Origin of the sequence: Glaciecola sp. MF2-115, from assembly GCF_047250385.1 — a bacterium.
Classification (GTDB): domain Bacteria; phylum Pseudomonadota; class Gammaproteobacteria; order Enterobacterales; family Alteromonadaceae; genus Glaciecola.
The window spans coordinates 1-57,671 of the sequence record NZ_JBLBVM010000037.1; the positions used below are offsets into that span (position 1 = coordinate 1).

The window sequence follows — 57,671 nt, forward strand, 5'->3', positions numbered from 1 at the left end:
TGCTAGCACATTTGTCAGATAGAGTAGCGTTGAAAGAATCTCATCCAACTTTCGTTGAACTTAATTCATCAATTACTCTTTCGTTAAATATTGATTACTAATTATCAGCTTTCCAAATTGTTAAAGAACGAAGTGTTGCGCCTAAGCGCGTCACTTTTAAGGTTTAAAAAACCTTAATGAATAAACACGTTTGAATGCATAGTCATTAAGGATTTCGTTACTAGGTAACGGAACCTTTCTTTATATAAATAACAAGAAAATCTGTGTGAACACTACATTAAGAACGCGCAACTAATAGTAAGGAGGTGATCCAACCCCAGGTTCCCCTAGGGTTACCTTGTTACGACTTCACCCCAGTCATGAAACACAAAGTGGTAATCGTCCTCCCGAAGGTTAGACTAACTACTTCTTTTGCATCCCACTCCCATGGTGTGACGGGCGGTGTGTACAAGGCCCGGGAACGTATTCACCGCAGTATGCTGACCTGCGATTACTAGCGATTCCGACTTCATGGAGTCGAGTTGCAGACTCCAATCCGGACTACGACGAGCTTTAAGGGGTCCGCTTACCTTCGCAGGTTTGCATCCCTCTGTACTCGCCATTGTAGCACGTGTGTAGCCCTACTCGTAAGGGCCATGATGACTTGACGTCGTCCCCACCTTCCTCCGGTTTGTCACCGGCAGTCTCCTTAGAGTACCCAACTGAATGCTGGCAAATAAGGACAAGGGTTGCGCTCGTTGCGGGACTTAACCCAACATCTCACGACACGAGCTGACGACAGCCATGCAGCACCTGTATCTTGGTTCCCGAAGGCACTAATTCATCTCTGAAAAATTCCAAGTATGTCAAGAGTAGGTAAGGTTCTTCGCGTTGCATCGAATTAAACCACATGCTCCACCGCTTGTGCGGGCCCCCGTCAATTCATTTGAGTTTTAACCTTGCGGCCGTACTCCCCAGGCGGTCTACTTATCGCGTTAGCTTCACTACTCACGGATTAAATCCACAAACAGTTAGTAGACAGCGTTTACGGTGTGGACTACCAGGGTATCTAATCCTGTTCGCTACCCACACTTTCGCACATGAGCGTCAGTTATTGACCAGGGAGTCGCCTTCGCCACTGATGTTCCTCCAGATATCTACGCATTTCACCGCTACACCTGGAATTCCACTCCCCTCTCCAAAACTCTAGTCTGCCAGTTCTAAATGACCATCCCACGTTGAGCGCGGGGCTTTCACATCTAGCTTAACAGACCGCCTGCGTGCGCTTTACGCCCAGTAATTCCGATTAACGCTTGCACCCTCCGTATTACCGCGGCTGCTGGCACGGAGTTAGCCGGTGCTTCTTCTGTTGTTAACGTCACAGTTAGCAGGTATTAACTACTAACCTTTCCTCACAACTGAAAGTGCTTTACAACCCGAAGGCCTTCTTCACACACGCGGCATGGCTGCATCAGGGTTTCCCCCATTGTGCAATATTCCCCACTGCTGCCTCCCGTAGGAGTCTGGACCGTGTCTCAGTTCCAGTGTGGCTGATCTTCCTCTCAGAACAGCTAGAGATCGTCGCCTTGGTGAGCCTTTACCTCACCAACTAGCTAATCTCACCTGGGCTTCTCTTTGCGCGGGAGGAACAAGTCCCCCCTTTGGACCGTAGTCGTTATGCGGTATTAGCCATCGTTTCCAATGGTTATCCCCCACACAAAGGCAAATTCCCAGGCATTACTCACCCGTCCGCCACTCGACATCATCTAGCAAGCTAGACATGTTTCCGTTCGACTTGCATGTGTTAGGCCTGCCGCCAGCGTTCAATCTGAGCCATGATCAAACTCTTCAATTAAATTTTTTGTAAATCGTTTTTTGTTGTCGACACTCTTAATGAGTGCCCACACAGATTGTCTTGTTATAAATTGTTAAAGAACATGCCAGCTTCTTTCTATTTCACTGGCGGCTTGAAGAGGACTTAAAGTACCGTCTCAAGCGGGATGCGTATACTACCTGCATCAAATTTTCTGTCAAGCTTTTTTACATTTTTATTTGAATTTATTTCTTAGCGTTGAGGCTAGATGAAAGCAATTCAAATTGTAATAAAGCGAGCTATTGTTGAAAGCCAGTTAACTATTGTTTGGCTGCCTCCCTTGAACAGAGCGCGCATTTTACAGAAACGAAAAAAGGGATCAAGTGTTTTTTTATAAATTTGAATACGTTTTATTACTTTAATTATTATTAATTATGTTTAAGTAGGAGAAGCAATCAATAAAAACAGGGGTTTACAGGTAGTTAGCAGTTTAAGTTTAATTGCTATAAGTAAGGCGAAATTAAAAATTAAACGTAAGAAGTAATGGGAAATCAGATATAAACGATAATATGTGACATATATCAGCTGAAAGTGTCTAATTTCCCCAGAGCGGTTAGTTCTTCGTTACTTTATCCTGCTCTTCATCTTCTTCACTTGGTTCTGTGGACTTCGCAGTTTCAGCAGTTTGAACTTCCTGATCAAAGTCAGCGTCTTCTTCTGTTTCTCCGATCACATCCTCCAGCGTAACTTTGTCAACGGTTCGGAAGGTATTAACTGGCCCAGCTGCTGCGTAAAGGAGGAAAACAATAAATAGTACTAATGAAGGCGCAGTTGCCACAACTATAAATATAAGCATTACTATTAACAGCGCAACAAATGGAACCTTGCCATGCCAACCAAGCTCTTTAAAACTATTATACTTAAAGTTACTTACCATAAGTAAACCTGAAAAGCCGGTGACGATAGCAACAATAAGACCATAATCATTACCATTTATATCATAATCAACGCCAACCCAAACCATACCAGCAACCAAAGCGGCAGCCGCGGGGCTAGCCAAGCCCTGAAAGAATCGTTTATCTGCTACGCCTATTTGCGTATTAAAACGAGCTAATCTTAATGCGGCTCCTGCCACATAAACAAAGGCAGCTAACCAGCCAATTTTTCCTAACTCCGCAAGACCAAAATTATAAGCCACTAATGCTGGAGCAACTCCAAATGAGACCATATCAGCCATTGAGTCGTATTCAGCACCAAAATCGCTTTGCGTATTGGTAATTCGTGCAACCCGACCGTCAAGTCCATCAAATATCATCGCGACAAAGATCGCTATAGCAGCGGCTTCGAAGTGATTGTTCATTGACATTACAACAGCATAGAAGCCTGAAAATAGACCTGCTGTTGTTAGAAGGTTTGGTAGTAAATAAATACCTTTTCTTTTATTTGCTGGCATATGGATAAATTACTCAAAATTAAAATTGAACGGTATATAAAGTCTTATACTATAATTATTGGAAAAAACTGCAAGAATACAAAGTAGTCTTGAATCAATGGGCTAATTGTATACACAAACGATAAGGCTGTATATGTTAGCTGTTATCGTGATAAATTGCATACACAGTTGGTTTCAAGTGTCAGCTTTTTATACAGCTCGGAGTTCGTTTTCAGAATCGATTTCGTAACAAGCTGAAAAACAAGAGAAATAAATTTAGGCATTAAAATTGCTTGAGATAATTTAGAATCTTCAAAGATGTAGGAAATTTATGAAAAAGTTTTGTTTAGTAGCCATCGCATTATTGGCATCCGGAAGTTCTTTAGCGGGAACGCAAACATGGAACTTCACTAATGGGGGCTCACTGACTTCTGGCTTTGGAAACACCCTATCATTGACCTCTGGTACTGGAGGTGATCAAATCACTCTTGATGTAAGTGCTTGGGCTTCAACTGATGAATCGTGTAACGACAACGGTAATTATGATAACAGCCTCCCAGATCCGGATCCTTGCATTAAGAATGCAGAATTAAAAAGATGGAGCTCAGGACTAGGTATTGTAAATAGAGACGAATTCTATAATAAGAAGACAGGTGCTCCTCAACACGCGATAGACAATATCAAGAATGGCGGCGGTGCTAATGATTTCGATTATGAAATGGTGCTTCTAACGTTTTCAGAAGAAGTTAACCTAACTGGTTTCAATATTGGCTGGTCACTTTGCGGTAGTTCAAGTTCAAATTGTAACATTCTGCAGTATAGTGACAATGTTAACGCTAAAGATGCCGATGTGTCAGTCCTTGGTCACAATGGTTCAAAACAAGACTTCTTCAATACTGACACTAAATGGTCAGACATTACCAACCAAGGTTGGCAGCATATTAGTAACTACAGCAGCTTAGCTGAAAATGAATCAGTTAGTGTATCGTCTCCTTTATATTCAACTCACTGGTTAGTGGGTGCGTATAATAATATATTTGGTGGCAATATGAGCCTTGATAACGATGCGTTTAAACTAGCCGGTTTGACTACTGCAACAAGAGAACCGTCGAATCCTGGCACTGTCAGTGCACCAGCTACATTTGGTATTTTTGGTGCGCTAGCATTCGGATTGATGTATAGACGCCGTAAATAATTACATTCTTTAATATCAATTAATAAAAGCTGATTGTAAAATCAGCTTTTTTTATACGTAATAGAAAGGGCCTTACATGCTTTTAAAGTTCTCTGTATTTTTATTCCTCGCTTCAGTATCGCTTGCCGCATACACTCAACAGCTCTCTGACTACGAAAAAGCAAACAAGTCTTTCAATGAAGGTCTAGTTGACGAAAGCTACATTCATCTTAAAAATAGTTTAAATGACAATCCCGATCATCTGCCGTCAAAAATTCTTATGGGATATGTATTAGGCATATCGGGTTACTACGACGAAGCAGAACTAGAGCTAAAAGAAGCACTGCAAAATGGAGCCGATATTAACCTTGTTGTTGAACCACTTGTAAACGTCCTACTCGCGCTGAGTAAATATGAAGATATAATTGAAATCTCTGAGAGACAATTAACACCCGCTAAAAAAGCATTTTTGTTATCAAGTAAGGGGATCGCATTAAATAACCAAGGAAATGTTGAGGCATCTTCAAAAGCCTTTAAAGCTGCTCTTGAACTTACGCCAAAATCTATCTCTGCAATAAACTCTTATGCTAACTTTTTAATAGAACAGAATGAATTAGAAAAAGCTGAGTCGTATATCAATACGTCACTAGAATTAGACGACACAATTAGCAACACCTATTTATTACAATCTTTCATATTCAAAAAACTAAATAATCCTGCGCAGGAAATTCAAGCATTAAAGAAAACAATAGAACTAGCAGGCACTCACCCCTTAGCACTGCGCGAGCTAGTTTCTGTCCTGACTAGAGAGAACAGATTCGAAGAGGCTAAATTAGTTTTACAAAAAACGTTAAAGTTGACTCCTAGTGACCCTGTCGGTCAATTATTACTTAGTTGGGTGGCTTCTAATTTAGATGACGATGAATTAACAGCAAAAACATTAAGTGAATTAGTCAACAACCTCAGTTTACTCGATTCTGAAGAGCTTTCTAACAATGAAGAATTGCTCTACATCGATGGCATGGCCAATTACGCCAGTAACAATCTAGAAGCTGCAAAGAAGTCGCTAAATCAATATTTGTTTAAACGCCCTGGCAATATACAAGCAGCGAATATTCTGGTAGACATTTATAAAGCAGAAGGAAATTACACCGGTGCAATTAGTATCCTTGAAAAATATGAATCTAGTGTAGATACTGATTTGGCCTTGGCAATGAGACTATGTGACCTTTATATATCTGCCAGTTTGAATCACAAGTGTGCATGGCTGTTAACTCGTCTGGAACCTAATTACAAGAATGAAGACTCCTACATTGAAATGAGTGCTCGTCTATTAGCAGCTCGAGGCAAGCTCGACTTGGCGCTAGGTAAACTTGAAGAAATCAATACAAGTAGCTTAAGTACCGTGTTGCAAAAAGCCATCCTTAGTATTCGTGCAGAAAAGTATAATGACGCAAATACTCATATTGATTTATTGCTAACTACATATCCAAACAGCCCTGGAGTATTGAACCTAAAAGCAACCGTTCTGCTAAAAACAAACCGCTCTGAAGAAGCAGAAACATTATTTAAGAAGGTAATTAGGGAAAACCCGTCACATTTTGAATCTAAATTTAATCTTGCGCGTCAACTTTTCGGAGAGCGCCGTTCAGCTGAAGCCCTGCCACTCGTTGAATCATTGTATGCAAGCAGACCAGACTCAGTCGAAGTATTGACCTTATATGGTCGTATATTGAAGCAAATTGGTAAATCAGAACAAGCAATGGATATTCTTCAAAATGCTAGTTCTCGAGCACCTCGTAACATTGAAATCAAAGAGGCATTAATAGATTTATATATAAGTAATGGAAACAACGAACGGGCCTTAGCCATCATAAATACCCTTCTTAAAGATGACTTTTTGAACGCTCGATATATGTATAAACGAGGTTTAATTTACACAAATTTGGACCAAACAGCGAAAGCCAAAGAAGACTTCCAAACTCTTTTGGGTTTGTATAGCGACAGTATTCCTGATTTATATCGTTTGAGCCTAGCACAAGCTCGAATTTCAGATACCGAAGGTGCGCTTAAAACCGTAAATCGCATTCTGGAAATAGAAAGCAGCAATTTCTTTGCTAGACGAGATCGTGTTCGTATACTTTTGGCCTCAGGAAACACAGCCGAAGCTCGACTCGAATTATCTCAACTTAAACAAGAGTACCCAAAAAATCCGGATATTAACCTTCTTATGGGCGACTTGTTAGCAAGCCAGAATGATTTTACTGCGGCCGCGGCTCTATACGTAGATGCCATTAAGTCCCAAAACTTGTTAGCGCCAGCGTTAATTCGAAGCTACCAATTGGCTATTGAAGGTCACGGTGAAGGTGTCTTTGTTAAACAATTTGAAGCATTGGCCAAGGATTACGAGCGCAACACATTCTCCACAAATCTGCTCGCTGATTACTACCTGACAATGGGAGAAACAACGAAAGCAAAACCACTTTATCTATCTCTAGCCGAATCGACTGGATATGTTGGAAGACCATTAGTATTGAATAATCTAGCTAACCTTTACATTAAAGAAGGGAAGGTGGATGCTGCATACAACTTCGCTCAACAGGCTTATGAACTTTTACCAGGTAACCAAGCAATACTAGATACGTTTGGCTGGGTACTCACTTTAAGAGGAGACTTTGAGAATGCGCTGGACTTGCTTCGTCGTTCGTATTCCATGAATTCATCAGATGCCGGCGTTAGATACCACATTGCTTATACTTTAATGAAGCTCAATAGACTTGAAGAAGCCTTAGAAGCTACAAATATTTTATTATCCGAGTTCGGTGATTTTAACGACCGCGAAAAAGCGGAAGAATTGAAGCAACAGTTAATCAGCTTATAGATCGTATTAAAAAAGCTCTGAGAACTAGTATGCTATCTACGCGTACAAAACTCAGAGCTTTTATGTTTCTAGTTAAGCCAAATGTGCATAATACATCAACAGATTGTCAACACCCCATCAAGCACATCAATCCTTACAACTTCCTTATCCACCAATTTATCGCTCAATAATGTTTCTGCCAGCGGGTTTTCAATTTGTGTTTGAATAGCTCGCTTAAGCGGTCTCGCACCATAAACGGGATCAAAGCCCGCATCAGCAATCATGTCTAAAGCTGAACCGGAAATTTCTAACTTCAAGCCCATTTCTTGAAGGCGCTGACGAAGACCGAGTAGTTGAATTTTCGCTATTGATTTTATTTCTTCCCTTCCGAGAGAATGGAAGACAACAATATCATCAACCCTATTGATAAACTCAGGCCTAAAGTGAGCAGAAACCTCTGTCATCACTTCTTTCTTCATCTCTGCATAGGTACTATCATCGGTATGTCGTTGTATAATATCCGAGCCGAGGTTTGAGGTCATGATAATCAAAGTATTTTTGAAATCGACCGTTCGACCTTGTCCATCAGTGAGTCGCCCATCATCTAGCACTTGTAACAGGATATTGAACACATCAGGATGCGCCTTCTCAACTTCATCCAACAGGATAACTGAATACGGTTTACGTCTTACTGCTTCTGTTAAATAACCGCCCTCTTCATATCCAACATAACCAGGAGGTGCTCCCACTAAACGCGATACGGAATGCTTCTCCATAAACTCAGACATATCTATGCGTACCATGGCATCTTCGGTATCAAACATGAAATTTGCCAAGGATTTGCAGAGCTCTGTTTTACCCACACCAGTTGGACCTAAGAACAAAAATGAACCTGTCGGTTTGTCTGGGTCTGATAAGCCAGCGCGAGAGCGTCTAATCGCATTTGATACAGCTAGAACAGCTTCTTTCTGCCCGATAACACGCTTACCTATTGCCGTCTCCATATTAACAAGCTTGTCTTTCTCGCTATCTAGCATCTTACTTACTGGAATGCCCGTCCAGCGTGATAATACGTCTGCGATTTCATTTTCCGTTACTTTGTTTTTTAGCAACTGCGTGTCGGTCGTTTCGGCTTCACTTGCCTGCTCTAATTTCAATTCTAGTTCAGGGATCCTTCCGTATTGCAATTCTGACATTCTGGACAAATCTGAAGCCCTTCGCGCTATCTCTAAATCTAGCTTAGCCTGCTCAAGTTCTCCTTTAATGAATTGAGTTCCTTGCATCGCATTTTTTTCTGAGCGCCAAATTTCATCTAAATCAGAGAACTTCTTCTCAAGTTCTTCCCGCTCTAACTCAATCACCTCTAGTCTCTTATGACTCGCAGAATCAGTTTCTTTAGATAGGGCTTGCTCTTCCAGTTTAAGTTGAATGATTCGTCGTTCGAGTTTATCCATTTCTTCAGGCTTGGAATCGATCTGCATTCTAATGCTGGAAGCAGCTTCATCAATTAAGTCGATAGCTTTGTCTGGCAGTTGTCGGTCGCTGATATAACGGTTGGATAATCTCGCAGCAGCAACAATTGCCGGATCGGTAATATCAACAGAATGATGCAGTTCGTACCTTTCTTTCAAGCCACGCAAGATAGCGATTGTGTCTTCCACTGAAGGCTGATCAACCTGTACTTTTTGGAAACGGCGCTCTAGTGCAGCGTCTTTTTCAATATATTGTCTATATTCATCAAGCGTAGTAGCACCGACGCAGTGAAGCTCACCACGCGCCAAAGCAGGCTTTAACATATTACCGGCATCCATCGCGCCCTCGCCCTTCCCTGCTCCCACCATAGTGTGCAGTTCATCGATGAACAGGATGACTTTGCCTTCTTCTTTCGAAAGTTCGTTCAATACGGCTTTCAAACGCTCCTCAAACTCGCCACGATATTTCGCACCAGCAAGCAAAGAACCCATGTCCAGTGACAAGACGCGCTTTTGCTTCAATCCCTCAGGGACTTCACCATTTATGATACGCTGCGCTAAACCCTCAACTATTGCTGTTTTACCCACACCTGGCTCACCAATTAGAACCGGGTTATTCTTGGTTCTGCGCTGCAATACTTGAATGGTACGGCGAATTTCGTCGTCTCGTCCGATTACTGGATCAAGCTTTCCTTGCTCTGCTCGCTCTGTAAGATCCATCGTGTATTTCTCAAGCGCTTGACGGACATCTTCTGCATTAGGATCTGTGACTTTTTGACCATTTCGCATGGTATCTATCGCAGCTTCAATGGCTTCTTTCTTAACACCCAATGACTTGAAGATAGTGCCTAGGTAGCCCTTGTCTTCCATCGATGCAAGCACAAATATCTCAGATGTGATGTAGTCATCTTTGCGCTTTTGCGCCACTTTATCGCTCATATTTAAGAGTTTGATGGTGTCATTACTTAACTGAACATCACCACCAATACCCTGTACTTGAGGCAGTCTTTCAATCGCTTCTGACAAAGAGGAGCGTAAACTATTTACATTCACCTTGGCTTGGTCAAACAAAGGACGCACTGAGCCACCTTCTTGATTCAACAATGCCATCATAAGGTGAACAGGTTCTATGTATTGATGATCTCGCCCCAAAGCAAGACTCTGCGCATCCGAAAGCGCAATTTGAAATTTGCTTGTAAATCTATCTAGTCGCATAAATAACTTAACTCCATTATTTTGATAACTTATAAATGGAGTCGTTTAGCATAACTTTCAAGTTTATTTTTTAATCAATTGTACTAAGTGTTGATTAAGATCAAGTTAGCCATTCGACCACAAGTAGGTAAACCTTGGTGTGTAGCGCGGCGATGTGAGAACAAATAATCGCTAGAATAAGTGCAAATATCTGAATAATAATGATGAGTGACACCTAAGTCTTTGAGCTTTTGACTTGCGACGTCAACTAAACTAAGCAAATACTTATCGACCTTTTTAGGGGCTGGCTTTGAGGCTAATGGATAATCAGAGAATAAGCTCGCGACATCATGTCCAACTTCAAAGTGCTGTTGGCAAATTGATGGGGCAAACCAAACATGAATATCACTTCTAGCGGATGAAAATTTGACAAGTGCATTCTCAATGATGCCATCTAGTAGGCCCTTCCAACCAGCATGAACAGCAGCAACCTCGCTGCCTTCACTATTGGATATCATCAATGCCATACAATCTGCGGTCATCACAGTACAAGGTAGTTTGTTAGTATTGGAGTAAGCCCCATCAGCTTCGATTGTGCCGGCTTGCATTGTTTCTGTAAGGTGCACAACATTAGTACTGTGAGTTTGATTAAGCCAGGAAACCCCTTTTGTATCGGGTGAAATCTTACAGATCTCATCGAGTAAAAGTTGGCGGTTGGTATCTACAGAATTTAGGTCATCACCGACATGAGCACCTAAATTTAAACCCTTGAATCGAGCGCGACTCACACCACCATTGACAGTGGTGCTTGCACAAAACACACGTTTATTAACCGGCCACGTAGGCTGAATAAACGATAAATGAGACAACTAGATATCTATCCCGTTAATTCTTGTGTCCTCTCTAACAACTTCTAACAAGGAGACAAGGTCTTCGGGAATGGGCGCTTTAAACGTCATTTCTTCACCACTGATCGGATGCATCAATGTCAACTGAGCTGCATGCAGCGCTTGGCGTTTAAAGCCTCTTAAAGTGTTGATAAAGTCTTCACTCGCATGTTTAGGAAGCCTTGGACGGCCACCGTATAAAGCATCACCAACCAATGGATGATTAATATGCGACATATGCACTCTAATTTGATGCGTTCTGCCACTTTCCAACTTCAAACGCAAATGGGTGTATGCACGAAACTTCTCTTTTACTCGATAGTGAGTTACGGCAGGCTTACCATTTTCTCTGACTGCCATCGCCGTTCGCTTAGTAGCATGTCTGCCAATTGGTTCATCAACAAAACCACCAGCAATCATGGTTCCCATGACCAAGGCTTCATATTCACGCCCCATAGAGCGAGCTTGCAACTGTTCAACCAAACTCGTTTGCGCGGGTAGTGTTTTGGCAACCACCATCAAACCCGTTGTATCTTTATCTAAGCGATGAACAATGCCAGCTCGAGGCACCTGGTCAATATCTGGCACTCTCTCAAGCAAGGCATTTAGCAATGTCCCATCTTGATTACCAGCGCCTGGGTGGACAACTAAGCCAGCTTGCTTATCGATAACCAAAATATGCTCATCTTCAAAAACAACATTCAGATCGATATGTTGAGGAGCACTGGTTACCTGAACTTCTTGCTCAGCACCGATTATAATTTCTTCGCCACTTTTTAACTTCAATCTTGGCGTGTCGATTTTTTCACCGTCTACGGTCACATAACCAGCCAAAATCCATTCTTTTAGCTTTGATCTTGAGTATTCAGGGAACAAAACCGCTAAACATTGGTCTAGTCTCTTATCGAATAAGGTTTCTGGCACAATGGCAGAAAGGTTTATTTGGAGTTTATTGGAAGCCATAACATTCGCATTAATAAATAGTATGCGTAGTATAGCAAGCAAGTTATGTTGCATAACAGTAAGAATTACTAACACAGCAAATAAAGCTTAGTGTAGAATAAGACTATCGGGTGGCAAAAAGGCTGTATCGCTTATTAAATCACCGTAAAAGGACAAAGAGTAACGATAAATATTTACTCGCTCATGAATAAAAGGTTAAGCAATTTCAAATGATTCTGAAAAATAAGATAAGCATAGTAATACTCGCCGCTGCAATAATTGGATTAGGAGGGTGTGCCTCTTCTGAAGATGAGCAGGCAAAAGCTGTTGCTAATCAGGGTGTTCAAGCACTATACGCTGACGCTCGCGAAAGCATGGCAGTTGGTAACTTTGCGCAAGCATCGCAAATCTTGAGCATGATTGATTCAAAATACCCATTCGGTGCCCACTCGCATCAAGTTCAGTTAGACCTCATTTATGCGTACTACAAAGTAGGCAAACCTGAACAAGCATTAGCAACGATTGATCGTTTCGTTCGTCTAAATCCAAACCACGCTGATGTTGATTACGCTTATTTTATGCGCGGTGTGACGAATATGGAGCTAGATAATAATCTTTTTCAAGAAATGTTAGGTGTGGATCGCGCGGATAGAGATCCTTCCAAGTCACGTGAAGCATTTGAAGATTTCAGACGTTTAATTCAGAAATATCCGAACAGTAAATATGCCGTTGACGCGAAAGAGCGCATGTTGCATATCAAAAATCGTCTAGCTAGTTATGAAATTGCCGTAGCTCGTTATTATATGAGACGTCAAGCATATGTTGCGGCAGCTAACCGCGGCAGATATGTTATCGAAAACTTTCCCGATACGAGTCAAGTTCAGCCGGCGTTAGAAATTATGGTGTCTAGCTATAACGAATTAAAGTTGACTGAGTTAAAAGAAAATACAATGAGAACACTTCGCTTAAACTATCCTGACAGTGAGTTTTTGGATTAAACGAGTTTGGTGACGTCTCGATAGAGGAACCGACACAAAAAAGCACGCTTGAAGCGTGCTTTTTTATTTTATACAAATACGTATAGAAGTTCCGAACTAGTCTCTATTTAAAGAATAAATGACTAAACGGATTGATGAGTCTTGCCCAACCAGAAGTAAAGTGTAGGGGCTTATCCACAATTGTGAATACCAAACAGCCTTCATCTGCAACGGTCGATGGCGTATGTATGTGATGACCATCCATTACAGTAAAATCACCACTGTCATAGTCTGCTAATCCATCGCTGTACTCACCGTTTACCACTAAAGTCATCTCACTTCCACGATGCGTGTGTTCAGGAACGCTTCCACCTTTTTCCATAAAAATAAAGTTGGCGACAGTGTCACCACCTAAATTTATGGGAGCCTGCCAAATTTTTCCCACAAGGTGAGACCAATTCCCCATCGACTCCGAAATCCGGTTCAATGAACGTGGAAGAGTAAATTTGCGTCCGTCTAACTCTAGGACTCTGTTGGTAGCAACTTCTGACACGCCTCTATCAACAACTTGTGATGTGATGTCCGACATCATGTTACCAAAAGATTTAAGGTCAACATTTGCAAACTCTTCTTCAAATGCGCTCTCCGAGTGTGCTTCTGTGAACATGGAGACTTTTTGAGCACATTGAGAACACATATCACAATGAGCTGAAATAATAAGTGACTCCGCTGGTGCCATGACGCCATCCGCGAAAGTATTTAACTGCTGGTTTGTAGGATGAAACTTAATCATTTTCTGTCAACATATCCTTTAAACGCTGCAACGCTAGTCGCGTGCGAGACTTAACGGTTCCCAACGGGATTTCAAGTTCATCTGCAACTTCTTGCTGTGATTTACCATCAATATATATAGCTTCAATAACAACTTTCTGCTTTTCGGGAAGCTCATTGAACAACTCACCAACTTCTTGCAGAGTCACTTTCTCGTCCAAGGACGTCTCGTGTGGGTCTGCAGTCTGTTCGCAAAGAATTGGCCACATGTCATCAGAACATATATCTTCTTTGCGATTTTTTAACTTTCTCAGCATGTCGAAACGTAAATTTCGAGCTATTGTGAATATCCAAGTTGAAGGCGCGCCTTTCTCAGCATTAAAGAGATGAGCTTTCTGCCATACGTTAGACATAGTATCTTGAACTAATTCCATCGCAATGGCTTCATTACCGATCTGCTTCAAAGCGTACGACCGTAAACGTGGAGCAAAGAAACCAAACACTTTTGCAAATGAAGCTTTGCAACGTTCGTTTGCAACTCTTTCCAGATGTGACGCCATTTCCGCCGCACAATCTTTCGGTTGTCTGACGTCTGGCTTATTATTTTCCAATGGAATTCCGATGAGCATTCAATTGTTCCTGTGATGTTTTGTATATTAATATACGTTTGCTCAATTAGAAAGATCACAAAATATTTAAACATATTGTGCGAACGCGATTATTCCTAAATGAATTAACTTTTGATTAATGTTCAGCTCCTCCCTTAAGAAGGAAAAACTGGTCATTCAATCAGCTGTGACAGGTAATCGACGAGCTTACGACAATCCTTTTGCGCTAGAAAATGTTGCTTTTGCTCTGCATCAACAGGTATTAATTCCAACCACCTATTTATCACCCAAAGCGGATCATTCAATTTAACTTGGTCATATAATGAGCTAACTTCGGTGTAGGTGTTAAAAATTTCAGCCAATCGTTTGTTCATCGGCCCGAGCTCTTCAATTGGAAAATCACATGCCCAACCATCAGTTTTTTTGCATTCAGCTACCTGCAAACCATCAGGATCGGTTTCGATTTTTTCAATGGAAACACAGTTTATTCCTTCGACGGTAATCCCTAACAAACCGTCATCAAGAACGTCGAAGTCGATAACCTTGCAATAAGTCCCCGTTGGAAATATATGGGTGTTTTGCTTTTTGTCGCCCTTTGAGTTCAGCATACAAATGACAAATCCCTCGTTCTTTTCGCAAGCTTCCTTTACCATCCGTGTGTAACGAGGTTCAAAAATTCTTAGCGCCATTCTGCCCTCGGGAAGAATGTGTGAAGATAATGGGAAAATTGGACATTTCATGGTTTAAAACGATCTCAAGTTAGCTAGTTTCACAAATAATTACGCTGATAAAACGAAATAGATCGAAAAGACCTAAAATAAATAATTTATTAATCGTGATCTCATCGAACCCATTTTGGGTAAAACTTTTATACACCAAAATTCTGGAACATGCATGAACGTCATAACAAAATTTGAATCGTTTTACACCGACTTAGCCTCTATGAAGGTAGAAGAGTTAAGCGACATTTACAGTGATGACGTTGTTTTTATTGACCCCATAGCTCATCATCTAGGTATTAGCTCTGTTAAACAATATTTCGGTAAACTTTTACTCGATGCACAGTATTGCACTTTTTCGATTCACTCAATAGACGCAATGAAGTCCTCAGACAAGGATCCAGAAAGGTCGAGTGACTCATCTAAATTTATTGTGTGTTGGAAAATGACGTTCACATCACCTCGCATTAATAAAGGGAAGCCCATTGATGTTGATGGCATTACTGAACTAAAAACTAAAGATAATAAAATATATTATCATCGAGACTACTATGATTTAGGGCAAATGGTTTATGAAAATGTTCCTTTACTCGGTAGAATAATAAAAAGCATCAAAAGGAAGTTAGGATAATGACACGCATACTTATCACTGGAGCAACATCTGGGATTGGTGAAGCCTTAACCAAACTTTGCGCTGAACACAACTACACCGTAATCGCGTGTGGCAGGAACGAAGATAAACTCGCCGAGTTAGATAAATTAAAAAATATCGAAACTTGCCGCTTCGACGTGACGAATGAAGAGGAAACTAAGGCAGCTTTAGAGAGTATAAAGTGTGACATTGCCGTTCTCAATGCTGGAACGTGTGAGTATGTCGATGTTAATAACGTCGAGCCTGACATGTTCAAACGTGTGTTCGACACTAACATCTTCGGTGTTGTAAATGTGGTCTCAGCTCTAATTCCCTCTCTTGAGCGTGGAAATAAAATCGTTTTCGTGGACAGTCTAGCTCGATTGCTACCTTTTCCAAGAAGCCAAGCATATGGGGCAAGCAAAGCTGCATTGAATTACATAGCGAAATCGTTTGAAGTTGATTTAGCGCACAAAGGCATAAAGGTTCAAACTCTCTCTCCTGGCTTTGTTAAAACACCTTTAACGGATAAAAATGATTTTCCAATGCCGATGGTGATTGAAGCTCAAGACGCGGCAAAGTATATGCTTGACGGTATTTTTTCTTCGCGTTCTAGCGTCTACTTCCCGAAAAGATTTAGTTTTATTGTGCGATTTTTAAATTTATTGCCTGAGGGAATACAACGAAGGCTATGCATTAATATGCGCCAAAAACCACAAAATAAAAACAATAACGAAAAGAGCTAATTAATAATGACAAAGCGTATTGCCATCATTGGTACAGGCATTTCAGGTCTGAGTTCGGCATTTTTGCTGAACAAAAAGTTTGACATTAAAGTTTACGAGGCAAACGATTACGTAGGTGGCCATACAGCCACCAAACAAGTCACCGTAGAAAACAAAGAATACTCAATAGATACCGGCTTTATTGTTTACAACGAATGGACATATCCGAATTTTATTAAGTTGATGCAAACATTAGGAGTAAAAACTCAGGCAACGGAAATGAGTTTTAGTGTTAAGAACTTAAAAACTAAAATGGAGTACAATGGTAATACAATTAATAGTTTGTTTGCGCAGCGTCGAAACATATTTCGTCCGTCTTTTTGGCGTCTTGTCCTTGATATCGTAAAGTTTAACAAATTGTGTAAAGCACACATCTCAGAAAACAAAGAAACCGACAACATTACACTTCAAGAATTTATTAGTAAACACCAGCTAAGTGAGGTGTTTACGAATAACTATATACTCCCAATGTGTGCAGCAATATGGTCTACCAGCTTAGAAGCATCTGCTAATTTTCCACTTTCCTTTTTCCTGAAATTTTTTAACAACCATGGCTTACTCAACATCACCAACAGACCACAATGGTTCACTATTGTGGGTGGTTCAAGTCAATATGTAGAGCCATTAATTGCGTCCTTTGAAAGTAAAATTAGTCTGAATGATAGTGTAAATAGTGTCGTTAAAACCGGCGAGCAATTTAAGATACACAGCACTAAAGGCGAGGACATTTTCGATGAAGTAATTTTTGCTTGTCACAGCGATCAAGCTTTAAGTATGTTGTCAGCAAAACCGCAGACTGATATCGATATTTCGTCTTATAAAGATATTCTAGGTGCTATTCCTTACTCTATGAATGAGGTGGTTTTGCACACTGACACTTCAGTTCTACCCGCTAGGCCCTTAGCTTGGGCCAGTTGGAACTATGAAATTGAAGGCGCAAAAGCTGAAGCGTCACGCCCAGCAGCAGTTACTTATAACATGAACATTTTGCAGAAATTACAAAGTGATACCACCTTTTGTGTCACACTCAATAACACACAGGCAATCGATTCAAACAAAATAATAGGAACCTATCACTATGCGCATCCTCAATTCAGTCCTGCTATGGTAAAAGCGCAGGAGCGAAGAGAAGAAATTTGCGGGAAATCAGGTATGCACTTTTGCGGTGCTTATTGGTATAACGGCTTTCATGAAGATGGTGTTCGCAGTGCGCTTGACGTCTGCAAGCGCTTTGGTGAGAGCCTGTAATGACTTCGTATGTTAGCTCAACTGGGCAAGCAAACATCAGTCCTTCAGTTACTGAATCAGGTCTGTACAAAGGTATCGTCCATCATCAGCGTTTCGTGCCGAAAGTACATAGATTCAAATACAATATCTATTTATTTTGGCTCAAACTCAGTGAATTGGAGCAATTGAACCATGAAGTGAAAGGCTTCTCAAACCAACATAAAGGATTCAGTGCCGTTAAATTTTTACGAAGCGATTATTTAGGGGATCCACAAGAATCCCTCGAAACTTCGGTTCTTTCCAGAATGTCAGAATTGAATGGCACCGAACTAAGTGGGGACATTTATTTTCTCGGGCAGCTAAGAACGTTTGGGTGGTATTTTAGCCCAGTGAATTTTTACTATCTGAGAAACAATGAAGGTGTCTACACTCATATGCTTGCTGAAGTCAGCAATACCCCTTGGGACAAAAGACATCACTACTTAGTCGACTTAGCGAAGCAAGAAAATAGTGAAAAAGCGTTCCACGTTTCTCCATTTAACCCAATGGACATGACCTACCAGTGGAAAATAAAACAGCCCAATACAAATCTAAGATTACATTTATCTTGTATAAAGCAAGAGAAGCATTTCGAGGCTGCTCTCGATATGAAAAAAGAGCCTCTAACAACAAAGACTTTGCGTAGTGCTTTAATTAGTATTCCTAGTATGACCTTAAAAACGGTAGCAGGAATCTACTGGCAAGCGATTAAGTTGTTTTTTAAACGTATACCAATTTACATGCACCCTTAAGGTAAGGAATTTTTATGTCACACGGCGAACAAGCAATACAAAATGGCGATTCAATGACATTTATGGAGCGAACTTACCGACAGCTTTTTATTAAAGCCATGCAAAATATGCCCGAAGGTCATTTGACCCTTAAAGAAAATGGGAGCTTAGTTGCGCAATGCGGTGATCCAGAGCAAGATTTACATGCCGAAGTAAACATCCTTGATAACAGCGCTTACAAGCGCTTGTTGTTTGGCGGTAGCGTTGCCTCAGGCGAAACCTTTACTGATGGCTCATGGACCAGTCCCAACCTAACGAATGTAATACGAATATTTGCTCGGAACTTGAGCACATTAGATGAGTGGGAAAGTAAATTCAAATGGATAACAATGCCAGCTTTAAAGCTGCAACATTTCATGCGCCGCAATTCTCGAGAGCAGGCTAAGAAAAACATCTCTGCGCATTACGACTTAGGGAATAAACTTTACACCAAGTTCCTTGACCCATCGATGATGTATTCATCAGCAATTTACCCGTCGCCAGACGCAAGCTTAGCCGAAGCGCAAGAGAACAAACTACGTTCTATTTGCGAAAAACTTCAATTAAAACCGAGTGACCATGTTGTTGAAATAGGCACAGGTTGGGGTGGCTTGGCTATATATGCGTCTAAGCATTATGGATGCAAGGTAACGACAACAACAATTTCCGACGAGCAATTTGATTATGCTCAAAAGTGGGTTGCTGAGGAAGGGCTAGAAGACAAAATCACCCTACTAAAGAAGGATTACCGCTTACTCGAAGGTAAATTCGATAAGTTAGTATCTATAGAAATGATTGAGGCGGTAGGTAAAGCTTACTTAGCAAACTTCTTTGAAAAGTGCTCATCTTTGTTAAAACCGAATGGACTAATGCTTTTACAAGCAATCACCATAGACGACAGACGCTATGACAGTTATTCAAACAGTGTAGACTTCATTCAAAAGCATATTTTTCCTGGTGGTTTTTTACCATCCCAGTTTGCTATAAACCAATTTTTGAAGAAAAACACTGACATGAACATTCGTGATTTGCATGACATCGGGCTTGATTATGCAAAGACTCTGCATGATTGGCATCTTGCTTTTGAGCGCAATAAAGAAGCACTTGAAAAAGATGGTTACGATGAGCGTTTTGCACGATTATGGAAGTACTACCTAAACTATTGTGAAGGTGGTTTTTTAGAAAGAGCAATCAGCACAGTGCAATTAGTGATAAGCAAACCCCACTATCGCTCTGACTTAGCGCGCTCTTAGTTTTCAAGTACTGAAATAGGGTCTGAGTATTTTGGTTTACCCTGCATAATAGATATCTCAACACGTCGGTTTCTGCTTCTAGATTCCGGCGTATCATCACCTTCAATAGGTTGCGTTGCCGCTTTACCCACAATCTTCATTCGACTTTCATCGAATCCGCGAGCTCTTCTTAGTTCTTCAGCAACCGCAACAGCACGTTGTGCTGACAGATCCCAGTTCGAACGATATAACTCATTGGAAATTTGCACACTATCGCTATGTCCGGTTACTTCTATTTCACCAGGCATTTCAGCCAGTAACTCGCCGATGCTTCGAATGACAGGTTTAAATTGTGGTTGTAGAAAGGCTGAACCAGCAGAGAAAGAACCATTTTCTCGTATCCGAATAATGATCTGTTGCCCTAAGTTTTCAACATCTACCGCACCATCTTTGATTTCTTTTTGCAGCAAGTCTTCAACTTTTTTCATATTTTTTGCGACTTGTTCTTTACTTGCGGCAGCGGCTGCAGAGGCGGCAGTTTGATTTGCCGTTTGTGCTGATTGCCCGCCCCTAAAGGTTCCACGTTGTTTTTGTCTACCACCCGCATTGTCTTCTTCACCGTCTTGGAAGTTGAGCATAGGCTTGGTGATTTCTGTTGTTATTTGTTGCACAGTTTCGATGGGCGTTGGATCAGGTTTGCCTGGGCGGAATTCCATGGCAATAACACTGGTTCCTTTCGGAATATCTTTAAGTTCGATTTTATTTTGAACGCCGAAGGCAAATGCCATTGAGCCGGCAATTTGTTTGAACTTCTTAACGTCCATCTCAGAGAAAGAAAGCAATAGCACGAAGAAGCACATTAAGAGTGACATTAGGTCAGCAAAAGTTCCCATCCACGCAGGCAGACCTTCGGGGGGACATTTAGGGCATTCGTCTTCCACTATTCTGTTTCCCCAGTTCCTCGCTTACCTTCCGCGATGTAACCTTTCAACACACCTTCAATAACACGCGGGTTTTGACCGTCAGCTATACCCAAAATTCCATCGAGTATCAGGCTTTGATTCAGTCTTTCTTCTGCCGCGCGCACGGTTAGTTTAAAGGCAATTGGTAAACAGATAACGTTAGATAAGAAAGCACCATACAAAGTCGTTAAAAGAGCAACCGCCATCGCTGGACCAATCGCTTTGGGGTCATCCATGTTTGATAACATCGCAACTAATCCTACAAGCGTACCGATCATTCCCATTGCAGGAGCAACATCACCCAAAGATTTAAAAATAACTGAACCTGCGTTGTGTCGTTCTGAGGTGTTGGTAATGTCTTTGCCCATAGTGGTTCTTACTACTTCCACATCATGGCCATCAACTAGCATGTCGACACCTTTTTGCATGAATGCATTTTCAATGACAGCTTCTTCCAAAGCAAGAAAGCCGCCTTTACGAGCAGCATCAGCCATTTCAACGATTTTTTCGATGAGTTCTTCAGGGCTTTGTATTTTGAACATAAAAGCTTTAGCCGCTACTTTCCCTGCACCTAAAAATTGACCGAGTGGATATTGTGATAACACAACAAAGATAGAGCCGCCAAATACGATAAGAACAGAAGGTACGTTGAAAAACATCCCCAAATCGCCACCTAAGATCATTGCCATGACGACAAAACCTATGGCACCAATCATACCTATCAGGGTTGCTAAATCCACGTTTCGCTCCTATTAATGATGCATCTAAGAAAATTGAAATAAGTCATTGTGCACAGTTTACCGATTACTTTTTTATTCACAGTATTACTTTCAATACCTCTGTATTTTGGAATAACAACAGCCTGCAAAAGTGTTAACGGCATAAATAGCAAAAGCTTTATAAACAAAGGAATATTTTTCTTGATATTGCGGCAAATCAATTGACCTTGAATCGCCCCTCAGTTAAGGTTCTGACCAAGCATTTATAAAGAAAAATGAAGTTAATGACAGAACAAAAAACATCCTTCGAGTCAGCTATGCAAGAGCTGGAAGAAATCGTAGTAGAAATGGAAAAAGGTGACATTCCCTTGGAAGAGTCATTAAAGAAATTTGAACGTGGTATTCAGTTGGCACGTCAAAGTCAGGCTCAGTTAAAAGCAGCTGAGCAGAAAGTGCAAATCTTGATGCAGTCAAATGGTGAAGAGACACTAAGCGACTTCGATAGTGACGAGCTGTAGACCTCATGTCATCCGAAATGTCATTTTCCAGTATCCAGCAAAACGTACAAGCCCGCATTGATCAAAAGCTAACACAGTTTATAGAGCAGCAAACACAAACTGCTAATGAATTAGTCGCAGCAATGAAGTATAGCGCTGTCGGCGGTGGCAAACGAATGCGCCCACTGCTGCTTTCAATTGTGGGTGAAATGCTCGGCGCAGATCAAGATGATCTCGATGTTGCAAGCATGGCAATTGAATGTATTCATGCCTATTCCTTAATACATGATGACTTACCGGCCATGGATGACGATGCGTTGCGCCGAGGAAAGCCAACAAACCATATTCAATATGGTGAAGCGACAGCAATTCTAGCTGGAGATGCACTGCAAACTTTAGCATTTGAAATCGTACTAAATCATCCATTGTCAGCACCGAATGATGCCAAACGAATAGATTTAGCACGAGTGATAGCAAAGGCTTCTGGGGTCAATGGCATGTGTGCAGGACAGAGCATTGATTTGATAGCAACAGGAAATGATATTTCATTGGAACAACTCACCCAGCTTCACCAATTAAAAACGGGTGCATTGTTAAGTGCTTGCGTCTCACTCGGTTCGATTCTCGCACCACGCATTACGGATGAAGAAACCGAGTTGTTGCAACGCTATGCAAAAAAGGTAGGCCTAGCGTTTCAAGTTCAAGATGACATTTTAGACGTCATATCTGACAGTGAAACTTTAGGAAAGCCGCAAGGCTCTGACTTTGAGTTAAACAAAAACACGTTTGTGTCGCATTTAGGCTTGGAAGGTTCGCAGAGCTTTTTACAAAAGCTACATCATGAAGCACTTCAAGCGATTAGCTCTTTGCCATACGATACGGAACAATTAAAGGCGTTTACGGATTATTTAGTTTCAAGAAAGTATTAGCTTTAGTCACTTAGCTCTGCGCACTCAGTTTTAGATTCTCAGCTTTAGAGTCTCAGCTATAGACTTTTGCCTTATTAGCGGTGTTTTAGGCACATGGCACAAGACTCGTTGCATGAAACGCTTTGCATTTTAAAAATTATTACAAAATGCACGCCAAAGTAAACGGATTACGAATAGAAAAGACACCTTAGATACTCATCAATAATGCTATAATCACATGAGTACGCGGTATCAATGACAGAAGATTAAAAACACAATGACGTTAAACCTAGCTGATTATCCAAATTTAGCGAAAGCAAACACACCAGTAGAGTTACGTGCTCAACCAAAAGAAGCACTAACTAAAATTGCAAATGAACTGCGTCGCTATCTGCTTGATAGTGTTAGCTTAAGTAGCGGCCATTTTGCCTCAGGCCTCGGTACCGTTGAGCTAACCGTTGCTTTGCATTATGTATACAATACACCATTCGATCGCGTCGTTTGGGATGTGGGTCATCAAGCTTACCCTCATAAGATATTGACAGGCCGCCGTGATCGTATGACTACGATCCGCCAAAAAGGTGGGCTTCACCCTTTCCCGTGGCCACCTGAAAGCGAATACGACACCTTTGCCGTTGGTCACTCATCAACTTCAATTAGTGCGGCGCTAGGTATGGCGATTGCTGCTGAACAAGAAGATAAAGGGCGCAAAGTTGTTGCTGTGATTGGCGACGGTGCGATGACTGCAGGTATGGCGTTTGAAGCCTTGAATCACGCTGGTGATATCGCTAAAGACATGGTAGTTATCTTGAACGACAATGAGATGTCGATTTCGGAAAACGTAGGAGCGTTGAACAGTCATCTTGCTCGCCTTTTGACAGGAAATTTATTTAACAGCATTCGTGATGGTGGCAAAAAGTTATTAAGTTCAGTACCACCTATAAAAGATTTCGCGAGCAGAGCAGAAGAACACATTAAAGGCATGGTAGTTCCGGGTACTATCTTTGAGGAGCTCGGTTTTAACTATTTTGGTCCCATCGATGGACATGATGTTCACGCGGTAGTCGATACACTTGCAAATATGCGCAAAATGTCAGGGCCAAAAATTCTGCATGTCGTAACCAAGAAAGGAAAAGGTTACGAACAAGCTGAACAAGATCCTATCAAATGGCATGCTGTTCCTAAATTTAATCATTTGGAAGAACGATTGCCAAAGTCTGCTCCAAGTTCACCCAATTTCTCTGCGATTTTTGGTACTTGGCTTTGCGATATGGCACAGCTTGATCCTGATTTAATGGCTATCACACCGGCGATGCGTGAAGGCTCTGGCATGGTTGAGTTTTCACAGCGCTTTCCTGAGCAATACTTTGATGTTGCCATCGCCGAGCAGCATTCAGTTACTCTGGCTGCAGGTATGGCACGTGAGGGAAAAAATGCGATAGTAGCTATATACTCTACTTTTCTTCAACGCGCATATGATCAGCTAATTCATGATGTTGCCATCCAAGACTTACCTGTATTATTTGCTATTGATCGGGCGGGTTTAGTCGGAGCCGATGGCCCAACACACCAAGGCGCGTTTGATATTAGTTTTCTGCGCTGTATTCCAAATATGATAATCATGACGCCATCTGATGAAGTAGAATGCCGAAACATGCTTTATACTGGCCATAAAGCGAATAAACCTGCAGCCGTAAGATATCCAAGAGGCAAAGGTTCTGGTATTGATGCTACTGGCGAAATGCAGCTGATAGAAATAGGTAAAGCCCTTACTGTCAAAACTGGCGAAAGGGTGGCAATTCTCAACTTTGGTACATTGATGCCTTACGCTGTAGAAGCCGCTGAGAAGTTGAATGCGACATTAATTGATATGCGATTTGTTAAACCGCTCGATGAAGACGCCTTAGTTAAAACCGCAAAATCTCATGACTTATTGGTCACACTAGAAGATGGCGCAATTGCTGGCGGTGCCGGCAGTGGTGTTGCAGAAGCTTTATTCAGAAACAAACTCACGCCGAATTTAGTACAACTAGGTTTACCTGACGAATTCATTATGCAAGGTACTCAGCAAGAAATGTATGCAGAGCTTGGGCTTGATACCGATGGAATCATCAAAGCTGTTGAAGCAAATAGTTAGTACGCTATTAATACTTTGAGCTGCGTAATCTAATTGAAGAGAAGGAATTTGCGACACAAGCGTGTCGCAGATTTGTAAATACGAATTTAGTAAAGAATGAAGTATTGAGTATTAATGAGTAGTAAGGTCAGAACGAACTACAATGGACTGATTTCAAAGATAGCAGGCAATAGATGAAATAGTCCATGCAAACAAGCACACGCCATCACGCCAGCGACAATATCATCAATCATAATGCCAAACCCACCATGCACGCGTTTATCAAACACACGTATTGGCCAAGGTTTCAGGATATCAAAAAAGCGGAAAAGCAAAAACCCTAGTAGTAAAGACAAAGGATTAATAGGGATTGCAATAAACGTTACCATCATACCAGCAACTTCATCCCATACGATCGAGCCATGATCATGCATTTTCATGTCCCTTGCGGTTCTGCCGCAAAGGTAAATACCAATGAAAAAACTAAACAACGTGATCGCAATGAAGAGTTTAAAGGATAGAAAACTCATAGCATAAATGATGGGGACTGCAGCTAATGAGCCAAACGTGCCGGGCATTAATGGAACTAAACCAGAGCCAAAACCCAAGGCCAAAAAGTGGATTGGATTTTTCATACTAACTCTTTGGCGCAGAACTTTATCCATTAAGAAAAATGCTCGAAACCGTGAAGCCTAGATTCAAACTCGAAAGGTTTTTCGTCAAGACGAAGATCAAGCTTCCCTTTCGCTCCGGTAATTTGCCCAATACAGGTAACTGGAATATTGTAACTAGCTAGTGAGGTTTCGATATGAACTCTTTGTTCTTCAGGCACCGTAAAGAGCAATTCGTAATCATCACCCGCCGTAGCTGCATAAGTGACAGCATCAACGACATCTTCAATACTTTCACCAAGAGCTTCTGAAATAGGTAATTTATCAAGCTGAACTAGGGCACCAACGTCAGAGCGGGAGATCACATGCTCTAAGTCCTTTAGTAAACCATCAGATATGTCTATGCATGAGCTTGCAATTCTGCGAAGGGTCGTACCCGCCAAAACTCTTGGTGTTGGAAACCAATGCCTATTTTTTAAATAAGCTGCATGTTCAGGATTAGTGATTTTCACTTTGTTTCTAAGTAAATCAAGTCCAAGCCCTGCATCACCTAAACATCCAGTCACTAAAATCCAATCGCCCGCTTGGGCGCCGCTGCGAGTTATTTGATTATCGTCCGGAATGAAACCTTGGGCCGTGACAGTAATACTGAGAGGTCCTTGAACCGTATCACCACCGATCAATTGGAAAGAGAAATAATGGCTGAGGCTATGAATTTTTTCTGAGAAGGCTTTGACCCAACCTTCATCAATGCTAGGTAAAGATAATGATAGGCTAATCCATGCCGGTTCAGCACCCATCGCCGATAAGTCACTTAAATTTACAGCGATTGCTTTGTGGGCAATCGCTTCAGGCGCTGTTTCTGCCAAGAAATGAACGCCCTCAATAAGTGTGTCTGTGGTTGTAACAACACATTGTCCGACAGGTACTTTTGTGACTGCTGCATCGTCGCCAATGCCCAGCAGCACATCTTTACGCACATAACCACCTTTCGCAAAGTAGTTACCAATTAAATCAAACTCTTTCACTGAATTAGCTTCTTTCGTCTTTTCGGAGTGTTTTAACAGCTTTATCTAATACGCCGTTGATGAACTTATGACTCTCTTCAGCGCCAAAAGTTTTTGCTAATTCAATTGATTCATTAATAACCACCTTAAAAGGTGTATCAAATCGTTCAAGCAACTCAAGGGTTGCTAAGCGTAAAATTGCTTTTTCAACAGGATCAAGCTCTTCAGGTAAGCGTCCAAGATAAGGCTTGATAGCCTTGTCTAGTTCTTCTGTTCTCTCTGCGACTCCGCGCAAAAGTGCTTGAAAGTATTCCATATCTACTTTTTGCATATTATTGGTAGTAGCAATACTTAGCTCAATCTGTTCTATCTGGTTGCCACTCATTTGCCAACCGTATAGACCTTGAACTGCTAGCTCTCTAGCTTTGCGTCGCGCGGCAGGTTTCACTTAGTTAGCCTCTTCAATAGCGCTAATAACGTTAACCATTTCAAGTGCGCTTAACGCTGCTTCTGAACCTTTGTTTCCGGCTTTTGTGCCTGAACGCTCTATTGCCTGCTCGATGCTGTCGGTAGTGATAACACCAAATGCCACTGGAATACCGGCTTCTAGCGAAACTTGAGCCAAACCTTTGTTGCATTCACCAGCAACAAAATCAAAATGCGGAGTACCGCCACGTATTACGGCACCTAGTGCAATAATGGCATCATATTTATTTTTTTCTGCGAGTTTTTTAGCGACGATAGGTAATTCGTAAGCGCCTGGTACACGGACTACAGTCACGTCATCAGTGTTAACTTCACCATGGCGGTCAAGCGTATCTAATGCACCATCCAACAAACTTTCAACTACAAAACTGTTAAAGCGTGCTACAACGATGGCGAATTTTTTGCCTGTTGCGCGAATATTACCTTCAATTTCTATCATTTTTGCTCTCCAAAAAAATCGGCGCGAAGTATACCACAAGTCACGCGAATATTAATTACTAAAAGGGTTTATTTTTCTTCGTAAATGTATTCGACCACTTCAAGACCGAAACCTGACAGTGCGGAGTATTTGACTGGCTTACTCAATAAGCGCATCTTTTTAATCCCTAAGCTGGCTAGAATTTGGCTGCCCACGCCTACTGTGCGTGAAGAGCCATGCCAAGCTTTTCCTTCTGCTACTTCGCCACTATCTTCCGCTTCAAACTGTTTAACTTGTGAAATAATGTCTTCTTTTTTACCAAGGAGAACGAGCACGCCACCTTCATCGTTGATACGTTGCATAGATTCCGACAATGGCATTGAGCGGCTCACGGCTCGCGTTGAACCTAGTAAGTCACTTAGGGTGTTGCTCAAATGTACTCTCACTAAGGTGGGTTGATCTTCAACAATATCCCCTTTCTTGAGTGCAAAATGAACTTGCTCATCGATCACATCTTTAAATGTAATCAGCTCAAAATCACCAAAGGCCGTTGGTAGCTTGCAGGTCGCTACTTGCTCGATGGTTGTCTCATTTAAGTTTCTATACTCGATGAGGTCGGCGATTGTACCTATTTTCAAATCATGCTTTTTAGCAAACACTTCAAGCTCAGGTCTTCTTGCCATCGTGCCATCATCATTTAAAATTTCGACGATAACTGAAGCGGGCTCACAGCCTGCCAGCCTTGCTAGGTCTACACCGGCTTCAGTGTGACCAGCTCTGTTTAGAACACCGCCCTCTTTCGCAATAAGTGGGAAGATATGACCTGGTTGAACAATATCCTTAGCGCTTGCTGTTGGACTTGCTGCTGCTAGCACAGTTCGAGCTCTGTCCGAGGCTGATATACCCGTAGTTACACCTTCAGCTGCTTCGATAGAAACGGTGAAATTGGTAGAGAACTGCGCATTATTGTTATCTACCATCAAAGGTAGCTTCAAACGTTGGCATCGCTCTGCAGTCATTGGCAAACAAACGAGACCACGTGCATGAGTAACCATGAAATTAATAGCTTCAGGCGTTACATGTTCCGCAGCCATGATGAGATCACCTTCATTCTCACGGTCTTCATCATCCATCAAAATGACCATCTTGCCCATTTTGATGTCTTCAATAATTTCCTGTGTTGTGTTTAACGCCATTACTGTTCTCTTAATATGTTGTATAAAGTCTGTTGTAAAAAATCTGTTTTAAAAATCTGTTGTGAAAAGCCTGATTTAACGCTGATGACACTGCGTTAGCTCTTGTGGCTTATGCCTTCAATCGATAATAAATTTACTTCAAATAGCCATGTTCTGCTAAAAACGACATGCTGATATCTTGCTTTTCATCAGCCGCTTTATCACCGAGCATTAATCTTTCGAGGTAACGTGCAATAACATCTACTTCTAAATTCACTTTAGTGCCTTTGGTGTAATCACCGATGACGGTTTCTTGCAATGTATGAGGTATTAACCACAACATAAAAGACGCACCTTTCACTTCGTTCACCGTCAAACTAACACCATCGACTGTAATAGATCCCTTGTGAGCGATATATTTTGCAAGTTCGTCGGGTGCTTTCACCCAAATTTCTACATAGCGTTGATGATCGGTCACGGAAATAACTTCGCCCACTCCATCAACGTGCCCACTGACAATATGTCCGCCAAAACGAGTATCCGCCCGCATTGCTTTCTCTAAATTAACAGAGCTGCCATTACTATAGTTAGCAAAGCCTGTATACTTTATAGTTTCTGAGGACACGTCAGCACTGTAGTGGTGCTCACCGAATTCGACAACCGTTAGACAAACGCCATTGGTTGCAATGCTGTCACCTAAAGCAACATCACTCATATCCAGTTTGCCTGTCTCTACTGTCAGGCGAATGTCATCACCATGATTCACTAAAGACCTTATCTGTCCTTTAGCTTCTATAATCCCAGTAAACATGCAAGCGCACTCCTTATTGTGTTTTTTTGGCTATGTATTTCTAGCTACTTATTTCTAGCTAAACTTGTTCGTTGTGTTTATTCGCTGCTAGCTTGTAATAGATAAGCGTAATTTTAGATCGTTCCCTACTTGAATCACCTCTTGCAAGTCGGGCTTGATAGCCTCATCCAAATTGTTCAGTACACCAATATCTACGGCGCCTCTAGCATCGCTACCTAGTAACATAGGTGCTTGATAAATGATTAATTCATTTACTAAATTGGCATTCATTAACGCACCGGATAAGGCAGATCCTGTTTCAGTCCACACTCTATTGATTTGTTTTTTTGCCAAGACATGCATTATAGCCTGTAAATCCAAATACTTCCGAGCTTCTGACGTCCGAATATTATTTGAATCTACTAAGCCAACTTGAATTTGCTCCACATTCAATGTGCTCAAGTTTTTGTTATGTTCTGCATTGAAGACTATTACTGGATGTTCGTCCTGAAAAATTTGATAGCTATTGTCGAGTCTATTCTGACCATCAATGATAATGCGAATTGGCTGAGTTCCGCGTTGTTTAAAAAGTGTATTTTCAAACTCTGGTAATTCGTCGCAACGCACATTTAACTTAGGGTCATCGGCAAGAACTGTATCTGCACCACTTAAAATAGCACAGCTCAGTGCCCTCTCCACCTGCACATTCGCTCTTGCCTTCGTGCCAGTTATCCACTTACTCTTGCCATTTGCCAAGGCCGTTCTGCCGTCGAGACTTGTTGCTAATTTTACTGTCACGAAGGGACGATTCTTAGTCATTCGATGATTAAATGCGATATTTAGCTTGTCAGCTTCTGCTTCCATAAGTCCAACATCGACTTTAATGCCGGCATCCAATAAGAGTTGAATGCCTTTATATTTTACCTCTGGATTTTTATCAACGCTCGCTATTACTACTCGACTGATTCTTGCTTCAATCAGCGCTAGTGCACAGGGAGGTGTTTTTCCAACATGGCTGCAAGGTTCGAGTGTTACGTAAGCTGTAGCGCCTTCAGTGATTGGTTTAGACTGAGAGTTAGCTGTTTTAATGTCAGTGTTTTGATGAGGAACGAAACCCGCATCAACTAAGGCATTGACTTCTGCGTGAGCTTGACCTGACTTTTGATGATAGCCCGTGCCTATTATATTGTTTTTAGCATCAACAATAACACAACCCACATTCGGATTGGGTGTAGTTGAAAAACGCCCTTTAGATGCTAGCTTGAGCGCTAGCGACATCCATTGGGCATCGAGTTTAGTAAACTTGGGCATTAATCACCTAGCTTGGCAATTTCTTCACCAAACTCGCGAATATCTTCAAACGAACGATATACCGAAGCAAAACGTACATAAGCTACTTTATCGAGCTCTTTCAGGGCATCCATAATCAGACTCCCTACCAACTCACTTTTAATTTCCCTCTCACCTGTTGCACGCAAGGATGACTTAATGCGCACAATACAGTTTTCAACTTGTTCTGTGCTTACAGGACGTTTTTCAAGGGCCCTTTGTAAGCCGGCTCTTAACTTGTCTTCGTTAAAAGGTTCACGAGAACCGTCTCGTTTAACAACCCTAGGCATAACTAATTCAGCAATTTCGAAAGTAGTATAACGTTCATGACATTCAAGACACTCGCGGCGCCTGCGCACCTGTGCTCCATCGGCTACGAGCCTAGAATCAATTACTTTGGTTTCTTGTGCTGAACAAAACGGACAAAACATGAGCTACTGCTCCAAAAATAAGTAAGGCCATACATTAGTGTATGGCCTGTTACTAAGTTTATGTAAATTCTAAACCTAGACTAGCCGTATACAGGGAAGCGCTCACATAATGCAACGACTTCACCCTTCACTCTATCGATAACACTTTGATCTTCAATATTGTCCAAAACGTCACACATCCAAGTAGCCACTTGAGCCGCTTCTTCTTCTTTAAAGCCGCGGCGTGTAATAGCTGGAGAGCCAATACGCAGACCACTTGTAACGAATGGTGATCTTGGATCGTTTGGTACTGAGTTTTTGTTTACCGTAATATTAGCATTACCTAAAGCAGCGTCAGCGGCCTTACCAGTGATGTCTTTATCGATAAGATCTAGCAAGAACAAGTGGTTATCTGTGCCGTTAGACACGATTTTGTAACCGCGATCTTGTAAAACAGACACCATCGTTTTTGCATTTTTTAGTACTTGCTGCTGATAAGTTTTAAACTCTGGCTCAAGGGCCTCTTTAAAAGCAACAGCCTTAGCTGCAATAACGTGGCACAAAGGACCACCTTGGTTGCCAGGGAACACTGAGCTATTTAGCTTTTTGTAAAAAGCTTCATCGCCATTTGCTGCCAAAATTAAACCACCACGTGGGCCGGCTAATGTCTTGTGTGTAGTTGTCGTGACAACATGGGCATGTGGTAAAGGACTAGGATAAACACCGGCTGCAACCAAGCCAGCAACATGAGCCATATCGACTAGCAAGTACGCGCCGACTTTGTCTGCGATTTCGCGAAAACGTGCCCAATCAACGATGCCAGAGTAAGCAGAGAAACCACCAATAATCAATTTAGGCTTATGCTCTAACGCGAGAGCTTCTACTTGCTCATAATCAATAATGCCAGTTTCAGGATGCAAACCATATTGAACGGCGTTATAAGTTTTACCAGAGAAGTTAACATGTGAACCGTGTGTAAGGTGACCGCCATCCGATAAGCTCATGCCTAATACGGTATCATTCGCTTCGATCAAAGCCATGAACACAGCAGTGTTTGCTTGTGAACCAGAATGCGGTTGAACGTTAGCATAATCACAGTTAAATAACTGTTTCGCTCTTTCAATTGCCAATTCTTCTGCAATATCAACGTATTCACAACCACCATAGTAACGCTTACCAGGGTAACCTTCAGCGTATTTATTAGTAAGTTGCGAACCCTGCGCTTCCATCACTCTTGGGCTACAGTAGTTTTCAGACGCAATAAGCTCGATATGATGTTCTTGACGTTGGTGTTCGTTTTTTATCGCAGCAGCCAATTCTGGATCGAATTCTGCAATATTCATATTACTTGATAACATGTGTGTCCCCTGCTCAGCTTGTTTGCGTATGTATTTCAGTAGCTTAAAAGGCGTTAATGTTCAGACAAATAAGAAGCGAATTGTATGAATTTGATTAACTTTGCTAGAAAACTCTGAATTATGCTTAATTACCTAATTTTTAGACTCGATATTTTAAGCATTTTAAGCCGCTTGTATAGGCTTTATTGGAATTAAATATAAGCAATTGTAAAGCCTACTTATGCAGGCTCTCTAATGCTTTAACACGCTCTACTAATTTATCTATTTGACGCAGTCTCACCGTGTTTTTTTGCCACTCACGATTTGGCTGTACAGGCATGCCTGAAGAATAGACACCCGGTTGTGTAATTGACTTCGTAACCATGCTAAAACCTGTAATTTGCACCTTGTCGCAAATATCAATATGTCCATTTACGACGCAAGTACCCGCGATCACCACATATTTACCAATGTTTGAACTGCCTGCAATGCCAGTTCCACCGCAAATACAAGAGTGATCACCAACAGTTACGTTGTGTGCAATCTGTACAAGATTATCGATAATGACATCATTGCCAATAATCGTGTTATCTAATGCACCACGGTCAATACAAGTGTTAGCTCCAATTTCACAATCATCGCCAATCTGCACAGTCCCTGTTTGCGGTATTTTTACCCAAACACCTTTGTCGTTAGCATAGCCAAAGCCATCAGAGCCAATCACTGTGCCACTATGAATTGACACACGATTGCCTAGTACAACCTTATGGTAAATGGTCACATTCGCCCGTAAATTCAAATCATCGCCAATTTGTGCACCTTCCCCCACTACTGTATTCGCGCCAATAACAGCGTTGTCGCCAATCTTTACATTTTTTTCAATAACTGCACCGGGTCCGATGCTCGCACTCTCGCCAATGATTGCCGTTGGGTGTATGTACGCAAATTCTGAAATACCTTTATCCTGAACAGGAGTGGAATCCAACAATTGCGCAGCTTTAGCAAAGGCAACATACGGATCTGTATGAATAATTTTATTACTTTTACAAAACTCAGCATCAGCCTCTTTAAGAATAACTGCCGTAGCCTTTGTATTTAACATGTCATTCTTATATTTTGAATTGGTTAAGAAAGACATTTGTCCTTCTTTAGCACCCTCAAGTGTGCCCATGCTAGTAATAATGGCTTTTGGATCGCCTTGTAATTCACCACCAATATGTTGTGCAAGTTCCTGCAAAGAGTAAGACGCTGGCATACGACTCCTTAATTTGTGAGCTTTTATCTTATTTTATCGATGATATCACAGATATTTGCTAGTACTTAATAGCCAAAGTCCTTACAATTCAATCAATCAAACTCGGATTTAGCAAATTTTGTAGCATAAAGAGTCTCTAAAATTGCGTTCCGAATTCATGTAAAACACTAACTTAAAGGTTAAAAGAAAGAACTATGGCTCAATATGTATATAGCATGCATAGAGTGGGGAAAATTGTCCCACCTAATCGTCAAATTCTTAAAAACATCTCTCTCAGTTTTTTCCCTGGCGCCAAAATTGGTGTTCTCGGCTTAAATGGTTCTGGTAAGTCAACGCTATTACGAATTATGGCTGGTTTGGATACAGAGATTGAAGGTGAAGCAATTCCACAACCTGGCCTAAAAATAGGTTATTTGCCACAAGAGCCTCAGTTAGATGAAAGTAAAGATGTTAGAGGCAATATTGAAGAGGCCGTCGCTGATGTAGCCAATGCGTTGTCGCGACTTGATGAGATATACGCAGCTTATGCTGAACCTGATGCTGACTTCGATGCACTTGCAAAAGAGCAAGGTGAAATGGAAGCGATTATTCAAACCAAAGATGGTCATAATTTAGAGAATGCACTTGAGCGTGCCGCCGACGCATTGCGATTACCACCATGGGATGCAGACGTAAGCAAGCTATCTGGTGGTGAGAAACGCCGCGTTGCATTGTGCCGCCTTTTGTTAGAAAAACCTGAAATGCTATTACTCGATGAACCAACTAACCACTTAGATGCTGAATCTGTAGCTTGGTTAGAACGATTCCTACATGATTATGAAGGCACTGTTGTTGCGATTACCCATGATAGATACTTCTTGGATAACGTTGCGGGTTGGATCTTAGAGCTAGACCGTGGCCAAGGTATTCCTTGGGAAGGCAATTACTCTAGCTGGTTAGAGCAAAAAGATGCGCGTTTGGAGCAAGAAGAGCGCACAGAAAATGCTCGTCAAAGATCAATTAAACAAGAACTTGAGTGGGTTCGAAGCAATCCAAAAGGTCGCCAAGCTAAAAGCAAAGCAAGGATGTCACGCTTTGAAGAACTCAATACTGGTGATTATCAAAAACGGAATGAAACAAACGAACTATTTATTCCACCAGGGGAGCGCCTAGGTGACAAAGTCATTGAAGTCACTAACCTTCGAAAATCCTACGGTGACCGTTTACTCATTGATGATTTAACATTCAAAGTACCGAAAGGCGCAATTGTGGGCATTATTGGGCCAAACGGCGCGGGTAAGTCTACTTTGTTTAGAATGCTAACCGGCGACGAAAAGCCAGATTCTGGCACAATAGATATTGGCGATACGGTTCAACTGGCTAGCGTCGATCAATTTAGGGATCATATGGACGGCAATAAAACCGTTTTCCAAGAGCTTTCTGACGGTCAAGATATTGTAAAAATTGGTAACTTTGAAATTAATAGTCGAGCTTATTGTAGCCGCTTCAACTTCAAAGGTACTGACCAACAAAAGTTTGTGAAAGATTTGTCTGGTGGTGAACGAAACCGAGTGCATTTAGCTAAGTTGTTGAAAGCTGGCGGTAACACTTTACTTCTGGATGAACCAACCAATGATCTTGACGTAGAGACCTTACGCGCACTAGAAAATGCAATTCTTGAATTCCCGGGTTGTGTCATGGTTATTTCGCATGACAGATGGTTCTTAGATAGAGTTGCAACGCATATTATGGACTATCGCGATGAAGGTAAGATTAACTTCTACGAAGGTAACTATAATGATTACGAAGCTTGGTTGAAAAAAACCTTTGGCCATGATGTTGTAGAACCTCATCGCTTGAAGTACAAGAAAATCAACTAAGACGGTGTAAATCGAGTCGGCGTTTGTCGACTCGAATAATTAAAAAGAGAAAATAATGGCTAACGACGGAAACTACAAAAAAAATAAAATAGGCAAACATGCATTAAAGCCTGAAACAATGATGATGTCCTACGGTTATAACCCGCAATTATCAGAAGGTTCCGTAAAACCACCTGTTTTCTTAACATCAACATTCGCATATCAGACCCCGGAAGAAGGCGAAGAATTCTTTCACATCATGGCTGGACGAAAGCCGGCTCCAAAAGGCAACGTTGGCGGACTTATTTACAGTCGCTTTAACCACCCTAACGTCGAAATCATTGAAGACCGCTTATCCCTTTTCGAAGGTTCGGAAAGCTCCGTTGTTTGCTCTAGCGGCATGGGGGCAATCAGTGCCATTCTTCTAAGCTATTTGCGACCCGGTGATGTTGTTGTTCAAAGCGCACCACTTTACGGAGGCACTGAAACACTTATTCGCAAGTTTTTGCCTCAATTTAATATTAAAACAGCCGAGTTCCATGACGGACTTGATGAAACAGAAATATTGAATTCTTTGCGTGAGGCTAGCAAAAAAGGCCGTGTCGCTATGGTTTTTATAGAATCACCCGCGAACCCAACAAATTCCCTTGTCGATTTTAGTGCGCTGAATCGCTCCTTAGATATCATCGAGAAAGAAACAGGACACCGCCCAATCAGCGTTTGTGATAACACACTCATGGGACCTGTTTTTCAACAAGCAGTGCCTCAAGGTATCGATATTGCGATGTATTCACTGACAAAATACGTGGGCGGGCACAGTGACTTGGTGGCTGGTGCCGTTTGCGGCAGCCGCGAGAAGCTTCGACCGGTACGCGCTACTCGTGGTGCTTTAGGTTTAAACCTTGATCCTCATACAAGCTGGATGATTTCCCGTTCACTCGAAACTTTAAGCATCAGAATGGAACGTGCAGCTGATAGTGGACGAAAAGTCGCACAATGGTTAGCTGAGAATACATATATCAAGGCGAAAATACTGCATCCTGAGTTTATTCTCGATAGCGCATATCAGACCGTTTATAAACGCCAATGCTCGGGCCCTAGTTCAACTTTCTCGTTTGTTTTAGACATTACTAAGGCTGATGCATTTCGTTTAATTAATAATCTCAGCATATTTAAATCTGCGGTAAGCCTTGGCGGAAGTGAGAGTTTAGTCTGTCACCCAGGAAGTACCACTCATTCAGGTGTTGATGCAGAGATGCGAGATAAGTTTGGTGTGAGTGATGGTTTAATTCGTTTGTCAATTGGCTTGGAGCATCCTGATGATCTGATTGCTGATTTAGACAACGCTTTTGCAGAGACATTTAGAAAATGAAGTTTTAACTGGCAAAACATTATTTTTCATTTTAGTTTTAGTCAACACCCCGCAACAACATCGCAATTAAGATATTTTTAAGCGCAGGGGTGTTCGCTTCTATTGTAATAATGTGCATTAATATCAAAAAAAGTAAGTGATATAAGTGCACTGCAGATCAGATGTATTTTCTAAATACAAAAATATGAGATGTAAATTACCGCTAATTAGCTTCCTTAAATGCTTTAAATAATGCAAGGGCAGCAGGTGTTGTTCCGATTTTTTTGTCAGTATCAATTTGACTAAGTAGGCCTTTCAGTACAGCAAGGTTTTTTGGTTTATCTGTCTTTAGATTTACCATATTCATAGACCATTTTGGAAATAAACGAATTGATGTTTCATCTAAATACAAAAGCCTAATGCTTTTGTGCCTTGGATCTTCAGATATTTTTTTAAACAAGCTAGTAATATCTGCTCGGTCTCCTTCCAGAATCTGAATGAATCTTCCGGCATCATAAAGAAGGCTCCCTGTAATGTCCTGGTGGGAGTTGTTTTCTTTTGCAACGTCTAAAATTTCAAACAGACTTTCTTGATTAAACTTTTCTGTCGCAACACTGATATATACTAGCTGGTGCAAACTCATAATATTTATCTCGTTATTAGTTTCATTAACACAGTCGTGACTAAGTTATAATATCAATGCTTAAAAATGAACAAGTAAGTTTAGATTGCCGAAGCAGAATGTGTACTCTTATAAATCTCGAGCACAACACTCTGCAGCTTGTTAGTCACTTCTGTATATTACCATTGGTAAGTAATTCCTAGGCTTGCCAAGTTCTGCTCATAGTTTAAAGTTTCAAGTTCTGAACTATAGTCTCCTCGTTCTAACTCAGTTTTTATCGCGAAGTTATCCCAAATATTCAACGACCATGTTGCAGTAAGTACTTGTCTGTTTTCATCGCGCTCTGCTGCTTCTTGCACGTTCAAATAATCCTTTTTCAGGTAACGCCAATTTAAGCCCACTTGCGAACCTAAACCAAAGAGAGAAAACTTGTGTGTGATCTTAGAGTTCAGTCCAAAGGACTTAAAAGTAAATTCCTGATTATTTGCTTTTTCTTCTTCGATGTTTAAGCCAAGCATCAACATCGTATTAGCGTTGTTAGCAAAGTAAAACACGTCAGCAGACACCCCTTTACCGTCAGCGTTTCTATCTTGCAGCTCTGCAAACTCTCTATTCTTAAGCTTCAAGCTTGTGCGCACATAGGTTTGTGGCTGAACGAACAATCCGTAATAAACACTTGCTTGCTGAAAATCCAAAAATGTCGTCTGGGCTAAACTAGCTCTAGCTGCATCCATTCTAAATCCGAGTTCACCAGTATTTAACTGATAACTTGTGTCTAAATTGACCTGATGAAGTGCTAAATCATATTGGCTAAAAGTATTGTAGTTCTGCATCTGATAAGAATAGCCCGCAACCATCTTGAACTTATTGTTTGGCGACCAGCGTGCATTTAGTTTTGCACCAATCTCGTTACCGTTATCACTGCTATTTGAGACATCATCTATCTCATCCACGCTCAATGCTGAATTGTGTATCAACCCCGCATTCACTTCACCATCAAAGCTAAACTCACTCTTAGTATTTGCCAAAGCGCTAACACTACTAGTTGCTGCGACTAAACCAATAATACTACTAATTATAAATTTCATTTTAGGACCCTCAGAATAAAGAAAAAAGAAAAAAAAAGAAGAAGAGCGCCGACCAAAGGTCGGCGCAAGTTGATGAATGATTATTTAAAGGCCCAGGTCTAGGTCTTTACTAATCGAGTTTGCAACTTCCGTTGCGGTTGCTGCCGCTATTTCATTGTTGATTTGCTCAGAAACCAAAGTACTAATTTGACCGTTCACCGATTCTGAAACCGAGTTTTGTGTATCAGAACTGATTGAATCTAGCATTGAAGTTTGAACACTTTGCGTGATTGCAGATGATGCATCAGCCGCAGCAGTCAAAGCCGTATCTTGTGCAAGTGCTTGCGATATTTCACCCGCCACTTTCGACGTAGCCTCAGTTAATGCAGAGCCTTCAGCTATGGAGCCATCAGCCAATAAAGAGCCATCAGCTTGTGAAGTGCCTTCAGCTAAAAGATCGCCATCAGTATCCGAAGTCACATCAGTCTCTTCATCACTCTCTGTCGCCTCTTCAGCATCTTCACCCACTGACTCAAGTGAATCAGACGCTGCGGCACTGTCAGCCTTCAGTAAAGAAACAGTATCTAATGCAGTAGTGCTAGCTAATTGAGTTGTAGAGTTTAGCTGAGCACTTACGTTATTTGAGGCGCCATTAAGCAGCTCACTACCACCTTCACTCAGCTTATTTAGCACTTCACCTGTCGCTGATTGCGCACCTTCAAGATCCACTACATTACTTAAATCCAACGAGTTTACACTTGACGCTCCAAGGTCTGCTGCTTCTGAGTTTCCGCCTTCGGAGCTATCGTCATCAGAGTTACCTTCTCCAGCATCATCTTCATCCGTAGCATTGTCGTCAGCGTTTCCGCCTTCTTCAACTGGCTCTTCTTCGTTATTGTCGCCTTCAACAGGTTCTTCGAGCGGTGAAGAATCCGCGCCATCTACTTCAGCATTTGTCGACGAATTGACCGATACATCATTTTTTACTTTCGTTTCAGTTTTACCTGACTCTGTATTTGTTGATTGAGAAACTTTCGTTTCATTGGAAACCGTAATTGATTGGCTAAGGTTTGTTTCGGCAGCAAAAGTGCTCATTGAGATTTGTGCTACGCCTGCAATTAACATTACTTGAACTATTTTATTTAACTTAGTCATTTTAGTTTTCCTCGTGTTTGCTTTGAATGACACTTAGATAACGAAGTAGAAATGACTTTATTCCCGAAATAGTTAAATTATTTTCAAAAAGATGATTTACTAGCGATGGTTTGCACATCAAGAATTAAAAAAGGGAATAAAGCGATGAAATTTTCTGAGCAGGCAGAAGAAATAATTACTAGCTTTACAACAGCTCCACCTAAGCTAGGAGACATAAAAAAACTGGCGAAAAACATTAAGAAAGACCATTGTCTTGGTATCGAACTTTGGGAAACGAAAAAACACTTTCCACGCCTTCTGGCAATTTTAATTTTTGAAAAAGCGCAGCTCAATGAGGAAACTATTCTTAAACTTACTGACGATATTCGATCACAAAACAAAGAAGAGCGTAACCAATTGCTAGAGTGGTTGCTGGCTAATCAGTTAATGAAAGATAAAAAACTTATAAGATTGTTGGAGTCGTGGGAAGGCCACAATTCTGCAATGCTGCGCCATTTGTTTTGGTATCATCAGGCTCGCTTACGTTGGACTGGTCAAACACCTCCAGATAACAGTGCTCAATTACTAATATCCTTAGAGGCTAAATTAGCGAGCGAAGATCCAGATGTTCAATGGGCGATGAATTTTTGTGCGGGTCAAATTGGTATTTTTCAAGAAGAATACAGAGCAAGATGTATAGCTTTGGGCGAAAAGCTAGCTCTATATAAAGATGAACATGTTGCGAAAAATTGTACACCTTCGTATTTACCAGAATTTATTCGTATTCAGTTAGAAAAACAGTGATAGCCGGAATGCTGTAACTTGTATTGCGAAAGCGAAAAAGCATCCGTGTGTCATAGCTTGTTAGCTTGAATAACACCGATACCATATATGGGGTCTCTTCCTTTTGGCCCTAAATCAAGCGCTTTTGCAGACAACATATCCATTACCTCGGCTCTCGCGGGAACAGAGTTTTCAGCTAACTTAGCCAGAATACAAACCAGTGCAGCGGATACAACAGGTGCCGCCATTGACGTCCCTGACTCACGACCTATACGCTGTTGAGATTGAGCCGTTACTACATTCACTCCCAACGCTGCATAGTCGATGTAAGGACCTTGATTAGACCATCGGTATGCTTTTTGATGTTCATCAATTGCACTAACAGCAACAACATCTTCATATCCAGCAGGATAAACCGCAGGAGCAGCAGGTCCTTCATTTCCCGCAGCTGCAACAATGTAAGCTCCTTGCTTATTAGCTGCACCAATGACCGCTTTCAATATGCTATTGGCTGGTCCTGCCAAGCTCATATTAATTACCATAACTTCCTCTTCAAGCAACCAATTCATAGCGTCAATAATGGCATTTAAACTTGCCCCTTGCGCATAATCTGACTGTCGATAGAGAACTTCCGCTGAATATAAATGTGCATTACCTAGTAAGGGCTTTTTATTTTCGAACTTGCCAAGTAATACGCTTGCTACAGCTGTGCCATGTAAAGTAGGCGATTTCACACCGCCGACAAGAAAGGATTTCGAACTGACTTTGCTATTACTTAATACAGGGTGGCCTCGATCCACCGCACTATCAATCATACCAATACGCAGATCATCAGCACAAAATGCACCATTTATTTGAGTACTAATAGAAGACGCACCTTGGAGCTGGATTGCATTAGCTTGGCCAGGAGTAGACTCAGAATTTTCCTGCATAGATTGCGCTTGGTAAATGTGATTTCTATCTAGTGTTTCAAGCGCCGGCTGTTTTAAATGATTCGCCAATGCCTGCTTTGAATCAAGTTGATCAGGTACAGTGAAACGTAATAAAGTCAGATTCAAGCCAGCATACAAGCGCTCCGAATCTATACTTGCGCCAAGGAAAACTAACGTACGTTTTGTTTCTTCATCAGCCAGCACAATCCATTGGTTTTTTATAGCTCGCCAATTATCTTCAACTCTGACTTCCGTCCAAGCTTGGTTTGTTACACTCCCACTTATGGTTAGTACATCAGGCAAAGCCTCTAAAGGAAAAGTATTAAAAGATTTCACATCCTGTAATAAACGTTTATTTATTTCTTGTTCAGGTAAGCTGGGCTTTAAACCCCGACCAAGTTCGCTGACGACAGAATCTACCTTTTCTATTTGCGGTACAATATCAATAGTATTTTGAACAACTTGCGCACTTGAAAATTGACTAACAGCGACTATTACTGCCGTAAGTAGAATCAATTTAATATTTCGAATTAAGAACATGCAATCCTCTAGAAAATAAAGCGGGGTTCATGAGTAAACGTTTCAGGTGAAAATAAATTTCATTTTTTTTGGAATAAATTTAATCGTGACACGTCATCTTAATAACAACTGAAAAATAAGAGATAACAAATGAGTAAATCTGCTGCAAATGTATCGTATGAAAATATCATACCAATGTTACGTCGTTTTGCCTATTCACTAACCGGCTCTACAGCTGATGCTGATGATTTAGTTCAAGTTACTTTGGAGAAGATCTTAAGTAAAGGTGTTCCAGATGATGTCGAGACCGTGAAATGGGCATTTAAAGTATGTCGTAATGTTTGGATAGACGAATATCGATCACAGAAAGTGAGACAAAAGGCAACTCAAGTACCAGAATTACAGGAGCAAGAAGTTGACCCTCAATCGGCACCTCACGAAGCTCAAGAGCGACTAGCTAAGGTAAACAGTGCAATGAACACCTTACCTGATGATCAGCGTTCTATATTGTCGTTAGTTGCCTTGAAAGGTATGTCGTATAAAGACGTTGCTTCAATTTCAGGTATTCCGGTTGGCACTGTTATGTCGCGTTTATCTAGAGCACGAACGAGTTTGCTAGAAATGGTTGGCAATCAAACTGCAGGACAAAGTTAATGAAAATTACAGATGAGAAATTAAGTGCATTCTTGGATGCCGAATTAGCACCAAACGAGATGGAAGTAATACGTTTGGCACTCGAAGTAGACGACAACTTGGTTATGCGTCTAGCGGAACTTAGTCAAGTTGATCAGTGGGTTCTTGAGAATGCTGAAGTCATGGATACTAAGCCAAGTCCCGCTAAACTAGTCGATTTAGCACAGCAGATAGATAAACGTGAAAAAGTTAGCCCCGAAACGTCAAATGTTGTTCAAATGTCTGCTTGGAAAAAAGTAGCTAGCAAAATTAGCACACCAATGTCAGTTGCTGCCGGTGTAATGTTGGCTATTACCGTTGGTGTAGCCACTATGAATCAGCAACAAGAACAGTCACTTTCAAACCAGATGGTGAATGTCTTGGATACTGTGACTAGCGGCCAAACAAGCACGCTTGATGAGCATATGAGTATAAAAACTCAGTTGAGTTTTGCGAACAAAAATGGTGATTTATGTCGTCAATATTTATTGATTGAAGAGCAGGTTCAGTCAAGCAATATAGCGTGCAAAGAAAACAATAATTGGCGCATACATGCTACGATTGAAACAAATCAACTGAACACACAAGGCTACCAAGCGGCTAGCAGTACACAAGATTTAGATAAAGTGATCGACGGTATGATTGTTGGTTCACCACTAAATAGAGACCAAGAGCAAAAAGCGATTTCAACTCAATGGAAATCAAAATAACTAGACGAGGTAAAATATGAAAACGAATATGAAAGCTAATTTAAAAAGTATCATGATTTTTTTATCAACGATGATGTTAATTACTGCATGTGCTTCCAAGCCTGATTACCGTGCTGCTACAAATGGTTCAGAAGGCTACAGTGAGCAGAAAATAGCAGACGACAGATATCGCGTGCAGTTCAAACTCTATTCAAAGAATGTTGCAGACGCGTCTGATTACGCTCTATTGAGAGCGGCTCAGCTTACTCAACAACAAGGTTATGATTGGTTTGTAGTCACCAGTAAAGAAACCTTTGTTGAATCGACGAAAATGGAGCCTGCAACAAGTATCGGTATGTCACAAAGTCATCAAACGGTGAAACATTGCGGTTTACTTACTTGTGATACCTACCATCGACCGTCTACTCATATGGAGGCGTCCATTTCTACTGGATCACAGGACCAGCGCAAAGAGATACAAACAGTTTTAGATATTAGAATGGGCAAAGGCAGCAAGCCGAATGACGAGAGTTACAATGCTCAAGACGTATTAGATAACTTAGGAAGTAAGGCAGACTAATCCTTAAAATAGTCTGCGCTAAATATATTTTCTGACTCCATTGGAAAGAAGCTGCACGTAAGTGTATGCTTCTTTTTTTTAACATGACAATACTCAATGTTCGAAAGTATTACTTACATAAGAAGCTTTGTATACATAAGGAGTATTGTACAGGACAGCAATAGCCGTTATTCTCTAAGTTAGAAAGCCTTTTCTTCAGCCAAGTTTGGACCAAAAGGATATAAGATTCAGTGAGTATATCTCAAATAAAATGCACCACTTCAACAATGACGTTCTGCCTATTGTTCATTCTCACCATATTCTTCACGAGTTCAGCTGAAGCAAGCCCTCCTGTTAATTATCATGACAAGAATTCGGATACAAATTTCACTGTTGAGTTTGAGTACTTTGAAGATACCGAAAAAGCGCTCGACTTAGATAACATAAGCAAACTTCCCGACTACCGATGGTCAAAAGCAGAAGGTGGTAGCGCGTCTTTTGGATTTAGTTCTTCCCAATTTTGGCTTCGCTTAAACATCAATAACGCGGAAGATATAACGAAAAATCTTGTATTTGAAATTAAATATCCACTATTAGACGATGTAACATTTTATCTATTGCAGGAAGGCAAAGTGATTCACTTCTCAAGTACGGGAGACAACAAACCTTTTTACCCTCGCGAAATCGATCACCCAAATATGTTAGCCCGTTTCCAATTGAAGGCTAATGAAGAACTAAGTATATATGCACGAGTGGAAACCAAAGGGTCCATGATTTTGCCCCTTAAGTTATGGCAAGAAAGTGACTTCTTTGAATACGCAGCAAAAGAGCAAAAATTTCATTTCTTTTACTACGGCTTTCTGACCGTAATAATGCTAATAAACTTGGCAATATTTTTTACTTTACGTGAAAAGCTCTATCTATTCTATTCTTTAGCCACTAGCGGTTATATTTTGTTTTTTATAACCTCGAGGGGTTATTCCCAGCAGTTGTTCTTGTCAGAATCCCCCATACTGAACACTCATTTATTTGTCGCTTCAATGCCTATTTTGGCTCTATTTTCTTTGTTATTTGCTCGCGAGTTTTTGCAAACCAAGGAACACAGCCCCAAAATGGATATTGCCATTCGAGGAATGATTTACTTTGAATATTTTAATCTACTTGCAGCTTTGTTTTTGGATTACAACACTGCAGTAAAAATATCGGCTGTCTCTGCACTCGTTCTTTTTGTTGTGCTTTCTTTTGCCGGACCTGTTAGCTGGCATGCAAAGAAGCGTGCGGGCGCCTTTTTTACAATCGCTTGGTTACCCCTCACTATTGGCTTTGCCGCCACTTCAGGGCGTACTTCTGGCATTCTTTCAGATAACTTCTTCACAGAATACGCAATGCAGTTAGGCTCTGGTTTAGAAGCCCTAATTCTCACACTCGCCTTGGCTGACCGTTTATATAGAGAGAGAGAAGAAAAAATAACAGCTCAAGCGGCTAACATTCAAAAAGAACAACAAAGGCTCGCAATTCAGAACCAGTTGTCAGAAGCGATGATGCGAGACCCCATCACCAACTTGGCGAATAGAAACCGGTTTGAGTGGCTTGCGGACGATATGTTCGAGCTACATAAGAATCAGGGTTTTGTAATTTGTGTTGCACGAGTAACCCGAATCAATGAGATTACCAGAACACTTGGGCTGTCGAGTGTCGAACAAATACTAAGATCGATTGCAGGACGCATGAACCCAGCAATTAGTAAGATGCCAGGCGTTATTACAGCTCAGAATTCGCAAGGTTCGAGGGATTCTACATTTCAATTGAGCGGCGATACATTTGGTGTGTTAATTAGGAAGAAGGAATTTGAAAAAAATATAGATCAATACAAAACGTTCATTCAGAAACTATTATTACCGATTGAACTGGATTTACTGTCCATCGAACTTGATCCGCTGGTCGGATGCGCGATGTATCCGGAAGATGGTCTCGACGCGGCTCAACTGATTCGCAATGCCTTAGTTGCAATGGAAAGCTCGCACGATGCGGGCGAGCAACTTGTATTTTATGATAACGCCTTAGATATTTATAATGAAAATCGCTTAACTCTCATGTCTGACTTAAAGGAAGCGCTTAAAAATGATGAACCTGAACTATATTACCAACCTAAACTCAATTTAAAGAATGACAATATTGTCGGATTGGAAGCCTTGATTCGCTGGCAACATCCGCAACTAGGGTTTATTCCACCTACTGACTTTATTCCGTTGGCAGAACAAACGGGCGTTGTTAAAGAACTGACAGCTTGGGTAATAGAACGTTCCGCTAAGGATCTTACGTGGCTTCGTAACGCTGGTTATAGAGGTAGCATCTCAATCAATATCTCAGCGAAGGATTTACTGAGCGAGAGTTTGCTCGAGCACATTCAAAGCATAATTGATAAGCACGCAATTGATGCTTCAACTATTATGCTTGAATTAACCGAAACGGCAGCAATGGATGAGCCTGAAGCGGGCTTAACCGCTTTGAATCAACTCGCTGCACTGGGCTTAAAAATTTCTATTGATGATTTTGGTGCCGGATATTCTTCCTTATCTTATTTGAAGAAAATTCCGGCATCTGAGATAAAGCTAGATCGCTCACTGATTATGGATATCACAAAAAGTGAGAGTGCTCGTCTCATCGTAAAAGCCTCAGTAGATATGGCACATGGTTTAGGTTACTCAGTTGTCGCGGAAGGTGTTGAAGATGCCGCCACACTTGATTTAGTCAAACAACTTGGGTGCGATGACTTGCAAGGCTTTTGGTTGTGCAAACCTAAACCGCTTCATGACATTAAGAAGTGGTTATCACGCAGGTCAACTGCCACACAATAAAACAGGTATAAGTTACTGCGCATGTCGACTGTGAAGTCGCTCCGTAATGGCAGAGTTTCCGCCTTGTAATCGGTGTTAAGCTTATCAAACCATACATAAATGATGTGCCCTAGTCTCTCTAAATAATTTTGATAGAATAGCAAAAAAAGAAGGTTTCTTGATGTTCACAAAAATAAGTACGGCTATTCTCCTAGTTGCTTTGATAGCCCCTGTAAGTGAGGCGAATAACTTAACTTCAACCAAAAAGGTGGATAATAAAGCTGTATTAGATAATGTCGTATTAGATGAAGTTGTATTAGATGAAGCTTTGTTGAAAAAAGCATCTAAGGATAAAAGCACCTTTAGCACAAACAAAACTGCAGAGCAGATTGCAAAACTTTGCTTTAGTTCAAAATGGGACAAAGCAGCACTTCTCCTAATAGCGGAGCAAGGTTTTGATATTGAAAATGACAGCGAACGCAATAACTTAGCAAAGCAACTAGTGAACTGTTTAGCGGTGCCTGATCCCAAGGTTCGAGACGAAGTTGCTTACTTTGGGCTAAGCAAATGGCTACGAGCGAATGAATTAAGTGAAGACTCTAAGCATGTTATTTTTGCAGCGTTGATTGAAAATTTCGGAAAACCGATCCCCGACGAGCATGACGTGTATCAAGCCTTTGTTGCATTGGTCTTATCTGAGTTCGCACGAGCAGATCGCAAATCACCTTATCTTAGTGACAAGCAACGAGAGCTCCTAGTCGCTAAAAGCACTGAATATATGGTCAACATAACTGACTATCGCGGATTCGATGAAGTCGTTGGTTGGCGTCATAAGGTTGCTCATACAGCCGACATATTCCTGCAACTCGCTTTAAATCCTGCGCTTAAGAAAGAGCAGTTGACTCGTTTGCTAAACGCCATTGGCGAAAAAGTCATCCCACATGAAGTACACTTTTACACTTATGGCGAATCCGAACGTTTGGCTAAACCTTTGTTATATATCTTTTTACAAGGCCAACACAATTCGGGTGATTGGCAAAACTGGTTAAAGCGCTATATAACATCTGTGCCCTTCGACGATTGGCAACAGGTTTTTTCTAGCCAGCAAGGCTTAGCTAGACTACATAATGCGCGCGCCTTTTTAACAACAATATTTGTTTTCATCGCAGACAGTAAAAACGAACAACTTATAATGTTGAAGCCTGCTTTAATAGACGCTTTAGATAGTTTACCTTAGGGTCTAGCATAGATGTTTCGACTAAATTTTAGGCTTTGTATGTTTTATCTTATCTCACCTTTATTTTAAAAGGAGAGCTAGTTTGATTTCGCGATTTTTACTACTTTTTTCAGCTACTGTTGAAAATATATTTGCACTTGCACTGTCTATTGTTTAGTTTGATCAGGATACCAAGGTAATGAAATCTTTAATCGATAATCGTGCGAATTAAACAGGCGGCGATAGGAATTCAATGAAAATTGCATCAATTCCAAAGAATGAGTCAGAACGAATAAAGGCATTGAATGATTACGATGTTCTTGATACTGACGCTGAGAAAGTCTTTGATGACATAACTAAGCTTGCTTCTCAAATCTGCAACACACCCATTACTCTAATCAGTTTGGTTGATTCCGAACGACAATGGTTTAAATCTAGAGTCGGATTAGATGCACTTGAAACGTCAAGAGACATTGCATTTTGCTCACACGCAATCCATGAAAACAAAATATTTGAAGTAGAAGATACCTTAAATGATACTCGATTTAGCGACAATCCTCTCACTACTTCAGACCCCAAAATTCGATTTTATGCAGGAACTCCCTTATTAACCCCCTCCGGTTATGCGATCGGAACACTGTGTGTCATAGATAGGCAACCAAATAAACTAAGTGAATTTCAGAGAGAAGCTTTAGAAACTCTAGGGCGAACCGTAATCTCTCAAATGGAGCTTAGAAAGAAAAACAAACAATTAATGCAAGCGAATGAATACAAAACTGACTTCCTTTCAAATATGAGTCACGAGTTGCGTACCCCTTTAAATGCAATAATTGGATTCAACCAGTTAATGCTAGAAAATGCAGAAAACTTCAATATAGGTACCCAACATAAAGAGTATTTACATCATATTGATACTTCGGGTAAGCGTTTATTGAGTGTCGTTAACTCAGTTCTCGACATTAGTAAAATAGAAGCTGGGAAAATGTCTGTTTCTAAAGCCCCCACGGACGTCAGGTTGATGATGTCTGACCTGAAAGGCATATTAAGTGTTTTAGCAAACGAAAAGAATGTTGACTTAGACATTAAGGTCACGGAAAAAGTGCCTGAGTTCCTTCAACTTGACGAAGAAAAATTTTATCAAATTCTGATGAATTTGATAAACAATGCTATTAAATTCACTCCTAGCGAACATTGGGTGAAAGCAGAGATAAACTATAAAAACGACTGCGTGATAGTTACCGTTGCTGACCAAGGTATTGGTATCGATAAAAAAAACCAAGAAAAGCTTTTTAGCAAGTTTCACCAAATCAAAAATAACAGTGATGCAAAAGGCAGTGGATTAGGCTTGTCAATTACTAAAGGCTTAGTTGATTTGATGGGAGGGAAAATTAGCTTGCTTAGTGATTTAGGTCGCGGAAGCATTTTTAAAGTAACACTTCCAGCCGAGGCAATTGAAGGATTACCCTCAGAGATAACTTCATCTAATAAGCGAAGTTTAACATTCAATACTAATGCTCGAATTTTGCTTGTCGAAGACAATGAGCTAAACCAAGTTGTCATGGAAGCCATTTTAAATTCGCTCGGCACTAAGTCACATATAGTCAGCAGTGCTGAAGGCGCAATTAGCATATTAGAAGAACAAGTTTTTGATCTGGTCTTAATGGATATACAGTTACCTAACATGAGCGGACTAGAAGCCGCAAGAATTCTGAAAAAATCTTATCCAGAGTTAATCATAGTTGCTGTTTCTGCGGACGCGTTCCACCATTATGGCGATAATCTAAGAGATAGCATTTGGGACGAATACCTCACTAAGCCGCTTAAAAAGGACAAGCTATTAGATGTCCTTGTAAAGTTTTTGCCTTCAAACGGACTCTAGCTTATTTAAACCTAGTTAAGCCAACTAAAGCACAAATTGCCCCGCCAATCATGCCTGCCCATGCCTCAATAGGAACGTCACCTGTTATTGCTTTTGTAATTTGAGTGCTCGCTGCATCATAGATGTTATAACCCCAAATTGCCAAAGCGACACCAACAACGATCAGTACTATTCCAATAATTTTATTATTCATTTATTTTCCTTTATTAAAGCGTTTATTTTAAGTTCTTATGCATCCAATTTGCCAATGCTACGGGTTGTTCAAGCGGCAACATGTGCCCCGCTCCAGCAAATATTTGCAGTCCGAATTGGCTATTGCTAGCTATTATATTTTCAATTTCTGTTGGCTTGGCAATATTATCCTGCTCCCCCACAAGAAAGTATGTTTCAAATGACTGTTTGGCTAATTGCTTAATTAGGTTTTTTCGTTCAGCCGTCGCGTTGCATTGCGCGGCAAGCACTGAAGCGCCTAAATCATCAGCCATATTAGCAATAGTATCAGAAGTATCACTGAGTCCATGATTATCACTATGCAGCAAATAGTCAATGCGAGTTTGAGTCATTCCTTTGTATTGCTTTTTCTTAATGGCTGTCAGCATCAACTTTCGTTGTTGTAACTCATCTGCATCCAAAGGCATTGCAGTACTAGACAATAAGGTAAGCGAGGCAACTCTACTTGGGTTTGCCAAGGCTACAAGTGCTGCAATATAACCCCCCATTGAAAAGCCAAACAAATGCACTTTTGACGGGAAGTAATCGAGCCTATCTTCACTCAATGCGATCATTTGAGCCAAACCCTCAGCCCATTGCAAAGGCACGAAGGCTTTTTGTTCAAGCGACTTCCCATTTGAATTCAATGCCTGCCACAAGGGAATGAAAATGCGTTCATCACATAGTGTTCCTGGGAAGAATACAACTGGCTCTTTAATAGAATCATTCATTTATACTGCTCCCAAAATAGTTTGAATTAGTTTATAAGGCTTCTAAAGCTTCTGACAGCCTACTCACAGGTACCACTTCTATGCCCTTAATTTTTTGTTTAGGCATGTTTGCTTTTGGCACAATTGCACGCTTAAAACCGTGTTTAGCGGCTTCGCTTATGCGGTCAATGCCATTTGGTACAGGACGAATTTCCCCAGATAAACCAACTTCCCCAAAAGCAATAAGCTCTTTAGGTAGCGTGTAATTACGGAAACTTGAGACCATCGCCAACAAGACCGCTAAATCAGCCCCTGTTTCCGTAATTTTAACGCCACCGACAACGTTTACAAACACGTCCTGATCGTTCATCTGAACGTTCCCATGACGATGCATAACAGCTAATAACATCGCCAAGCGGTTCTGATCAAGACCGACAGCAACACGCCGAGGATTAGACATTTGCGAGTAATCTACTAATGCCTGAATCTCAACAAGTAAAGGCCTCGTTCCTTCCCAAATTGTCATGACAATGCTGCCGGGAGAAGCTTCCTCCTCGCGATTTAAAAAGATAGCGGATGGATTAGAGACTTCTTTCATACCCTTTTCCGTCATGCCGAAAACACCTAATTCATTAACAGCTCCGAAGCGATTTTTAGTGCCACGAAGAGTGCGAAAACGACTATCGCTCTCGCCTTCTAGCATAATTGAGCAATCGATACAGTGTTCCAACACTTTGGGTCCCGCTAAGCTACCGTCTTTTGTAACATGACCAACCAAGAACATGGCTATATGATGCTGTTTAGCAAAGCGGGTAAGTGCTGCCGCACTCTCGCGCACTTGTGAAACACCGCCGGGTGCCGATGCTATATCGCTCATATGCATGACTTGAATAGAGTCAATGACCATAATAGTGGGCTTGTGCTGAAGTGCTAATTGGCAGATTGTGTCAACATTGGTTTCAGCGAGTAATTTGAGCTTGTCGGAAGGCAATTGAAGTCTTTGCGCACGCATCGCGACTTGTTGAAGAGACTCCTCGCCAGTGACATACAAGGTTGAATTGGTCTTCGCTAACAAGCACATCACTTGCAATAGAAGTGTACTTTTACCAGCGCCAGGTGAGCCCCCGATAAGTATTGCGGAACCAGGCACGATCCCACCACCTAATACACGGTCAAGTTCTTTAAAGCCTGAGGAAAAACGAGGCAATGCGGCTAAATCAATTTCGTTTAGCACTTCAACTTTTGCTGCAGTCAAACCTGAGAACCCGCTTCGACTTGCTGGAACACTTTTGGTCGGTGAATTTTCGATCACTATTTCAGTTAAAGTATTCCATTCTCGACAATCATTACATTGCCCCTGCCAACGTGGATGCTCTGAGCCACAGTCGTTACAAACAAAAGCTGTTTTTCTTTTTGCCATAATTTATTTGAGTTCTCAATATAGTGATGGTTTGAATAGTGGTCGTTTGACGTTTCGTGTTATCGTTTGAAGAGTAACGAAATTTGTGGCAAAAATCCTTGTAGAAATGAAGTTTTTTGCCGATAAACGAACTAATTAGATATAATAAACCTTGCGATAGACATAATACCCTATCTGGTAACAAAAACGACTGCTTCAAGACTAGGAATGCATGACAAACGATCTGTCAGAACACACATATCTCATACATAAACTGGCTCCATTCGTAGAGAAGCCTGAGTTTTCGCGTTTGCTATATGACGCAACTAAAGATTTAGGCAACGAAAAACGATTCTTGTTGAAGATGGAGATGAAGCGACTTTCCAAACCTTGTATTCGCTCTATTGATTTGAGAACAAGAGTAAACTCGCGCTGTCAGTTGATATCATTTCAAGGGATTAAACATTACCTTCATAAACCAGCAATTGAGTTATTTGAAGATTTGGTAGAGCGCTACGGCATATACACTTTTGGTGTTTACGAATCAGTTCTGAATTTAGCCGAACATGAGTTTAACCAGAATGCAGGCACTATGACCTCGACTGAAGATGTGGTCCAAGAACATCGAAAATCGAATTCAGAGAAATATATTGTTTCCAATCATCAGCTACTAAATTATGCGCATCGAAGTGAAGAGCGGATGAACTACGTGGTTCTAGTCGAAATATTTTTACACAACAAGCAGAGTTTATTTGCTTCCACTGTCGATATCAGCCCAAGCGGCTTAAAAATAAAGTTAAAAGACCCTGATGAGCTCGATATGGTGGATGCATTTACGCCGGTGAATATCGTTTTTCGAGGTTTTCAAACTGATTCTGGTGTAACCAAAGAATCCATCGAATATAAAGTGCTTGGTATTTCGAGAGAAGGCGAACAAGCAAGAGTTCACCTTTGTCGCGACTTGAAATCAGGCCCGACAGTGTTTAACAATTATGTAAACAAACTGATAAAAACCCACAAACGCAAATACAAGGTTAACCTTGATAATACTGTGTTAGCTTTAGATGACAAAATACACGAACAGGCTTTTGCCAGCACAACACCGTCTTTATCAATATTTGTAGATACAAAAGATCCAACAACACCCACTGCAAAACTAGCTTGCGTTAACGGCACCAATAAAGAAATCATGGATTATTGGTTGGATGAGGACGATGAACAATACATCGGCTTTATGCTTAACCCCGCTCGATTAGCTGGCATGATTGCAAATTCAAGTTCTGAGACTAGCATATGGGTTTACGCATTTACTCATATTAAAAACGGTAAAGTCTATTTCTACTCAGCGACCAGTGATGAACTAGAGGGCGAACCGAAACTCAAGTCCGTGTTTTTAAGTTACGCTTCACGCAAAGTTAGTTGGCGTGTTTATAAATTAGTGTGTACCGATATAGATCCCAAAGCTGCTTATGTGCCAAGCGCGATGCCAACTGGGATCAATCGTAAAATTGATAGATTAAATCGCCCGCTTACACCAAGGCTTGAGTCGAAACTAAAAAATATCAAACATATGATTAGTGTCACTGACGTTACGCACCTTGTCGCCCAGCAGTGTTACCAAAAGATCAACCTAGATAGAGATAAGGTCAAACAACTCGCTGTCTTTGGTCACCCAAGAAACAAGCCACCAGAGCCAGTGCTTTCATTTAGATTCAAACAGGAAGAGTTGCGCAAAGAGACCCGTTATAAATTGCGTACTGCGGTTAAGTTGGAAAATTATGACACGCATATCACTGGAGTAAGCGAAGACTGCTCGGTTAGTGGATTGAAAATCGAGCTCGACAGTCCTTTTGAGCAACGCATTAACTCAAGAGTTAGTATTTCATTTCCCGCCTTACAAAAGAAAACAACGCAGTTTGTATTAGAAGATTTAAAGTATAGAGTAAAGCACATTAACTACGACCAACTGGTGCTCCATCTCGAGGCTATATCAGAGCAAGAGTTAAGTGTTGCTGAAAAATTCTTTACGCTGTTAATCGACAACAACAGAGATAAACTAAAAACGCTTACGAATGAAGAGTCCGTTCCTGGTATGGGGCATGCACTTAGATGTTTACAGGCGAGATATTCTCCTCAGCTTTGTACTTATATGCAAAAACAAAGTCGAGGCTATTTTCCAATATCCACAACCATGCAACCTATTAGAGCATCGTGGTTAAACTTGCTGAAACACGATATGCCAGCCACAAAAATGAACACAGGGTGGCTTTTTCAAGATAAACACAAAAGTAATGCATTCATACGTGATGCCTTGCGTATATTGCGAATAGAGCATCGTCCGGTTCAAGCCGAAATTTATGTCGCATTTGACCCGAACGAACCTGACTATGAAAAAGCTATTGTCGCTCAATGGGAGCGCGAATTAGCTACGCATCGTTCAAAATTACAATTTATTAAAACAGCGAGGGCAAGAGGTGAGTTTTATGCCTTTAGTGTGCATATTAGCCGATCTAATCGTCCAGACACATCTTTCTTAGAACAAGAGATGGCGTATATAACGCGCTATGCTATTCACAAAGCAAAGCAGTTGGAAGAGAAAATGTGGGATATTTCGGGTCAAATCTACCTTACTGATATCACTCAGGAAGCAATATACCGCTATCATTTGAACGAGTAGGCATATAAATAGCGCAATTGTCTTTCCGGTATTTAGTATCCTTTCGGGAAATGCTGGCAAGGTAACTTTAAGAACGTACGCTTTTTAATCAAATTTTTATATACAACAGTTATTTAGCATTTATTCATGCAATTAAGTGCTAAATATCTCTCGCTCGACGTGCTCTTTCTTATAAACAACTATAAACAACACTTTTCATTTCTAACAATACAGCTAATTCATTGTTATATATGATATATATTTAATTTTCATTCTTTTAAAATACCACAATAATTAGACTTTAGTCTAATTATAGAATTATACTTTAACGACAATTATATGATTTTAAATCATTTTTATGTATCACCTCTAAAACCTATTATTTTATTTGATACTTTTTAATCTTTAACGAAGTGTTTTAATGGAACAGTCGCAAAACAGGGAAGCATATTCTTTGTTGAGCGGAGCAAGACCATGGATACACCCACATCGAAAATGAAAAAAGGCGGTAAGGATATCGTCTTTTTTTATGCCCAAAACTCTTCTTTATGTAAAAACGCTTAAGATCACTTGCTTGCTTCTTCGAATGAGTGCTAGTTTATTAAGCTTCGACGTTCTTTAGTATTAAAGGTAGCAAATGCGCAACTATCAATTCAGTCCAGCAAATTTATTAAGACCAGCTTATTTATTACGTACCTTCGTGCTCTTATTTACATTTTTACTCTTTAGCTGTGATAAGTCTGAGGTGGGTGATATATCACTTGGCTTGTTCACCACCAAAGATATCAAACTAAACACCTTAGTTGACCCCTTAGTACCCGGCGTTACATGCCATGTGGCTAGTATTGAAGCCGATTTAAGTCTCGCAGACCCTTCCGATAGCTCAATTGCCTGCCGCCAGACAGGCGAGATAACACTCGAGATGATTGCTAAAATTGATAAATCGAAATCGGGGGATGTTGTATTTAAAAAATCAAAGAGTATCTTTTTTAAAACAATGAAAATTAGACGGATATATGATGCTGAATCTCAAACCCTAATGTATGTCTCTTACTCGACTAAGGAAACATCCGGGAGCTTCAAGCACAGCCTCTCTACTGTGCCATTGTGGGGAACAAAAGCTTACCTCAACCCAACAAATATAAAACAGCCTCAAGACCGCTAAAGCGAATTGAGTTTGCCGCCTGAGCTTGCACTTTAGGCTTTGCTTTAAAAGCAAGGCCGCTACCTGCAACAGACATCATCACTAAATCATTTGCTCCGTCGCCAACCGCGATGGTATTTGCCACCGGGATATTATTCTCTTTCGCTATACTCAGTAATACGTCAGCTTTCGCTTGAGCATCGATAACTGCACCAAGCACTTTCCCGGTGAGTTTGTTGTCTTGTACTTCAAGCGTATTACTTGTTGCATAATCGATATCAAAAAGATTCTTTATGTAATCAGCAAAATAGGTAAAGCCACCAGATGCAATGGCAATCTTCCAATCATTGCGTTTTAATTCGTTCATCAGGGTAAGAAAACCTGGCATAAATGGAAGACGCTGACGAATACTTAACAGCGCATCAAGCTCTACACCTTTTAAACAGGCAACTCGATGATGAAGGCTCTCTGCGAATGCTATCTCACCTTGCATTGCTCGCTCGGTTACTTGTGCTACGGCTTCACCTACGCCAGCAAGTTTCGCGATTTCATCAATGCACTCCATCTCAATTAAAGTGCTGTCCATATCGAACACTGCTAAGCCTTTCTGTGATAAAGAAAGACTCGGTTTAATAAATATATCAATAAAAAAGGCTTCACTTAATTGCTTCAGCTTTTCATTGAGTTGCGCCGCACTCATCACCTTGGTATCGACACTACATTCAATATTGACTACCATTTTATCAAACGCTAAATGGTAAGCATTTGGGCTTATTCTTGCCCACTCTGTTTGAATAGCCAACTCACTCAAAATATCCGCAATAGTCTCAAAGTTAAGTCCGGTAGCTGCAACGATCAAAGTGTGTGAATAAGCCTCATCACCGCGCGCTATTTTCTCATCTCCTCTCTCGACGTCTTGCTCTGCTGTGTTGACGTCTTCTTGCCCGCCGTCTTCTTGCCCGATTTCTTGTTTCCTGATCTGCTCACCTTCGGTCTCAATGGGATATTGACTATACCAATTGAATACTTGTGTTTTAGCAAGCGCGGCTTTGTTAACTTCCTTTGTATTGTTATTTTGAGCGTCATTTAACGGAGCTTGGGCTTGGCACAACAAATTATTTTTCTTTAAGTAGCTCGCAAACTTACTGGTGCTGAGCTCTGCAATCACTGCTGATGGAATAAGGTACAAGGTGGTTCCTAAGAAAGAAGCGTTACTCTGAGTGAATTGATAATACCCAAAGGCTAAGCGCAATAAAACAAAGTCTTGGCAAAAAGCGTTATTTATCCTATTGTTGCTGAAACACAACAACTCAAGAGAAACCTTTGTTTAGTCAATCTACACCAAAATTTTCCGCATTGAAGCGTATCTCCAATTTTATATTGGCGGTTTGTATTGTGGTCATTGGTGTAAACTTATGGTTTATGCATAGCAAAAATGCAAATGATTGGTATAGCCTTGAGTCAGAACAACTGGGAAGAAGCCTAGCCTCACAAGCTGCACGAATGCTAGCAGGGCCATTACAAAAAGACGATCAAGATAGTATCGAAAACTATGTCAGTACCATTGAGACAGACAGTTTTGTAAAAGGTACTTCTTTATATGATCAAAGCGGCAAAACAATAAAGAGTTTTGATGAAAACTATTCCATTATTGAAGAGTTTCGAGTAAAAAATCAGCCGCCATTAATATTCGTCGAAGATATTATTTATGAAGGTAAAACGATTGGATACGTGAAGTTGTTGTTAGATAGAGAAGCTATAATTAAACATCACAAAGCGTTTAATCAAACGCAATTAATGCAAACCGGTCTGATTATTTTGCTCACTGCAATTTGCGCCATGATCCTTACCCGACTGTTTTATAAAATCCGAGCAAATTATCAATTTAATGGCAAAGCAAACAGTCTTAAATAATTTTCCGT

General features: G+C 40.9%; 51 protein-coding genes and 1 rRNA gene (1 of these 52 running past the window's edge). 23 read left to right on the forward strand and 29 right to left on the reverse strand.

Going from position 1 to position 57,671, the window contains the following annotated elements; genetic code table 11:
• Positions 1-298: 298 nt before the first annotated feature.
• Both ACKLNX_RS02655 and pssA read right to left on the reverse strand, forming a co-directional pair.
• Positions 299-1,834: ribosomal RNA gene (locus ACKLNX_RS02655) — 16S ribosomal RNA — on the reverse strand.
• Between the two features lie 571 nt (positions 1,835-2,405).
• Positions 2,406-3,245: a CDP-diacylglycerol--serine O-phosphatidyltransferase gene (gene pssA, locus ACKLNX_RS02660; protein WP_412971119.1), complete on the reverse strand. Its 840-nt coding sequence runs from the start codon at positions 3,243-3,245 to the stop codon at positions 2,406-2,408.
• 310 nt (positions 3,246-3,555) lie between these two features.
• Between pssA and xdp1 the strand changes: the two genes are divergently transcribed.
• Together xdp1 and prsT are read left to right on the forward strand one after the other, a co-directional pair.
• Positions 3,556-4,419 (forward strand): exosortase-dependent surface protein XDP1, encoded by an 864-nt coding sequence (gene xdp1 / locus ACKLNX_RS02665; protein ID WP_412971120.1) that lies wholly within the window; start codon positions 3,556-3,558, stop codon positions 4,417-4,419.
• A gap of 76 nt (positions 4,420-4,495) precedes the next feature.
• Positions 4,496-7,279: an XrtA/PEP-CTERM system TPR-repeat protein PrsT gene (gene prsT, locus ACKLNX_RS02670; protein WP_412971121.1), complete on the forward strand. Its 2,784-nt coding sequence runs from the start codon at positions 4,496-4,498 to the stop codon at positions 7,277-7,279.
• Between the two features lie 95 nt (positions 7,280-7,374).
• Here the strand turns inward: prsT and clpB are convergent, their stop codons facing one another.
• From clpB to rluD, 3 genes are all read right to left on the reverse strand, one after another.
• Positions 7,375-9,945 (reverse strand): ATP-dependent chaperone ClpB, encoded by a 2,571-nt coding sequence (gene clpB / locus ACKLNX_RS02675; RefSeq protein ID WP_411694830.1) that lies wholly within the window; start codon positions 9,943-9,945, stop codon positions 7,375-7,377.
• An 83-nt stretch (positions 9,946-10,028) separates the two neighbouring features.
• Positions 10,029-10,793 (reverse strand): peptidoglycan editing factor PgeF, encoded by a 765-nt coding sequence (gene pgeF / locus ACKLNX_RS02680; protein ID WP_411694831.1) that lies wholly within the window; start codon positions 10,791-10,793, stop codon positions 10,029-10,031.
• Positions 10,794-11,774, reverse strand: a complete 981-nt coding sequence (gene rluD, locus ACKLNX_RS02685) for a 23S rRNA pseudouridine(1911/1915/1917) synthase RluD (RefSeq protein ID WP_412971122.1) — start codon at positions 11,772-11,774, stop codon at positions 10,794-10,796. It abuts the gene before it with no gap.
• A gap of 209 nt (positions 11,775-11,983) precedes the next feature.
• Between rluD and ACKLNX_RS02690 the strand changes: the two genes are divergently transcribed.
• A complete protein-coding gene (locus ACKLNX_RS02690; protein WP_411694833.1) occupies positions 11,984-12,751 on the forward strand; it encodes an outer membrane protein assembly factor BamD in 768 nt (255 codons plus the stop codon).
• Between the two features lie 103 nt (positions 12,752-12,854).
• Here the strand turns inward: ACKLNX_RS02690 and ACKLNX_RS02695 are convergent, their stop codons facing one another.
• The 3 genes from ACKLNX_RS02695 to ACKLNX_RS02705 all read right to left on the reverse strand — a co-directional run bounded on the left by ACKLNX_RS02695 (position 12,855) and on the right by ACKLNX_RS02705 (position 14,849).
• Complete coding sequence (locus tag ACKLNX_RS02695) at positions 12,855-13,523, reverse strand: ChrR family anti-sigma-E factor (RefSeq protein WP_412971123.1); 669 nt, start codon at positions 13,521-13,523, stop codon at positions 12,855-12,857.
• The gene (locus ACKLNX_RS02700; RefSeq protein ID WP_411694835.1) at positions 13,516-14,130 is read right to left on the reverse strand and encodes a sigma-70 family RNA polymerase sigma factor; all 615 of its coding nucleotides are present in this window, start codon (positions 14,128-14,130) and stop codon (positions 13,516-13,518) included. Before ACKLNX_RS02700 ends, ACKLNX_RS02695 begins: the two co-directional genes overlap by 8 nt.
• A 152-nt stretch (positions 14,131-14,282) precedes the next feature.
• Positions 14,283-14,849: an LON peptidase substrate-binding domain-containing protein gene (locus tag ACKLNX_RS02705; protein ID WP_411694836.1), complete on the reverse strand. Its 567-nt coding sequence runs from the start codon at positions 14,847-14,849 to the stop codon at positions 14,283-14,285.
• 154 nt (positions 14,850-15,003) lie between these two features.
• Here ACKLNX_RS02705 and ACKLNX_RS02710 point away from each other — a divergent pair, with 154 nt between their 5' ends.
• Genes ACKLNX_RS02710 through ACKLNX_RS02730 form a run of 5 tightly spaced genes read left to right on the forward strand, consistent with a single transcriptional unit; the run spans position 15,004 to position 19,533 of the window.
• Positions 15,004-15,459, forward strand: a complete 456-nt coding sequence (locus ACKLNX_RS02710; RefSeq protein WP_412971124.1) for a nuclear transport factor 2 family protein — start codon at positions 15,004-15,006, stop codon at positions 15,457-15,459.
• Positions 15,459-16,205: an SDR family NAD(P)-dependent oxidoreductase gene (locus tag ACKLNX_RS02715; RefSeq protein WP_412971125.1), complete on the forward strand. Its 747-nt coding sequence runs from the start codon at positions 15,459-15,461 to the stop codon at positions 16,203-16,205. Before ACKLNX_RS02710 ends, ACKLNX_RS02715 begins: the two co-directional genes overlap by 1 nt.
• Positions 16,206-16,211: 6 nt before the next feature.
• Positions 16,212-17,492, forward strand: a complete 1,281-nt coding sequence (locus tag ACKLNX_RS02720; RefSeq protein ID WP_412971126.1) for an NAD(P)/FAD-dependent oxidoreductase — start codon at positions 16,212-16,214, stop codon at positions 17,490-17,492.
• A complete protein-coding gene (locus tag ACKLNX_RS02725; RefSeq protein WP_412971127.1) occupies positions 17,492-18,262 on the forward strand; it encodes a DUF1365 domain-containing protein in 771 nt (256 codons plus the stop codon). Before ACKLNX_RS02720 ends, ACKLNX_RS02725 begins: the two co-directional genes overlap by 1 nt.
• Before the next feature lie 14 nt (positions 18,263-18,276).
• A complete protein-coding gene (locus tag ACKLNX_RS02730; RefSeq protein WP_412971128.1) occupies positions 18,277-19,533 on the forward strand; it encodes a class I SAM-dependent methyltransferase in 1,257 nt (418 codons plus the stop codon).
• Here ACKLNX_RS02730 and ACKLNX_RS02735 read toward each other — a convergent pair.
• Together ACKLNX_RS02735 and pomA are read right to left on the reverse strand one after the other, a co-directional pair.
• Positions 19,530-20,453, reverse strand: a complete 924-nt coding sequence (locus ACKLNX_RS02735) for a flagellar motor protein MotB (protein WP_412971129.1) — start codon at positions 20,451-20,453, stop codon at positions 19,530-19,532. The two genes, ACKLNX_RS02730 and ACKLNX_RS02735, sit on opposite strands and share 4 nt — an antisense overlap.
• Positions 20,453-21,214 carry a flagellar motor protein PomA gene (gene pomA, locus ACKLNX_RS02740; RefSeq protein ID WP_412971130.1) on the reverse strand — a complete coding sequence of 254 codons (762 nt, stop codon included), beginning with the start codon at positions 21,212-21,214 and terminating at the stop codon, positions 20,453-20,455. Before pomA ends, ACKLNX_RS02735 begins: the two co-directional genes overlap by 1 nt.
• 263 nt (positions 21,215-21,477) lie before the next feature.
• Here pomA and xseB point away from each other — a divergent pair, with 263 nt between their 5' ends.
• The 3 genes from xseB to dxs all read left to right on the forward strand — a co-directional run bounded on the left by xseB (position 21,478) and on the right by dxs (position 24,735).
• Positions 21,478-21,711: an exodeoxyribonuclease VII small subunit gene (gene xseB, locus ACKLNX_RS02745; RefSeq protein ID WP_411694844.1), complete on the forward strand. Its 234-nt coding sequence runs from the start codon at positions 21,478-21,480 to the stop codon at positions 21,709-21,711.
• A gap of 17 nt (positions 21,712-21,728) precedes the next feature.
• Positions 21,729-22,619 (forward strand): (2E,6E)-farnesyl diphosphate synthase, encoded by an 891-nt coding sequence (gene ispA / locus ACKLNX_RS02750; RefSeq protein WP_412971164.1) that lies wholly within the window; start codon positions 21,729-21,731, stop codon positions 22,617-22,619.
• Between the two features lie 256 nt (positions 22,620-22,875).
• Entirely contained in the window at positions 22,876-24,735 is a 1,860-nt protein-coding gene (gene dxs / locus ACKLNX_RS02755) for a 1-deoxy-D-xylulose-5-phosphate synthase (protein ID WP_412971131.1), read from the forward strand.
• Positions 24,736-24,872: 137 nt separating this feature from the next.
• On the opposite strand, the gene ACKLNX_RS02760 is transcribed toward dxs, so the two are convergent.
• The 10 genes from ACKLNX_RS02760 to lpxD form a co-directional block, all read right to left on the reverse strand.
• Complete coding sequence (locus tag ACKLNX_RS02760) at positions 24,873-25,379, reverse strand: phosphatidylglycerophosphatase A (RefSeq protein WP_412971132.1); 507 nt, start codon at positions 25,377-25,379, stop codon at positions 24,873-24,875.
• On the reverse strand, positions 25,379-26,353 hold the full coding sequence (thiL, locus tag ACKLNX_RS02765) for a thiamine-phosphate kinase (protein ID WP_412971133.1): 975 nt from the start codon (positions 26,351-26,353) through the stop codon (positions 25,379-25,381). The genes ACKLNX_RS02760 and thiL overlap by 1 nt, the downstream gene beginning before the upstream one ends.
• 4 nt (positions 26,354-26,357) lie before the next feature.
• Positions 26,358-26,780 carry a transcription antitermination factor NusB gene (nusB, locus tag ACKLNX_RS02770; RefSeq protein WP_411694848.1) on the reverse strand — a complete coding sequence of 141 codons (423 nt, stop codon included), beginning with the start codon at positions 26,778-26,780 and terminating at the stop codon, positions 26,358-26,360.
• Positions 26,781-27,257, reverse strand: a complete 477-nt coding sequence (gene ribE, locus ACKLNX_RS02775; RefSeq protein ID WP_411694849.1) for a 6,7-dimethyl-8-ribityllumazine synthase — start codon at positions 27,255-27,257, stop codon at positions 26,781-26,783.
• 68 nt (positions 27,258-27,325) lie between these two features.
• Positions 27,326-28,432, reverse strand: coding sequence for a bifunctional 3,4-dihydroxy-2-butanone-4-phosphate synthase/GTP cyclohydrolase II (ribBA, locus tag ACKLNX_RS02780; RefSeq protein WP_411694850.1), 1,107 nt, complete (start codon positions 28,430-28,432; stop codon positions 27,326-27,328).
• Positions 28,433-28,565: 133 nt separating this feature from the next.
• Positions 28,566-29,222 (reverse strand): riboflavin synthase, encoded by a 657-nt coding sequence (locus tag ACKLNX_RS02785; RefSeq protein ID WP_411694851.1) that lies wholly within the window; start codon positions 29,220-29,222, stop codon positions 28,566-28,568.
• Between the two features lie 87 nt (positions 29,223-29,309).
• Complete coding sequence (gene ribD / locus ACKLNX_RS02790) at positions 29,310-30,512, reverse strand: bifunctional diaminohydroxyphosphoribosylaminopyrimidine deaminase/5-amino-6-(5-phosphoribosylamino)uracil reductase RibD (protein WP_412971134.1); 1,203 nt, start codon at positions 30,510-30,512, stop codon at positions 29,310-29,312.
• Positions 30,512-30,961, reverse strand: a complete 450-nt coding sequence (nrdR, locus tag ACKLNX_RS02795; RefSeq protein WP_014108109.1) for a transcriptional regulator NrdR — start codon at positions 30,959-30,961, stop codon at positions 30,512-30,514. Before nrdR ends, ribD begins: the two co-directional genes overlap by 1 nt.
• A gap of 80 nt (positions 30,962-31,041) precedes the next feature.
• Positions 31,042-32,298 (reverse strand): serine hydroxymethyltransferase, encoded by a 1,257-nt coding sequence (gene glyA / locus ACKLNX_RS02800; RefSeq protein ID WP_412971135.1) that lies wholly within the window; start codon positions 32,296-32,298, stop codon positions 31,042-31,044.
• 214 nt (positions 32,299-32,512) lie between these two features.
• On the reverse strand, positions 32,513-33,532 hold the full coding sequence (gene lpxD / locus ACKLNX_RS02805) for a UDP-3-O-(3-hydroxymyristoyl)glucosamine N-acyltransferase (RefSeq protein WP_412971136.1): 1,020 nt from the start codon (positions 33,530-33,532) through the stop codon (positions 32,513-32,515).
• Between the two features lie 194 nt (positions 33,533-33,726).
• On the opposite strand from lpxD, the gene ettA reads away from it, so the two are divergent.
• Both ettA and ACKLNX_RS02815 read left to right on the forward strand, forming a co-directional pair.
• Complete coding sequence (gene ettA, locus ACKLNX_RS02810) at positions 33,727-35,391, forward strand: energy-dependent translational throttle protein EttA (protein WP_411694855.1); 1,665 nt, start codon at positions 33,727-33,729, stop codon at positions 35,389-35,391.
• A gap of 55 nt (positions 35,392-35,446) precedes the next feature.
• Positions 35,447-36,742 carry a cystathionine gamma-synthase family protein gene (locus ACKLNX_RS02815; RefSeq protein ID WP_412971137.1) on the forward strand — a complete coding sequence of 432 codons (1,296 nt, stop codon included), beginning with the start codon at positions 35,447-35,449 and terminating at the stop codon, positions 36,740-36,742.
• 202 nt (positions 36,743-36,944) lie between these two features.
• On the opposite strand, the gene ACKLNX_RS02820 is transcribed toward ACKLNX_RS02815, so the two are convergent.
• From ACKLNX_RS02820 to ACKLNX_RS02830, 3 genes are all read right to left on the reverse strand, one after another.
• Entirely contained in the window at positions 36,945-37,364 is a 420-nt protein-coding gene (locus ACKLNX_RS02820) for a BLUF domain-containing protein (protein ID WP_412971138.1), read from the reverse strand.
• 158 nt (positions 37,365-37,522) lie between these two features.
• Positions 37,523-38,431: a hypothetical protein gene (locus ACKLNX_RS02825; RefSeq protein ID WP_412971139.1), complete on the reverse strand. Its 909-nt coding sequence runs from the start codon at positions 38,429-38,431 to the stop codon at positions 37,523-37,525.
• 84 nt (positions 38,432-38,515) lie between these two features.
• The gene (locus ACKLNX_RS02830; RefSeq protein WP_412971140.1) at positions 38,516-39,565 is read right to left on the reverse strand and encodes a hypothetical protein; all 1,050 of its coding nucleotides are present in this window, start codon (positions 39,563-39,565) and stop codon (positions 38,516-38,518) included.
• Between the two features lie 144 nt (positions 39,566-39,709).
• Here ACKLNX_RS02830 and ACKLNX_RS02835 point away from each other — a divergent pair, with 144 nt between their 5' ends.
• Positions 39,710-40,348, forward strand: a complete 639-nt coding sequence (locus tag ACKLNX_RS02835; RefSeq protein WP_412971141.1) for a hypothetical protein — start codon at positions 39,710-39,712, stop codon at positions 40,346-40,348.
• A gap of 50 nt (positions 40,349-40,398) precedes the next feature.
• Here ACKLNX_RS02835 and ACKLNX_RS02840 read toward each other — a convergent pair whose 3' ends face one another.
• Positions 40,399-41,799: a S8 family serine peptidase gene (locus tag ACKLNX_RS02840; RefSeq protein WP_412971142.1), complete on the reverse strand. Its 1,401-nt coding sequence runs from the start codon at positions 41,797-41,799 to the stop codon at positions 40,399-40,401.
• 129 nt (positions 41,800-41,928) lie between these two features.
• Here ACKLNX_RS02840 and ACKLNX_RS02845 point away from each other — a divergent pair, with 129 nt between their 5' ends.
• The 6 genes from ACKLNX_RS02845 to ACKLNX_RS02870 all read left to right on the forward strand — a co-directional run bounded on the left by ACKLNX_RS02845 (position 41,929) and on the right by ACKLNX_RS02870 (position 49,630).
• Complete coding sequence (locus ACKLNX_RS02845) at positions 41,929-42,432, forward strand: RNA polymerase sigma factor (protein WP_412971143.1); 504 nt, start codon at positions 41,929-41,931, stop codon at positions 42,430-42,432.
• Entirely contained in the window at positions 42,432-43,160 is a 729-nt protein-coding gene (locus ACKLNX_RS02850) for a hypothetical protein (protein ID WP_412971144.1), read from the forward strand. The genes ACKLNX_RS02845 and ACKLNX_RS02850 overlap by 1 nt, the downstream gene beginning before the upstream one ends.
• A 16-nt stretch (positions 43,161-43,176) precedes the next feature.
• Complete coding sequence (locus ACKLNX_RS02855; protein WP_412971145.1) at positions 43,177-43,719, forward strand: CC0125/CC1285 family lipoprotein; 543 nt, start codon at positions 43,177-43,179, stop codon at positions 43,717-43,719.
• A 230-nt stretch (positions 43,720-43,949) separates the two neighbouring features.
• Positions 43,950-46,556 (forward strand): EAL domain-containing protein, encoded by a 2,607-nt coding sequence (locus ACKLNX_RS02860; RefSeq protein WP_412971146.1) that lies wholly within the window; start codon positions 43,950-43,952, stop codon positions 46,554-46,556.
• A 160-nt stretch (positions 46,557-46,716) separates the two neighbouring features.
• Positions 46,717-47,772: a DUF2785 domain-containing protein gene (locus ACKLNX_RS02865; protein ID WP_412971147.1), complete on the forward strand. Its 1,056-nt coding sequence runs from the start codon at positions 46,717-46,719 to the stop codon at positions 47,770-47,772.
• Between the two features lie 232 nt (positions 47,773-48,004).
• Positions 48,005-49,630 carry an ATP-binding protein gene (locus tag ACKLNX_RS02870; RefSeq protein ID WP_412971148.1) on the forward strand — a complete coding sequence of 542 codons (1,626 nt, stop codon included), beginning with the start codon at positions 48,005-48,007 and terminating at the stop codon, positions 49,628-49,630.
• A 1-nt stretch (position 49,631) separates the two neighbouring features.
• Here ACKLNX_RS02870 and ACKLNX_RS02875 read toward each other — a convergent pair whose 3' ends face one another.
• From ACKLNX_RS02875 to radA, 3 genes are read right to left on the reverse strand one after another with little or no spacing between them, the layout of a single operon-like run.
• Positions 49,632-49,823, reverse strand: a complete 192-nt coding sequence (locus ACKLNX_RS02875; RefSeq protein WP_411694869.1) for a DUF3185 family protein — start codon at positions 49,821-49,823, stop codon at positions 49,632-49,634.
• A gap of 22 nt (positions 49,824-49,845) precedes the next feature.
• Entirely contained in the window at positions 49,846-50,571 is a 726-nt protein-coding gene (locus ACKLNX_RS02880; protein ID WP_412971149.1) for an alpha/beta fold hydrolase, read from the reverse strand.
• Positions 50,572-50,602: 31 nt separating this feature from the next.
• Complete coding sequence (gene radA, locus ACKLNX_RS02885) at positions 50,603-51,970, reverse strand: DNA repair protein RadA (protein ID WP_411694871.1); 1,368 nt, start codon at positions 51,968-51,970, stop codon at positions 50,603-50,605.
• 211 nt (positions 51,971-52,181) lie between these two features.
• Here radA and ACKLNX_RS02890 point away from each other — a divergent pair, with 211 nt between their 5' ends.
• Together ACKLNX_RS02890 and ACKLNX_RS02895 are read left to right on the forward strand one after the other, a co-directional pair.
• Complete coding sequence (locus tag ACKLNX_RS02890; RefSeq protein WP_412971150.1) at positions 52,182-54,626, forward strand: PilZ domain-containing protein; 2,445 nt, start codon at positions 52,182-52,184, stop codon at positions 54,624-54,626.
• 616 nt (positions 54,627-55,242) lie between these two features.
• Positions 55,243-55,770 (forward strand): CreA family protein, encoded by a 528-nt coding sequence (locus ACKLNX_RS02895; RefSeq protein ID WP_411694873.1) that lies wholly within the window; start codon positions 55,243-55,245, stop codon positions 55,768-55,770.
• On the opposite strand, the gene serB is transcribed toward ACKLNX_RS02895, so the two are convergent.
• Positions 55,733-56,938, reverse strand: coding sequence for a phosphoserine phosphatase SerB (gene serB / locus ACKLNX_RS02900; protein WP_412971151.1), 1,206 nt, complete (start codon positions 56,936-56,938; stop codon positions 55,733-55,735). The two genes, ACKLNX_RS02895 and serB, sit on opposite strands and share 38 nt — an antisense overlap.
• Positions 56,939-57,072: 134 nt before the next feature.
• On the opposite strand from serB, the gene ACKLNX_RS02905 reads away from it, so the two are divergent.
• Positions 57,073-57,663 carry an AhpA/YtjB family protein gene (locus ACKLNX_RS02905; RefSeq protein ID WP_411694875.1) on the forward strand — a complete coding sequence of 197 codons (591 nt, stop codon included), beginning with the start codon at positions 57,073-57,075 and terminating at the stop codon, positions 57,661-57,663.
• Here the strand turns inward: ACKLNX_RS02905 and ACKLNX_RS02910 are convergent.
• A protein-coding gene (locus ACKLNX_RS02910; RefSeq protein WP_412971152.1) for a TatD family hydrolase crosses the window boundary here: on the reverse strand, positions 57,630-57,671 show its final stretch. 741 nt of this gene lie beyond the right edge of the window; only the last 42 of its 783 coding nucleotides appear in the window; the start codon falls outside the window, past its right edge — the gene reads right to left on this strand; the stop codon is at positions 57,630-57,632. The genes ACKLNX_RS02905 and ACKLNX_RS02910 overlap by 34 nt on opposite strands.

What these genes read in the sequence shown, in the direction of transcription:
- pssA (WP_412971119.1), bottom strand. Translation starts at nt 3,245, where the DNA reads ATGCCAGCAAATAAAAGAAAAGGTATTTATTTACTACCAAACCTTCTA.
- xdp1 (WP_412971120.1), top strand. Translation starts at nt 3,556, where the DNA reads ATGAAAAAGTTTTGTTTAGTAGCCATCGCATTATTGGCATCCGGAAGT.
- prsT (WP_412971121.1), top strand. Translation starts at nt 4,496, where the DNA reads ATGCTTTTAAAGTTCTCTGTATTTTTATTCCTCGCTTCAGTATCGCTT.
- clpB (WP_411694830.1), bottom strand. Translation starts at nt 9,945, where the DNA reads ATGCGACTAGATAGATTTACAAGCAAATTTCAAATTGCGCTTTCGGAT.
- rluD (WP_412971122.1), bottom strand. Translation starts at nt 11,774, where the DNA reads ATGGCTTCCAATAAACTCCAAATAAACCTTTCTGCCATTGTGCCAGAA.
- ACKLNX_RS02690 (WP_411694833.1), top strand. Translation starts at nt 11,984, where the DNA reads ATGATTCTGAAAAATAAGATAAGCATAGTAATACTCGCCGCTGCAATA.
- ACKLNX_RS02695 (WP_412971123.1), bottom strand. Translation starts at nt 13,523, where the DNA reads ATGATTAAGTTTCATCCTACAAACCAGCAGTTAAATACTTTCGCGGAT.
- ACKLNX_RS02700 (WP_411694835.1), bottom strand. Translation starts at nt 14,130, where the DNA reads ATGCTCATCGGAATTCCATTGGAAAATAATAAGCCAGACGTCAGACAA.
- ACKLNX_RS02705 (WP_411694836.1), bottom strand. Translation starts at nt 14,849, where the DNA reads ATGAAATGTCCAATTTTCCCATTATCTTCACACATTCTTCCCGAGGGC.
- ACKLNX_RS02710 (WP_412971124.1), top strand. Translation starts at nt 15,004, where the DNA reads ATGAACGTCATAACAAAATTTGAATCGTTTTACACCGACTTAGCCTCT.
- ACKLNX_RS02715 (WP_412971125.1), top strand. Translation starts at nt 15,459, where the DNA reads ATGACACGCATACTTATCACTGGAGCAACATCTGGGATTGGTGAAGCC.
- ACKLNX_RS02720 (WP_412971126.1), top strand. Translation starts at nt 16,212, where the DNA reads ATGACAAAGCGTATTGCCATCATTGGTACAGGCATTTCAGGTCTGAGT.
- ACKLNX_RS02725 (WP_412971127.1), top strand. Translation starts at nt 17,492, where the DNA reads ATGACTTCGTATGTTAGCTCAACTGGGCAAGCAAACATCAGTCCTTCA.
- ACKLNX_RS02730 (WP_412971128.1), top strand. Translation starts at nt 18,277, where the DNA reads ATGTCACACGGCGAACAAGCAATACAAAATGGCGATTCAATGACATTT.
- xseB (WP_411694844.1), top strand. Translation starts at nt 21,478, where the DNA reads ATGACAGAACAAAAAACATCCTTCGAGTCAGCTATGCAAGAGCTGGAA.
- ispA (WP_412971164.1), top strand. Translation starts at nt 21,729, where the DNA reads ATGTCATTTTCCAGTATCCAGCAAAACGTACAAGCCCGCATTGATCAA.
- dxs (WP_412971131.1), top strand. Translation starts at nt 22,876, where the DNA reads ATGACGTTAAACCTAGCTGATTATCCAAATTTAGCGAAAGCAAACACA.
- ACKLNX_RS02760 (WP_412971132.1), bottom strand. Translation starts at nt 25,379, where the DNA reads ATGGATAAAGTTCTGCGCCAAAGAGTTAGTATGAAAAATCCAATCCAC.
- ribE (WP_411694849.1), bottom strand. Translation starts at nt 27,257, where the DNA reads ATGATAGAAATTGAAGGTAATATTCGCGCAACAGGCAAAAAATTCGCC.
- ribBA (WP_411694850.1), bottom strand. Translation starts at nt 28,432, where the DNA reads ATGGCGTTAAACACAACACAGGAAATTATTGAAGACATCAAAATGGGC.
- ACKLNX_RS02785 (WP_411694851.1), bottom strand. Translation starts at nt 29,222, where the DNA reads ATGTTTACTGGGATTATAGAAGCTAAAGGACAGATAAGGTCTTTAGTG.
- ribD (WP_412971134.1), bottom strand. Translation starts at nt 30,512, where the DNA reads ATGCCCAAGTTTACTAAACTCGATGCCCAATGGATGTCGCTAGCGCTC.
- nrdR (WP_014108109.1), bottom strand. Translation starts at nt 30,961, where the DNA reads ATGTTTTGTCCGTTTTGTTCAGCACAAGAAACCAAAGTAATTGATTCT.
- glyA (WP_412971135.1), bottom strand. Translation starts at nt 32,298, where the DNA reads ATGTTATCAAGTAATATGAATATTGCAGAATTCGATCCAGAATTGGCT.
- lpxD (WP_412971136.1), bottom strand. Translation starts at nt 33,532, where the DNA reads ATGCCAGCGTCTTACTCTTTGCAGGAACTTGCACAACATATTGGTGGT.
- ettA (WP_411694855.1), top strand. Translation starts at nt 33,727, where the DNA reads ATGGCTCAATATGTATATAGCATGCATAGAGTGGGGAAAATTGTCCCA.
- ACKLNX_RS02815 (WP_412971137.1), top strand. Translation starts at nt 35,447, where the DNA reads ATGGCTAACGACGGAAACTACAAAAAAAATAAAATAGGCAAACATGCA.
- ACKLNX_RS02820 (WP_412971138.1), bottom strand. Translation starts at nt 37,364, where the DNA reads ATGAGTTTGCACCAGCTAGTATATATCAGTGTTGCGACAGAAAAGTTT.
- ACKLNX_RS02825 (WP_412971139.1), bottom strand. Translation starts at nt 38,431, where the DNA reads ATGAAATTTATAATTAGTAGTATTATTGGTTTAGTCGCAGCAACTAGT.
- ACKLNX_RS02830 (WP_412971140.1), bottom strand. Translation starts at nt 39,565, where the DNA reads ATGACTAAGTTAAATAAAATAGTTCAAGTAATGTTAATTGCAGGCGTA.
- ACKLNX_RS02835 (WP_412971141.1), top strand. Translation starts at nt 39,710, where the DNA reads ATGAAATTTTCTGAGCAGGCAGAAGAAATAATTACTAGCTTTACAACA.
- ACKLNX_RS02840 (WP_412971142.1), bottom strand. Translation starts at nt 41,799, where the DNA reads ATGTTCTTAATTCGAAATATTAAATTGATTCTACTTACGGCAGTAATA.
- ACKLNX_RS02845 (WP_412971143.1), top strand. Translation starts at nt 41,929, where the DNA reads ATGAGTAAATCTGCTGCAAATGTATCGTATGAAAATATCATACCAATG.
- ACKLNX_RS02850 (WP_412971144.1), top strand. Translation starts at nt 42,432, where the DNA reads ATGAAAATTACAGATGAGAAATTAAGTGCATTCTTGGATGCCGAATTA.
- ACKLNX_RS02855 (WP_412971145.1), top strand. Translation starts at nt 43,177, where the DNA reads ATGAAAACGAATATGAAAGCTAATTTAAAAAGTATCATGATTTTTTTA.
- ACKLNX_RS02865 (WP_412971147.1), top strand. Translation starts at nt 46,717, where the DNA reads ATGTTCACAAAAATAAGTACGGCTATTCTCCTAGTTGCTTTGATAGCC.
- ACKLNX_RS02870 (WP_412971148.1), top strand. Translation starts at nt 48,005, where the DNA reads ATGAAAATTGCATCAATTCCAAAGAATGAGTCAGAACGAATAAAGGCA.
- ACKLNX_RS02875 (WP_411694869.1), bottom strand. Translation starts at nt 49,823, where the DNA reads ATGAATAATAAAATTATTGGAATAGTACTGATCGTTGTTGGTGTCGCT.
- ACKLNX_RS02880 (WP_412971149.1), bottom strand. Translation starts at nt 50,571, where the DNA reads ATGAATGATTCTATTAAAGAGCCAGTTGTATTCTTCCCAGGAACACTA.
- radA (WP_411694871.1), bottom strand. Translation starts at nt 51,970, where the DNA reads ATGGCAAAAAGAAAAACAGCTTTTGTTTGTAACGACTGTGGCTCAGAG.
- ACKLNX_RS02890 (WP_412971150.1), top strand. Translation starts at nt 52,182, where the DNA reads ATGACAAACGATCTGTCAGAACACACATATCTCATACATAAACTGGCT.
- ACKLNX_RS02895 (WP_411694873.1), top strand. Translation starts at nt 55,243, where the DNA reads ATGCGCAACTATCAATTCAGTCCAGCAAATTTATTAAGACCAGCTTAT.